The 41,853-nt window shown below is 42.7% G+C and carries 47 protein-coding genes, 3 tRNA genes and 1 pseudogene; 5 read left to right on the forward strand and 46 right to left on the reverse strand.

Annotation, left to right across the window (positions count from 1 at the left end):
• Positions 1–315 precede the first annotated feature (315 nt).
• Entirely contained in the window at positions 316–1,104 is a 789-nt protein-coding gene (locus JUF13_RS12105; protein WP_047021336.1) for a ParA family protein, read from the forward strand.
• A complete protein-coding gene (locus JUF13_RS12110; protein WP_047021337.1) occupies positions 1,097–1,324 on the forward strand; it encodes a hypothetical protein in 228 nt (75 codons plus the stop codon). The genes JUF13_RS12105 and JUF13_RS12110 overlap by 8 nt, the downstream gene beginning before the upstream one ends.
• Before the next feature lie 174 nt (positions 1,325–1,498).
• Here the strand turns inward: JUF13_RS12110 and JUF13_RS12115 are convergent, their stop codons facing one another.
• The 45 genes and pseudogenes from JUF13_RS12115 to JUF13_RS12340 all read right to left on the reverse strand — a co-directional run bounded on the left by JUF13_RS12115 (position 1,499) and on the right by JUF13_RS12340 (position 37,127).
• Complete coding sequence (locus JUF13_RS12115) at positions 1,499–1,771, reverse strand: hypothetical protein (RefSeq protein ID WP_203639882.1); 273 nt, start codon at positions 1,769–1,771, stop codon at positions 1,499–1,501.
• Positions 1,768–2,595, reverse strand: a complete 828-nt coding sequence (locus JUF13_RS12120) for a GH25 family lysozyme (RefSeq protein WP_203639883.1) — start codon at positions 2,593–2,595, stop codon at positions 1,768–1,770. Before JUF13_RS12120 ends, JUF13_RS12115 begins: the two co-directional genes overlap by 4 nt.
• Positions 2,588–3,016 (reverse strand): hypothetical protein, encoded by a 429-nt coding sequence (locus JUF13_RS12125; RefSeq protein ID WP_203639884.1) that lies wholly within the window; start codon positions 3,014–3,016, stop codon positions 2,588–2,590. Before JUF13_RS12125 ends, JUF13_RS12120 begins: the two co-directional genes overlap by 8 nt.
• A 56-nt stretch (positions 3,017–3,072) precedes the next feature.
• Entirely contained in the window at positions 3,073–3,240 is a 168-nt protein-coding gene (locus tag JUF13_RS12130) for an XkdX family protein (protein WP_203639885.1), read from the reverse strand.
• Positions 3,241–3,252: 12 nt separating this feature from the next.
• On the reverse strand, positions 3,253–3,699 hold the full coding sequence (locus JUF13_RS12135; protein ID WP_203639886.1) for a hypothetical protein: 447 nt from the start codon (positions 3,697–3,699) through the stop codon (positions 3,253–3,255).
• The gene (locus JUF13_RS12140) at positions 3,668–4,717 is read right to left on the reverse strand and encodes an RNA-directed DNA polymerase (RefSeq protein ID WP_203639887.1); all 1,050 of its coding nucleotides are present in this window, start codon (positions 4,715–4,717) and stop codon (positions 3,668–3,670) included. Before JUF13_RS12140 ends, JUF13_RS12135 begins: the two co-directional genes overlap by 32 nt.
• Positions 4,718–5,010: 293 nt before the next feature.
• A complete protein-coding gene (locus JUF13_RS12145) occupies positions 5,011–7,644 on the reverse strand; it encodes a fibronectin type III domain-containing protein (RefSeq protein ID WP_203639888.1) in 2,634 nt (877 codons plus the stop codon).
• Entirely contained in the window at positions 7,637–7,876 is a 240-nt protein-coding gene (locus JUF13_RS12150; protein ID WP_203639889.1) for a hypothetical protein, read from the reverse strand. The genes JUF13_RS12145 and JUF13_RS12150 overlap by 8 nt, the downstream gene beginning before the upstream one ends.
• On the reverse strand, positions 7,873–8,883 hold the full coding sequence (locus tag JUF13_RS12155; RefSeq protein ID WP_203639890.1) for a tail fiber domain-containing protein: 1,011 nt from the start codon (positions 8,881–8,883) through the stop codon (positions 7,873–7,875). The genes JUF13_RS12150 and JUF13_RS12155 overlap by 4 nt, the downstream gene beginning before the upstream one ends.
• The gene (locus JUF13_RS12160; RefSeq protein ID WP_203639891.1) at positions 8,880–11,474 is read right to left on the reverse strand and encodes a phage tail spike protein; all 2,595 of its coding nucleotides are present in this window, start codon (positions 11,472–11,474) and stop codon (positions 8,880–8,882) included. The genes JUF13_RS12155 and JUF13_RS12160 overlap by 4 nt, the downstream gene beginning before the upstream one ends.
• A 16-nt stretch (positions 11,475–11,490) precedes the next feature.
• Positions 11,491–13,482, reverse strand: a complete 1,992-nt coding sequence (locus JUF13_RS14460; RefSeq protein WP_236002699.1) for a distal tail protein Dit — start codon at positions 13,480–13,482, stop codon at positions 11,491–11,493.
• The gene (locus tag JUF13_RS12175; RefSeq protein ID WP_203639892.1) at positions 13,469–17,986 is read right to left on the reverse strand and encodes a phage tail tape measure protein; all 4,518 of its coding nucleotides are present in this window, start codon (positions 17,984–17,986) and stop codon (positions 13,469–13,471) included. The genes JUF13_RS14460 and JUF13_RS12175 overlap by 14 nt, the downstream gene beginning before the upstream one ends.
• Before the next feature lie 218 nt (positions 17,987–18,204).
• Entirely contained in the window at positions 18,205–18,576 is a 372-nt protein-coding gene (locus tag JUF13_RS12180; RefSeq protein ID WP_203639893.1) for a phage tail assembly chaperone, read from the reverse strand.
• 105 nt (positions 18,577–18,681) lie between these two features.
• Complete coding sequence (locus tag JUF13_RS12185) at positions 18,682–19,296, reverse strand: phage tail protein (RefSeq protein ID WP_125766117.1); 615 nt, start codon at positions 19,294–19,296, stop codon at positions 18,682–18,684.
• Positions 19,297–19,299: 3 nt separating this feature from the next.
• Positions 19,300–19,698, reverse strand: a complete 399-nt coding sequence (locus JUF13_RS12190) for a DUF806 family protein (RefSeq protein ID WP_236002700.1) — start codon at positions 19,696–19,698, stop codon at positions 19,300–19,302.
• Positions 19,682–20,101 (reverse strand): HK97-gp10 family putative phage morphogenesis protein, encoded by a 420-nt coding sequence (locus JUF13_RS12195; RefSeq protein ID WP_203639894.1) that lies wholly within the window; start codon positions 20,099–20,101, stop codon positions 19,682–19,684. Before JUF13_RS12195 ends, JUF13_RS12190 begins: the two co-directional genes overlap by 17 nt.
• Positions 20,094–20,450 carry a phage head closure protein gene (locus JUF13_RS12200; protein WP_203639895.1) on the reverse strand — a complete coding sequence of 119 codons (357 nt, stop codon included), beginning with the start codon at positions 20,448–20,450 and terminating at the stop codon, positions 20,094–20,096. The genes JUF13_RS12195 and JUF13_RS12200 overlap by 8 nt, the downstream gene beginning before the upstream one ends.
• On the reverse strand, positions 20,434–20,760 hold the full coding sequence (locus JUF13_RS12205) for a head-tail connector protein (RefSeq protein ID WP_203639896.1): 327 nt from the start codon (positions 20,758–20,760) through the stop codon (positions 20,434–20,436). The genes JUF13_RS12200 and JUF13_RS12205 overlap by 17 nt, the downstream gene beginning before the upstream one ends.
• A 22-nt stretch (positions 20,761–20,782) precedes the next feature.
• The gene (locus tag JUF13_RS12210; RefSeq protein WP_203639897.1) at positions 20,783–22,015 is read right to left on the reverse strand and encodes a phage major capsid protein; all 1,233 of its coding nucleotides are present in this window, start codon (positions 22,013–22,015) and stop codon (positions 20,783–20,785) included.
• A complete protein-coding gene (locus tag JUF13_RS12215) occupies positions 22,015–22,719 on the reverse strand; it encodes a head maturation protease, ClpP-related (RefSeq protein ID WP_203639898.1) in 705 nt (234 codons plus the stop codon). The genes JUF13_RS12210 and JUF13_RS12215 overlap by 1 nt, the downstream gene beginning before the upstream one ends.
• The gene (locus tag JUF13_RS12220; RefSeq protein ID WP_203639899.1) at positions 22,712–23,866 is read right to left on the reverse strand and encodes a phage portal protein; all 1,155 of its coding nucleotides are present in this window, start codon (positions 23,864–23,866) and stop codon (positions 22,712–22,714) included. Before JUF13_RS12220 ends, JUF13_RS12215 begins: the two co-directional genes overlap by 8 nt.
• Before the next feature lie 2 nt (positions 23,867–23,868).
• A complete protein-coding gene (locus JUF13_RS12225; protein WP_056962975.1) occupies positions 23,869–24,066 on the reverse strand; it encodes a DUF1056 family protein in 198 nt (65 codons plus the stop codon).
• Positions 24,056–25,962: pseudogene (locus JUF13_RS12230) on the reverse strand (terminase large subunit). Before JUF13_RS12230 ends, JUF13_RS12225 begins: the two are co-directional and overlap by 11 nt.
• 34 nt (positions 25,963–25,996) lie before the next feature.
• A complete protein-coding gene (locus JUF13_RS12235) occupies positions 25,997–26,452 on the reverse strand; it encodes a phage terminase small subunit P27 family (RefSeq protein ID WP_125766124.1) in 456 nt (151 codons plus the stop codon).
• 278 nt (positions 26,453–26,730) lie between these two features.
• The gene (locus tag JUF13_RS12240; RefSeq protein WP_236002701.1) at positions 26,731–27,201 is read right to left on the reverse strand and encodes an HNH endonuclease; all 471 of its coding nucleotides are present in this window, start codon (positions 27,199–27,201) and stop codon (positions 26,731–26,733) included.
• 87 nt (positions 27,202–27,288) lie between these two features.
• Entirely contained in the window at positions 27,289–28,179 is an 891-nt protein-coding gene (locus tag JUF13_RS12245; RefSeq protein ID WP_203639901.1) for a DNA adenine methylase, read from the reverse strand.
• Positions 28,176–28,337: a hypothetical protein gene (locus JUF13_RS12250; protein WP_203639902.1), complete on the reverse strand. Its 162-nt coding sequence runs from the start codon at positions 28,335–28,337 to the stop codon at positions 28,176–28,178. Before JUF13_RS12250 ends, JUF13_RS12245 begins: the two co-directional genes overlap by 4 nt.
• 267 nt (positions 28,338–28,604) lie before the next feature.
• A tRNA-Ile gene (locus JUF13_RS12255) sits at positions 28,605–28,678 on the reverse strand.
• A gap of 103 nt (positions 28,679–28,781) precedes the next feature.
• Positions 28,782–28,839, reverse strand: a tRNA-OTHER gene (locus tag JUF13_RS12260).
• A 128-nt stretch (positions 28,840–28,967) separates the two neighbouring features.
• Positions 28,968–29,384 (reverse strand): DUF722 domain-containing protein, encoded by a 417-nt coding sequence (locus tag JUF13_RS12265; protein WP_125766129.1) that lies wholly within the window; start codon positions 29,382–29,384, stop codon positions 28,968–28,970.
• A gap of 143 nt (positions 29,385–29,527) precedes the next feature.
• On the reverse strand, positions 29,528–29,743 hold the full coding sequence (locus JUF13_RS12270; RefSeq protein ID WP_203639903.1) for a hypothetical protein: 216 nt from the start codon (positions 29,741–29,743) through the stop codon (positions 29,528–29,530).
• 8 nt (positions 29,744–29,751) lie between these two features.
• Positions 29,752–29,949 carry a hypothetical protein gene (locus tag JUF13_RS12275; RefSeq protein WP_203639904.1) on the reverse strand — a complete coding sequence of 66 codons (198 nt, stop codon included), beginning with the start codon at positions 29,947–29,949 and terminating at the stop codon, positions 29,752–29,754.
• Between the two features lie 168 nt (positions 29,950–30,117).
• A complete protein-coding gene (locus JUF13_RS12280) occupies positions 30,118–30,564 on the reverse strand; it encodes a DNA N-6-adenine-methyltransferase (RefSeq protein ID WP_203639905.1) in 447 nt (148 codons plus the stop codon).
• Positions 30,557–30,868 carry a MazG-like family protein gene (locus tag JUF13_RS12285; protein ID WP_203639906.1) on the reverse strand — a complete coding sequence of 104 codons (312 nt, stop codon included), beginning with the start codon at positions 30,866–30,868 and terminating at the stop codon, positions 30,557–30,559. Before JUF13_RS12285 ends, JUF13_RS12280 begins: the two co-directional genes overlap by 8 nt.
• Before the next feature lie 119 nt (positions 30,869–30,987).
• Entirely contained in the window at positions 30,988–31,395 is a 408-nt protein-coding gene (locus JUF13_RS12290) for a hypothetical protein (protein ID WP_203639907.1), read from the reverse strand.
• Positions 31,396–31,561: 166 nt separating this feature from the next.
• Positions 31,562–32,500 carry a phage replication protein O gene (locus JUF13_RS12295; protein WP_203639908.1) on the reverse strand — a complete coding sequence of 313 codons (939 nt, stop codon included), beginning with the start codon at positions 32,498–32,500 and terminating at the stop codon, positions 31,562–31,564.
• On the reverse strand, positions 32,501–33,202 hold the full coding sequence (locus tag JUF13_RS12300; protein WP_203639909.1) for a putative HNHc nuclease: 702 nt from the start codon (positions 33,200–33,202) through the stop codon (positions 32,501–32,503). It lies immediately after the preceding gene.
• 14 nt (positions 33,203–33,216) lie between these two features.
• A complete protein-coding gene (ssb, locus tag JUF13_RS12305; protein WP_203639910.1) occupies positions 33,217–33,648 on the reverse strand; it encodes a single-stranded DNA-binding protein in 432 nt (143 codons plus the stop codon).
• Positions 33,641–34,324 (reverse strand): ERF family protein, encoded by a 684-nt coding sequence (locus tag JUF13_RS12310; protein ID WP_203639911.1) that lies wholly within the window; start codon positions 34,322–34,324, stop codon positions 33,641–33,643. The genes ssb and JUF13_RS12310 overlap by 8 nt, the downstream gene beginning before the upstream one ends.
• A gap of 9 nt (positions 34,325–34,333) precedes the next feature.
• Positions 34,334–34,819 (reverse strand): siphovirus Gp157 family protein, encoded by a 486-nt coding sequence (locus tag JUF13_RS12315; RefSeq protein WP_203639912.1) that lies wholly within the window; start codon positions 34,817–34,819, stop codon positions 34,334–34,336.
• A gap of 2 nt (positions 34,820–34,821) precedes the next feature.
• Positions 34,822–35,034: a hypothetical protein gene (locus tag JUF13_RS12320; protein ID WP_203639913.1), complete on the reverse strand. Its 213-nt coding sequence runs from the start codon at positions 35,032–35,034 to the stop codon at positions 34,822–34,824.
• On the reverse strand, positions 35,025–35,315 hold the full coding sequence (locus tag JUF13_RS12325; RefSeq protein WP_203639914.1) for a hypothetical protein: 291 nt from the start codon (positions 35,313–35,315) through the stop codon (positions 35,025–35,027). The genes JUF13_RS12320 and JUF13_RS12325 overlap by 10 nt, the downstream gene beginning before the upstream one ends.
• A gap of 603 nt (positions 35,316–35,918) precedes the next feature.
• The gene (locus JUF13_RS12330; RefSeq protein ID WP_203639922.1) at positions 35,919–36,143 is read right to left on the reverse strand and encodes a hypothetical protein; all 225 of its coding nucleotides are present in this window, start codon (positions 36,141–36,143) and stop codon (positions 35,919–35,921) included.
• Between the two features lie 12 nt (positions 36,144–36,155).
• On the reverse strand, positions 36,156–36,860 hold the full coding sequence (locus JUF13_RS12335) for a Rha family transcriptional regulator (RefSeq protein ID WP_203639915.1): 705 nt from the start codon (positions 36,858–36,860) through the stop codon (positions 36,156–36,158).
• A 15-nt stretch (positions 36,861–36,875) separates the two neighbouring features.
• A complete protein-coding gene (locus JUF13_RS12340) occupies positions 36,876–37,127 on the reverse strand; it encodes a helix-turn-helix transcriptional regulator (RefSeq protein WP_203639916.1) in 252 nt (83 codons plus the stop codon).
• A gap of 160 nt (positions 37,128–37,287) precedes the next feature.
• Here JUF13_RS12340 and JUF13_RS12345 point away from each other — a divergent pair, with 160 nt between their 5' ends.
• The 3 genes from JUF13_RS12345 to JUF13_RS12355 all read left to right on the forward strand — a co-directional run bounded on the left by JUF13_RS12345 (position 37,288) and on the right by JUF13_RS12355 (position 39,143).
• Positions 37,288–38,010 (forward strand): XRE family transcriptional regulator, encoded by a 723-nt coding sequence (locus tag JUF13_RS12345; protein WP_203639917.1) that lies wholly within the window; start codon positions 37,288–37,290, stop codon positions 38,008–38,010.
• Positions 38,011–38,103: 93 nt separating this feature from the next.
• Positions 38,104–39,006, forward strand: coding sequence for an LAPAL motif-containing putative phage structural protein (locus JUF13_RS12350; protein WP_203639918.1), 903 nt, complete (start codon positions 38,104–38,106; stop codon positions 39,004–39,006).
• 63 nt (positions 39,007–39,069) lie between these two features.
• Positions 39,070–39,143, forward strand: a tRNA-Ile gene (locus JUF13_RS12355).
• A 139-nt stretch (positions 39,144–39,282) separates the two neighbouring features.
• Here JUF13_RS12355 and JUF13_RS12360 read toward each other — a convergent pair.
• Complete coding sequence (locus JUF13_RS12360) at positions 39,283–40,689, reverse strand: S-layer protein (RefSeq protein WP_203639919.1); 1,407 nt, start codon at positions 40,687–40,689, stop codon at positions 39,283–39,285.
• Between the last annotated feature and the right edge of the window lie 1,164 nt (positions 40,690–41,853).

The following is a 41,853-nucleotide window of genomic DNA, read 5'->3' on the forward strand; positions in this document are numbered from 1 at the left end:
GGCAAACGTGTCCCCTTGGATTTAGACCCCAGCTTGTCCCCTAGGGCTTTAAAAATCGCACCGGCCATGATATAATAATCATTAATTAAATTACTTTTGTGGCGCTCACCGATTACCGTCGGTGGGTGTTTTTTTGTATGTATTTTAATAGTCTCTTTGCTTAGCAACCTCTATGCAGTAAGAGTAACCCTTAAGCTGTGGCTTGTCAACTTTATAATAAATTATAAATAATAAATTATTTATTTTAAATTACTTATTATTTATTTTAAATTACTCCGTGCTTGTGTTATTCTAATCTTATTAGGAGGATATGCTATGAGCGCTAAAACGTTATTACATTTCAACTTTAAAGGTGGCGTAGGTAAGACCACATTGAGCGTCATGAACACATATTTATTAGGCTCTAATAAAAACAAGGTTTTGCTAATTGACCTTGATCCGCAGGCTAACGCAACTGAAATTATGAAAGCTACTTTTAACAAAGAAATCGAACCAACTGTATCTCTTTATAACGGGCTTCTAAATTTTGATCTAAGCAAATCAGTAGTTGCTCTGACTGATAATATTTCAATAATTCCAGCTGATTGGGAACTAAGCTTATGGCCTGGTAAAGCTGAAAAGATTAAATCTCATGATCGCATGCTTATACTAAGCGAGCTGATTAAAAAATTTAAGGAACAATTTGATTACATTATCATCGATGTTCCACCAACACTTTCAATTTTTACTAACAACGCCATCTTAGCCAGTGACTATATATCATTAGTATTACAAACTCAAAAACAAGCTTACACATCCGTTCTTAAAACTGCTCAGTACATGTTTCAATTAAAGAGCGATTATCAAGCATCATTTAACGTTGCCGGTGTTATTCTTTATCTCGTTAAAAAGGACGCCAAAGTTGATAAAGAAATAACGCAAGCCGCCGTAGATTCATTTGGAGATGCTGTATTTGCTAACAGAATTTGGCAACAAGAGCGAGTTAAGCTTTTTTCAAATGAAGGAATTAAGAATGAAGACCATTGGGATAAACGAGCAATTGGAATGTACGATATGGTACTAAAAGAACAATTAAAGCGGATTGGAGAAATGGAAAATGGCTAATGACTTTTTAGGCAAGTTAGCAAAGCAGGCTAACCAACAACTAGGCGATAACGAAAGCCCATTTAAGCAAAAAAAAGAAAGCACTCGTCCAGTGCAAGTCCGAGAAACCACTTACAAGCAAGTAAAAGACATTGCCTATCGACAAGAATCCAAGATAGTTGATGTCATAGACTCTATGCTAAAGTTCGCAATCAATTCAGACGAATTTAATAATAAATAATAAAAAATAAATTATTTATTTTTTATTATTTTATCCATGCTTACGTGCTCTCAGACAACACGTTCAGCTTTTAGACGTATACTTGTCCGTTTAAATGAAGCAGAATGCACACAAAAAAAGCCACCCACCTCGTAATGAGATGAGTGGCCTTTTAGTTGTGCCAATTTTGTAGCACTATTTATTTTTTAATTCACGTACATCGCCTTCGACATTGTCTAAGCGTTCGTTGATAACTTTATGCTCGCTTCTGCTAGTAATTAAATCTTCACGCAGCGTATTTTGCGAATCAAACAGCCGCTCAATTCGCTGGCTGCTATGCTCCATGCTTCTAGCGATCTCTTTCAGCTGTTCGGTAAACGGCTTCATAATGACCATCAAAGCTGCATAGATACCCGCGACTATGGCCAAAGCCAAGGTGACTAGTTCGATCCAGCGATCAAAGGTCATTGCTTGCCACCCGACTTTCTAACCAGCTTCACGTAGTCCTTGTTAGCTGAGATGTAACCAACGTCCGTCTTAATCCGGTACACCTTACCGTATTTAACAGCCTTACCATAGATTGTACTTCCCTTGGAGAAGTGAATACGGCGCTTATTAGCCTTGTCTAAGGCTGGCTTACCATACACGTTAACCTCACTGGTAATCACCTCGTACAGGCCGTTATCAGCCCAGTATGAGGCTTTCTTAGGCGTTGCCTTGGTAGCCTTACCTGAAAGCTTACCATCAAAATCATGGCTGCAATCCACCCCATGCCCATTCCAATTATCGGTATTTTGCCAGGCATTGGCGTCGTTTACTCCTGGCCCATAATTATTATAGGCTGCTACCCAGATTGCTTTATCAACTAACTGGTAACGATTAATCCGGCCAGCATTGAACCAGCTACCTGAACCGTACGTAATCACATTCTTATACCCGTGACTAATCAGGTATCGAAGGAATACGTTAACCTGGCTGGTCGTTGAATAGGGTAAGTCGGGTGCTTCAACATCAATGGCTAATACCGTGGACTTATCTAAGCCCATTTTCTTCACCCAAGCCAGAAAGTATTGAGCTTCAGCCGTTCCCCGACCATGGAAGAAATGGTAAACCCCAACGGTATCAAATACTTTGAATCCATTAGCAATCTGGTTACCAGCCTTGGGACTGAGATATCCAGTACCTTCTGTTAGCTTGACCATAATCCCATCAGCGCCCCAACCTTTGAGTTGTTTCAGGTAGGCCAGAGAATCAGATTGGTACGATGATAGGTCAACAATTTTCTTAGTCATTGCTATCAGTCCCTTCTGATGGGGCAATGACCTCCGTTGGTGCCGGGGTAACTACTGGGGCATGATTATCCCCACCGGCTACCTTGTAAGCTTGGTAAGCCTTCTCAACCAGTCCTGAGATTGTTTGAACATCTAGGTTGAAACCATTGGCCGTTAATTGAGCGTTGACGAAGCGGATTGCTTCCTGCTTCCGGTCAGATAAGGATAAGCCAGCCATGACTGCCATTTCTGGGACGATGGTATTAGCCAAGTTTAAGCCAACTTCTAAACCTTGCTTAACGTGAACGTTCTTCTCCGTCTGTACCTTGTGAGTTAAGAGTGGCTTAACCAACTGGTACACGGCGGGAATTAATACCATTAAGAAGGCAAATACTCCCACATTATTAAGCCAGTTGAACACATCTGTAATTTCTTTGAACATAATATTCCTCCTAATTTTGGGTAAATTAAAAGCACTGACTAACTGGCTGAGTGACGCTAGTTAGTGGTGCTTGTTGTCGTTGATTGAGTTGTTGGTGCTACATATGCTTTGCCAGTGATCTGCTTGTATTGATCGGAATTAATGAATCCATGTTCGACATACCATTCAATATTTGGATATAAGTAACCGAGTCCGTAGAAAAATGAAATTGTATCAAAGTCCATTATGATTACCTCCTAATTAGTTGCAGCTGTATCAGTGCTTTTAGCAGCCACTTGTAATTGCGCCAGTTGGCCACCAATTTTTGCCATTGCCTTATTAGCTTTGTCAACCGTTACTTTTAGCTGTGCTTGGGAACCACCAATTTTAGCGGCCGCCTGAGCGGTCTGGCCTAGAAGCTTTTTGTATTGAACGTTTTGGTCACTGATGGTGTCAACCTGTTTAAGCACTTGAGTATGCGGGTCATAAGTTACTTCGGCGTCTGGATCATCCACACACAACATTTGTGGATTACCGTCCGAACCTATGATTTGTTTGCCATTATCATCTAGGGCCGGCGTTTGCTTCATCTTGACCATCTTCCAACCGATATATTTGTCTGCCCCGTAGGGCACTGGATCTAAGGCGTACACGGCATAACTGTCCGGCTTATCATCTGCTGCGGTTGCGTAAATTGTTTTCATGCTTGACAATCTCCTTTGCTTTTTTTATCGAACAGTTGGGTTTAACATACTTATGATAGAAGCCATATGAGTTGGTGTGCTTTAGCCAGCCCCAGTAGCTAATCATACTGGCCGCATCATGATACGTTAGGCGGTCTTTACGCCCAACTTTGGCGGCCTTCCGACGAATCCGGAGAGCTAAATTACGGCGTAAAGTGACATGGTCTCGGTAAAACCGATAGCCCAGAAAGTCAATCGGTCGACTGTCAACTCGAAAAAGCTGCCAGTTAGGCTTGATGACTAGTCCTTCGGATTTAAGATAGGCATCCATCTGGTCACGGGCTCGATGCAACTTCTTTTTGTTACCACTCAACATGACTAGGTCGTCCATATATCTGACGTAGTACAGTACCCGCCAGTCGTTTTTTACCTGATGATCAAAATCCTCCAGATAAAAGTTGGCCAGCCATTGCGAAGTATACAACCCTAGTGGTAATCCCGGTGAGTATGAGTCAATAATCGCCCCCAATAGTCGTAAAACTTGCGGATCTTTAAAACGGTGTTTCAGTTTTAGTTTCAGAATGTCCGTGTTGATTGAAGCGTAAAAGTGGTGAATATCCATCTTGAGACAATACTTGGTACGTTTGGGGTCGTTCTGTAACCACTTTGGGATCACCTTGCGCCCCTGAGCCATCCCACGGCCGGGAACGGTGGCCAGATTGTACTCATACATACTTTTTAAAAAGATTGGTTGCAGCACCAACATAATCGACCAGTGAATAATTTGGTCCGGGAAAAACGGGGTTGTGGTGATTTGACGGTCCTTGTCCCGATCATGGGTCGTCCATGTTTTGACTTTGGCCGGCTTGAATTCACCCGACAGCAATAAACACTGGATCTGCTGAATCGTTTCTTCTTCATGGTTGAGTCTTCGGCTCACCGACTTTAGGTGCCGTTTCCCGATGGCCGCCTGGTGCAGTGCTAACTTAATGGTTTCCGGATCTGCAATATCATGGATCAAATTACCATAGCGTTTCAATCAATCACTTCCTTCTGAATTTAAATGACTTATTAACCTCAAGAACTTTCAATTTACTTACTAGCCCCTGCTTTGTAGCGGCGAATTTTTACCAAGCGGTACGGAGTCGTTGATGCGTTACTTGTGTTTGCCATGTTTCAGTTAATATGGAGGCGAGAGCCGACATCGGAGTTCGCGTTAGTCGACGAGTTGTTGCCATTCCAGTACCAAAGACCGGAGTTGCCAGCGTCCCAATTCCAGCTGCCTGCATCAACAATCCCAAAAGTCCTGGGGGAGAAATCCCCCAGTCCCCCTTACAAAGCCTTCTTAAGGAGGCGAGAGCCGACATCGGAGTCCGCGTAAGACGACGAGCCGCTGCCATGCCAGAACCAAAGACCGGAGCGGCCAGCGTCCCAATCCCAGCCGCCACCAGTGTTGACCACATAGTTACCACTGCCAACAGCACTGCCATAGTCATGATAGTAAGTATTGTATGAAGCACTATTGAAAGAAGTTGGCGCCGTTACTCCAGGGTGCTCCTTATCAAATCCAAGGCCAGTAATATTTGTATTATTTGAATCAATTAGTGGATAGTTAACTTTGTAGTACGGATACGTAAACGTATCCGAAACATACTTGGTTGCGTCATCACACGAGTATAGAGACAAGTTACTAATGTTTAAGCCGTCTGTCCACATTGCCAAGTTGCCATAGAGATTTTCAATCCCGCGGTAAGTCATTGATCCATAGCCATTACTATGGTTAACGTTGCCGGATGATCCCTTAACACCGTCAGCGGCGCCAGCAACTTCTGCGCCAGACAGTACGTTATCAGTAACCCCCTTCATAATTGACTGGGAATCGAGAGTAGCGAATTCAATCGTGAACATAACTTGCAAGGCGTCTAGTGTATGCACGTCCCACAAGTGATAGCCCTTCTTACCATTTGTGTTATTAGCAACTGCTGAACTTCTTAGCTCAACAATGGTTTGGTTAGCTGTTGGCGTAGCTCCAGTTTTTGACTGTAATTTGCCTGAAACGATCGATCCTTCGTATCGGGAAACATCGACATAGTCTAGCTCTTTATTAGTGTCAAAATCATAGAAGCAGTTTGGTAGATACCAGTCATCGCCTTGCTTAACCAACGAAACTTGCCAAGTACTTGATGGTTTATTTTGGGTTTTACGGATATAGAATTTTGGTACGCGAACAAACGCGTTGCCATACGAATCGGTAACGGTTTTGTCCATTAATCCCCATGGGCCACGAGTATCAAAGTCGTTTTGAGCGCCATTGATACCGGCTTTTAGACCCACCGCAGCATCGGTCCGCTGTAAGGCCCCAGATGAGGAGCCATTCCAACTAACGCCGTAAATGTTACCGTCTACGGTTGGCAATGGGTCACTGACCGTAAAGTAGTCGCTTGACCCGACTGCATTTTCAGCATTAACGCGGAACAAGTAATCGCTTCCAGCTTCAATGCCATCAGTAACCGTCCCAGTAAGGCTGTCGGGATTTAATGCGACTTTCGTCCAGTCTGTGCCACCTTGCTTTTGATACTCCAGACTGTATCCGGTGATTTCAGAGCCACCATCACTTTTTGGTGCTATGATCGTGTAGTCGAAGCCTTTTTTGCTAACATCGTACTCAGCCGTCAGTGACGGGATTCCTGGTACCTTCGCCGTTAGACTCCATTTCCATGTGGTTGTAGTACCGTTATAAGTGAAGCCCCACATCGCCCCGTCTGGACCGATCCCGTAGCCGGTAACTAAGCCGTCAAAATCGCAGAAATATTCTCCAATAAGCGAATGACCAGTTGGATTATTTTTAGCGTCAATGTCAACTAAGAGCTTGCCGGTATCTTTGGTGCCGATAATTGTTTTCAGTTCGGCATCTACGTCTTCCCCACTAGCAACCACAAGTTTAGCGGAGCCATCGTCACCAGTTAATTTGTGTTTTTGCCAGTTAGAAGTATCAGTAGTATGGACAACTTTGCTATCGTCAGCTTTGGTTGCAAGCTGTTGCTGTGTTGCATAATTGCTTAGGTCCACTTGCGTGCCATCTTTACCGGCTGGCCCTTGAGGGCCCTGCGGACCGGTTGCTCCATCTTTTCCATCCTTACCGGCTGGTCCCTGAATCTGTCCACAATCTTTCCACGCGTTATTCGTCCAGATATACAGTTCTTCGGCAACTAAGTAACCATCACCTTCACTTGCTGTTATGGGTAGTTGTGAAGTAGTGTCAACCTTACCTTTAATCTCTAGTCCTTGACCGGTATCCCCTTTTGGGCCTTGAATCCCTTGGTCACCCTTCGGTCCTTGAGGTCCAGTATCACCTTTTGCTCCAGTATCACCCTTGTCACCCTTGTCACCTTTCGGTCCTTGAATACCTTGTGGACCCTGAATTCCTTGTGGACCTTGCAATGTGGAAACTTGGTTAGTTAAGTCAGTCTTAAGCTGGTCGAATTCCTGCTGAAACTCGTCCAAACTCATAACCGGGATAACGTCACCAGAATCACTCATAACATTTTCAGTAATTGTGAATCCTTGTGGGTCATCACTTGGGAAGATGGCATTGTACGTAGTCGTTGGGGTAGTAGTATTAGTAGTTGAACCGTCATCTGTTAAGCCTTCTTGACTACCCGGGGTAATCAGGCTGGATAAGGTCACCCACACTTCAATTGTGTAATCATCGGGTACTAGGGCATTCATAACCTCAGCATCAACTGGCATGGTAATCAATCCAGCCAATGGTTGCTTAATCGTAGCCATATCAATCGACTTAGTGAATACATAACCGGTGTCGTTGGCAACCTTTACATCAATTGCTGTGGCATTAGTTAAGTCAAATGCTGAGCCATCTTGGGTAATCGCCAGATTGAAACTGGCTGTGGTATCGAGGTATTTTACTTCATTGTTACCATCAGTGAAGTACAGTTCTTTACTCACTTGCACCGCCTCCTAGGGCATTCGTGGCTTCAGTTTTCAACCGGGTTAGTACCAACTTCTTGAATCCAGCCCACATATCTTCCTTGGTTGACCCAGAGAAGGCTGTAGAAGCTTCATCAGCCGTAGCATCAAAGTTACCGTAGGCTTGGTGATTGGTACCACTAAAAACGACCGTGTAGGTAACGTGTGTGGTGTTATCGCTGTTCTGCTTGACATCTAAGCTTGTAATCATTGAACGTTCTTCCTTTCTAATTGTGAAATTCGGTAGCTGAGTTCATCAATTCGTTGGTTGGACTTCTTTAAGGCCGCCAATAAGATGGAAATGGTATTGGACTCGTTTAAGAAGTAATCTCCGTTTTCATCCGTGCTGATCATATCGTTGGCAATGCTTGCAGACTTTTTACCAATCGCATTAACATCATCAATAATCGGTCCAATATGTTGAGAATCAGCGGAGTTATCGGAATCCTTGTACTTCCATTTTTTGACATCGGTGTTCATGACAGCTGATAAGGCTTCATCTGGGGAGTACTCAGATACATCTCGCTTAGCAGATAAGGCGGACTTCAATTTTGTGCCGTTGGAATAAACATCAGCGGCATGGATATCTGTTACACTTCCACCACCACCATTTTGTTCTAGGTATAAGGCACCACTATCAGAACAGGCTATGGTATGCCCGCTAATTGATAATCCTTTGCTATTAATTCCATTTGAAACGTCTAGGGTGATAGCTCCGGTGTTGCCTTTGGCTAGCGTAATCATGCCACCGTAGATATCCGTTGTATTCCCATCAATTATGTTACTGGCTTCAAAGCCAGAATTACTCATCGTGAACTTATCTATCCCTGAATCAATGGTAATCGTGCCACCATTAATGGTGCTTCCAGATATATTTACACCATTAATATTCCCTGCTTGAACGTTACCTAAATTGGCTGATAAGGCTGACAGATATTCAACCGCCAAGCTTGTTACGTCCCACTTCTTAAGCGCCCAACTGCCACCAGAATAGATATACATACTAGTTGCAACGTCACCACTCATTACCAACCACATATCACCGGCGTTGTGTTCTTTGCCGTCATCGAATGGTGTGCTAGTGGATTCGATAATTGTGCCATCCAGTGAAGTTTTGAGGTTTTTAAGCTTATCGGCTAAGTCATCAGCGCTATTTGAAGCCATTTGGGCTAACTTGGTGGCTTCGTTAATATCCACTGAGCCTGTTGCTATAATCATCCTTCGACCACCTCCTGATAAGTCTCACCGTCATCAATGTTGAAAGAAGAATCGTCATCACTAGCACTATCTGAGTCGTCAGTATCATCAGGGATTACCACAGGTTGTTCTACCTCGGAGTTTTCACCCTCATCTTCAGCAGGATAAGTGACGGCTAAGTCCTTACTATCGTCACGGATACCAATTGGGATTGACCATAATCCAGAGTGACTAATCATGACGTTATGCGCAGCGTCTCGGTATTCACTAACATTGAAGCCAATTATTAACTGGTCATGAGCTAAGTCAGGGTATATCCCTTCTGGTTCAAAGTGGCCACCGTACTCAATCGGTACAGATAATTGAATATCTTGACTGGGTTCAATCTGGTAATTAAAAATGACTGACTGGGTAATGAGATTGATACACATTACTAGTCTGTCATCCTTGTTATTGACGTCCCCAGCAGTAAAGAAGGCGTATGGATATGCAATTGAATTGGCTTGAATGGTATTATACTTGCCATTGTTAGCCACACCCGAGGGTACAGGGTTCCAACCAAAGTCTTGCAATTTGAATCGGATAGTTGGAAAATAATTTCCAGCTTTCAAGTCGGAAATATTACATACTTCTACAGTTCCGTCCATCTGACTCCCAATCCATAGACCATTGGTAAGGTCAACGTTAGGCCGGACAAAAGTCTCCATCTCGCACCACTTAGTCACGGTGCTAGACCCACTATTAATCACGGCATGAGGCGTGTATGGGAAGGTTGCTAACCAATTCTTTCCCCCGCTCAAATCCTTAATCTGTGAGTAGATGAGGTTGTTGGCTTCATCGTAACCAAAGGAAGAACCATGTTGACCGCCTTGTACAATCATTGAATTAAGTAACTTGCCATTAGCGTCCCAATGTAGGTATTGGCAATCACTTACATTGGACTGATTTTGCTTTCCTTTGTAGGAATAGCTTGCCAGCACCTCACCATTACTCATTTTGTACGAGAATTGCAATGCCCCAACGTGATTATTGCCAAACTCATCAGGGTTACCATCAGTGGTCTCCCACAACTTCTTGAAGGTTCCGTCAGGGTTAACCCCGGTGTCTATCCACATTTCTGACTCAGTTTTAACGAAGGCATCGTCAATTGATACGACTAATGATCCGACAAATGGGGGAGTAATGGTGACTTCATAGCCATCTTTTGAGTGTTGGCTCTCCCAAGTCAGATTATGGGTACCGTCTTGTTGGACGTATTCCCAGTTGAAAGCCGCCGCTGATAAGAATGACGTAACATTCTCACCTTCAATGAACAACCTTGCAATGACTCGCTTAGAAGTATCAGTATTCGTCCATGATTGACCCAGCGGGGTAATTAAGCTGATACTAGCAGCATTTTGGTTCTTTTTGGCGTCTTCAAACAGCTTTTTTACATGGTCATTCCACCGCTGTTCCATATTTTTGATGAAATTGGGAGTAACGACTGTAACCGTTGAAAATTCCCCAATCACTACCTTATTCTGAGTCGGGTCACTCTCACTAGTTGTCCGTTGGATTACTCTGGCTTGCAAAGTTAGTACTGGGGACATTGTCAGGTCGATTACCTTAATGGTATCGCCTAGTTGAGCGTCAAAATCTGACGTTACATCAACGGAATAATTGACCCGAGGGTGATTGTACAGTCTGAGTGTCTTCAATCCCAGCGATAGTAAGGCATCAGGTTCACTGACAGTTGAACTTGTAATACTTCCTTCTAACCAAGTGTTGGCATCATTGTTGTACAGGGCGTTAGCAGAGGCATCAGTGACAAAGTTACGACCACCATTACCCTTAGCTTTACTGATTGAAGTATCACCGGAACCATAGACGTACAACTTGGTAATCAAGGTAGTATCAACTGTTTCCCGTTTAATGGACAGCATGTTGTCGCCGTAAGTGATACGTCTACCGGTATTCTGTCCCCGTTGGTCGGATAATTCCAAAATGGTATCAACCACAATCCCAGAACTATCTAATTTTACGTACCCATCGGCTTCACAATCGTAGGTCGTCAGGATTGTTTGAAGCAAAGTTTGAGAAGAACTCTCACCATCAATGGAAAAGTCTGAAAGTAGTCCAGAAGTTGCATTATCCACCAGTGTTATCCCTGTACCAGCAACAATCCAGTTCATAGCGGCCGGTAAGGCACACTCTTTAATCTCTTTTTTGGTGGGAATAGTCTTCCCTAATCGCCAGATTAAGAGGTTAATGGCATCGGCTGAAACAAGGTTAGTTCCAGAGGTGGTATCCATGGTCTCCTCAACGGTATATATCCGGTACACCCGCCAGCGGTCATTCGCTTGGTCATAAGCCGCTAAGTGATTGCCTACTTTCAGGTATTGAGCCGCTGGACTGTCTGCTACCATGGTGAGACCGGTAAAGGTATCATTCCATGACTTGCTGTTAGCGTTGGGGTCAGAGGTATTAGCTAGACTGGCTTCGGCAATGCTGTCGTTTGAGCTATTATCATCGGCAAGTTGTTGCTGAATAGTCTCACCCCAGAAAATATTCGTATCAGTTGACGTATCTAAGGTGGCGACTCGTTTGAGGTTTTTATCAAGAATGACGTACACACGTCTTAACTCCTTTCTATTTGATGGCTGGCTTGTACTCCAACGTTATATCTGAGTTGGCTGGGTCCGGAGTAAAGTGCATCTCTTGACTGACATCACCTTCAATTGGCGGGAAGGTAGATAGCCATGAGACATACTTATCAACATTCCTACCAGCCACGGTAACCGTGTTATCAGCAGAATCAATGATAATTTCTTCACCGGCGTGGGCAATTACATGGGGAATGTCATCGGGGTCATCTGATCCATCAGAAGTGTATATTTTGAGGTCGGTTAGCGTTTCAAAGTCAGAATAATATCCAACTGGTGGTTTAACCAAGTCTTCCTTAATATCATGTTTCATAAAGGTTGCGGCTACGTTAGCCAAGGCAAAGCCAAACTTGCCCGACTTATCTAACTTTTCAGTATGAATGTGAACCTTACCCTCAGTATTTTTTGAGAAAACAACACCAGTTTTAGGATTGAACTCGTTAATCTCAGCCACCCAATTATCATAAACCTTGCCACCAATGGTCTTCTTTTGACGCTCCAGCGAGAACTCACCAAAGAAGTTAGAATAAGCGTCTTTGTTCATGTACGTGGTCTCCATGACATAAGTCGTAATAGTTTTGGACTTAGTCCTAACCTTTGGCTTGGAAACCTTGGTAGATTTACGCTTACCGCCGGACTTCTTCTTGGTAACCTTCTTAGTTGCCTTTTTACGTTTCTTTTTCTTTTTCTTCTTCTTAGTAGCGGCCTTGAAGGATTCTCGTTGAAGGGTGGCTTGATACAGTCTGGCTGATTTAGCTTCGGTCTTAGCTTTGGAGGTAGTCTTACCTTTAACGGTCTTAGTTAAATGAACCCTTATATCATGATGATTATAGCCGTTAACTTTGTGGCCACCCTCGTTGTACAAAAGGGTGAGGTAATTGTTCCTATCTGTGGTGGCATTAAAGGAACTACCCAGTTGAATGTAACCACGAGGGTACCGACCTTCTGCATAATCAGTAATACCCATTCGTCCACATACATTGCCATTAGAGTCCAGCAGATAGCCTTCAACTTTTCCCATGGCCCGTTCATTTTCCATCCGCTTGATATGGTGGAACCGCATGGATACCTTCCAGTAATTGCTAATCTTGGGGATACCTTGGTGGATAATAACGGGACCGTAGAAGTCCTTGTGCTTGCCAGTAGTCCCCCAGTTGTAATGGCCTTTACTATCCTTGGCAACCATTAATGCTGAGGCTGTAGCGGTTGCTTTACCATCATTTTCCCCACGATATACCTTAATTGCTTGGGTATCCTGACCGGCTTGAAACCACGTACTCATCGAGTTGCATGGATCGTGTACCTGTAATTCTTGGTGAGGCGTTAAGCTAGTGACATGACCGTTAGCATCAGTAACCGTTGAACCATCATCAACATGGTACCCAACCGCTACATACTGGTCCCCTAACGTGTAACCAAAGTAGTACAGGTCAGTCTTTGGGATAATGTGAATTACCGGTTGAACAGCAGTGTTACCGGCTGGACTGATAATCTGCTCATTACTGGTGATCTTAATATCTCGTTGAGGTAGAAACCCTCGTGGATCAGCCAGCATAAAGGTAAGTGTAGTGGTGCAATCCTGTACCCCTTCATTGATAAAAGTGGGGGTAGGAATGGCGGTAAAGTGGCCATAATAGACTACCTCTGGCTGGTCGTTGAACCGTAACGGGTACTGAGTATCGGCGTCATCATGGGTATTAATTAGAGCCTTCGATAGATTATTCAGTATCCGGTTGTAATCGTCCCTATCAGTGGGGTACATCGTAATCGGAATATCTATCTGTTTTTCCCCATAACTATTGCCTAAAAAAACGCCCCCGTATCTACCGGGAACGTCTTGGAAGGATTCGGTTATCGTTGGGGCGATCGGCTTTGATACATGGTTGACCAGAACTTCCAAATCCTTGTCGGAATTGAAGCCACCGGTACCATTCTCATCAAAGGCATAATCAAAGGTATTAACATCATTGAATGCCATTTACATAGCCCCTTCCTAAATTTTTGCTTAACTTTATTTTTGTATTCATGCGATTGTATCCGTTATAAACATCATTAGCAGATACGACAGCAGGTACAGGGTTCTGTTGACCGGATATTAATTCAGCCATCAATCCGATAATCTCTTTACCTTGCTTAATCAGCTCGGATAAATCGGTTGATTGAGTTGCTTGGGTAGTGGATTGTTGTGGCTTATCCGTCTTAGCAAACTCTTTCATCGTTGAGTCCATAATCTGGTATGCTCGGGCACGTTTGGTAATATCCCATGGGACGATTGACTCAGTCTTATTGCCTTCTGAGATATGTGCTAGTTGGGCAACCCTTGATATGCCACCGTTAGCGTACCAGCCAATACTCTTCTCATGGTTGTATGCCTGAGTGATTGAATGATAATTACCATCATTGACGTACCATTTCATCCATTTCAATTGGGTGATTGGATTAGTCTTCCAGTCCGAACCTGATCGGGCCATCTTAGAAGCTGGTAAGGATTGAGGCAGTCCATAAGCACCAGTACCCGGATTGGTTGCCTTAGGGTTCCAGCCTGATTCCTTGGTAATGATGTAATTGTACATACCGTAATCAGATGTTGGGATACCTGCTTGCTTAAGCCAATGCATATGGTCACCAGTAGGCTTAGCGGAACTTCCAGTAGTTGAGGAATTGTCCCCAAACATATCAGCCAACTTGGACATAAACTTGAAGAAGCCTGAACCAACTTGAGACTTAATGCCCTTGGTACTGCCAGTTCCCTTCTTAGAAGAGGAGTCGTCACCCTTGCCACCATTCAGCTGAGCAATCCGCCGTAATCCGGCAAATCCACCCATGAATCCTTTGATTGGTGCAGATTTAATGCCATCTGTTGGGTTCTCGGCATTCCACATCCGACCAGCACCATTAGTAGAGGTAACAATACCTACGTGGTCACTACCACCGGAGCCCCAGAATGCTAAGTCACCGGGAACAGCTTTACCCCAGCTAACAGAATGGGTTGAGTTGTATTCAGGAACAGTTGTTGAACCAGATAAGGTAACCCCAATGTGCTTAAGGGCTTCATATACCAACCCGGAACAGTCATAGTAGTCGGGTCCTAAGCGTCCTTTGGTTTCTGAGTACTTGTAATTAGCCCGTTTAGAAAGCTTCATGGCTTCTTCAATAAACTTTTTACGGGTACCTGAACCAGTTGCTCCACCGTCTCCATCTAAATCAACCATTGACCAGAGGGAACTCCACCAGTTACCAGCTTGCTTCTTAACGTTATTGAACATACCTTTGGTAATATCGGCAACAACGCCAGCACCGGCCTTAGTGTAATTGAACATTGAATCCAGACTCTTAATCGGGTGAGCAATAATCTTCTCAGCAGTCGTGAAGAACTTCTTCAATCCGGTTGCCTTCTTGACTAACCAGCCAGATACATCACCGATACCTGAACCGATACCACTCATCAAATTACCGAACCAGTTACCACTACCTTTGGCAAAGTGGGTAATCCCTTGCATACCCATGAATAGCTTGGTCTCAGAGGCATTCAGAACCTCTGTACCAGCTGGTAACATGGCTTGGGTATTTCTACCCTGTACAATGCCAGATTGCCCGTTGGGAAGGAATACAGCCTCCTTGTTACCCGTCTCAGGAGAATCATTGCCATCGTTTAGTACCGCCATGGTTGGCTTAGTGATTGCCTTACGGTTACCAGATAAGATACCAGTACCAGTAGCAAAGTGTACATGACCAATATCCCCAATGGCTTTCTTCTTGCCACCAAAGGTATGAATAACACCATCAACCAGGTTAATACCCGAATTGATAATGTTAATCATGTCGTTCATACCATTTGAAGCCAGCTTTTTAAGGTCTTTCCATAACCCGGTAAAAATACCTTTAACACCTGACACTAGACTTTTCCAACCGTTGTTAAAACTCTTCTTGAATGCCCCTAACCAAGTACCCATAGATATACCGAATACCTTGGTATGCTTCAAATCCTTGTTCCAGTATGAATGAAGCTTGGACCGCATGTTATTCCAATGACTAGTCCAGGAGTGTGAGAAACTACTCTTGAAACTGTTGAAGTGGCTTCCCATTGAGCCGAAGAAGGATTTAGTATTGTGCACAGAAGTATTCCAAGAATGCTTCAAACTGCTACCAACTGCTGACCAGTGCTTATCCCAAGACTTTTTGAAGCTAGACTTAAACTTGTTCCAATTTCTGCTGATTCCATTGATACCATTCTTAACGGATTTACCAATATGGTCAGCCCATTTACCGATTGATTTACCAAGGTGGACAACGGATTTTACCGTCTTATTTACCCATTCTCTGAACGGCTTGATGTGCTTGTACGCTTCATAAAATCCCGCAGCCAAAGCCCCAATAGCAACAACTGCAATACCAATTGGATTAGCATCCAAGGCTACATTGAACAACCATTGAGCGGATGTAACAAGCTTTTGAACGACCACCAAATTTTTAATTACTCCGATAGCCTCAGTAGTTGCGGCAATGAATCGAGCAATCTTCGAAACGGCTAAAACACTACCAAAGGCAACGGCAAAGGCAGCGATTGTTTTGGTGTGTTTGGAAGCAAACTCGATAATCTTAAGGAATCCACTAGCAAGTTTAGCTACGCCACCAATCAGCCAAGTAAGTCCCTTCTGGGTATCCTTATTATTGAAGGCTTTAGCCATATCTTGAGCCGCTCTAGTAATAACAGGCAATAGCTTAGAACCCATCATAATTTGAAGCTGTTGACCAGCCATTTTGAATCTCTCTACGTTCATCTTGGCGTTATTCGAGTTCTTATTGGCCAATTTTTGGACGTACTCGCCTTTTTTGCCAGCCTCAGTAACATCATTCGTTAGCTTTTTAAGTGACCCATCATACTTAGTTAACACTTGTGCGGCTTGCATACCGGTTTGACCAAAAATTCGCTTCAAGACATCTGCTTTATCAGCACCACCAAGCTTCTTGGTATGGTCTTCGATAATTTTGAAGATTGCTGGCAGAGACTTGAAGTTTCCTTTTGCATCTTGGAAAACTTTGGTAGACTTAATGCCAATTTCTTTCAAAGCGCCCATAGCTGCATTCGTTGGGGAAGCCAAGCTAGTAATTGTCTTACGTAGACCAGTACCTGCCTTATCAGCTTCCATACCGTGATTAGACAACTCCCCCATTGCCGCAGAAGTCTGCTCAATTGAGAAGCCGGCATTTTTAGCCGTGTCCCCAACGTATTCCATACCTTTACCTAAGCTATGAAAGTCAGTAGCGGTAACGTCTGAAGCATACGCCAGATCATTAACGACCCGTTTTGTATTCTTCATCATTTTAGCCGTGTTATTGGTCTTCATGCCGAAGGCTTCAATCGCCTGTGAAGAAACCTTAATGACATCTTTAAAGTCGTCTCCGGAAGCCACGGAAGCTTGTAATTCTGACTTCATAACGGCGATAGCTTCGGCACCAGTATGACCACGCTTGATTAAATCTTGGTACTGTTCAGCAATCTCTTGCTGTGCTACCCCATACTTAACGGAGTATTTAGCGCCATCTCGTTGCATCTTAGAGACTTGGGAAATAGCCTGACGTGCTTTCTCACCAGAAGTAACTAACAAATTTTGATTGACCTGGTACACCTTGTTTAAATTTGTGGCCTTTTTGGCACCAGCAATCGTCGCAGCACCCAAACTAGTCAAACCGGCTGCGGCCGTAATTGCGGCGCCTTTAAATGCTTGACCAATATTCGCAATCCTGTGTCTAGCTTTGGCCGCCCCATCTGACATCTTAGCCATACTACTACTCATGGTGCCATACTTACCGGCTAATCGGCCGATCTCAGTTTTCTGTTTGGCCATTGAGGCAGTTGTTTGATTAACCCGAACAAGTTGCTTATTGTAGGCTTCACTGGCCCCACCAGAACTAGTCTTAAGCTTGGCTAACTCATTTTGCTGGATTTTCAACTGATCCGAAAGATTACGGTAGGACTCCCGTAGACCGTTAAGCTTAGCCCTACCAGCTTGGGCTTTATTTCCTTGATTCTCTAAAGCTTCTGCATAAGACTTGGAGACTGACGTGATTGACTTGTACCGTTCTTGCAAGTCAGCCAAGCCAGATTGATAATAGTCTACTGATTTTTTGGCACGGCCTTGTTGGGCAGTTAAGGACGCCATCTTATTCTCAGCATTAGCTAAATCCTTAGAAAGCCGAGCATAGTTATCACTGCCTTTAGTCGTTGAAGTATCAAGGCTTGCTTGACGCTCTTTCAACTTATCAATTTTGGCTTGTAAAGCTTGCATGGTCTTTCCAAGACCTTCATATTTAGCTTGTGCTGCACCCAAGCTATCATTTGCAGACTTCAAACTAATCTCATTAGCTTTCCATTCATTAGTGGTTGCTTTAATAGCGTTGTTCAGAGCTTTCAGACTAGAGGCCGCTGAGACGGTATCTAGCTTAACTTCGGTTGCCATTGTGTTCGATACTTTTGCCATTTATTAATTGCCTCCTCTTAGTCTATTTACCATTGCCATAGGGTCTTCAGCACGTTTATCTTTAGGCTTTGCTTGGTTAATTCTGATCAGTTCGTAATAGTCTTCTCCATCCAATTGAGATGGCAGTACCCCAGAATTAGCCATCATCTGTTGCTTAAAGTAGGCTTGGTCTTCTTGGGCATCTTCTAAGTCATGAATTAGAACGTTGAGACGACCTATTACTTTTTTGGGCTTTCTTCATCCTCATTTTCTTTCAATGTTTGTTGCCATTGTTCATCAGTTAATCCTTGAATCCGTGCCAATACATAACTGATAAAGTTTGACAATTCGTCCATAGTGACGGCATTCATTACCGTGTCTAATTCTTTTTCTGATAACTTTAAAACAGCTTGAAGGAAGCTAGTCATGGCTGTAACCGCCTTTTGAGACTGTTCCATGACAGTTAGGGGGTCAGCTTCTGAATCCAATTGCATCTTGTCCATCTTCAACATCAAAATTTGAAGATTAGTGGCTTCATTGACAACCTTTACCGTGGTTTTTACTTCTGCTGATTTTTTCCTCAAGCCTAGTTTGCTGATATTAATTTTCATTTATTTTTCCTTCTTATTTTTTATTTTGCCAAAGGTAATGGCTATGTAAAAAGCCACCCCATAAGGAGTGACTTAGAATGGTTCTATGATTTTACTGTTGTTGGGTTACTTGGCTGGGGTACTACTCGCTGTGTATCCACCGAATACTTCGCTCATCATAGCTGCTTTGTCGAATTCTGTGTCAGCGCTTGTCCAGATCTTGTATGGTTGGCCGTCAAAAGTATCGGCCTTCAATGGGTCCAATCCTTGATACGTCAGTGTGGTATTAGCATCGGTTTCAGCGTTGTTGTCCGTACCGTGGTTCATACCAGCTTCAATTAGTTGGCCGTTGGCAAAACCTTCATAAATATCCACACCACCATACGACCGGGAATGTACTAACATTGCAACGTGAGGCTTAGGTAGTTGACGTGTCCAGCCACCTTTGCCATCGTTAACGAATCCCTTTAACTTCTGCAAAATATCAAAGTTAATATCCAAGAATTCGAGGGCGACTTGGGGTTCCATTGAACCGTTTGATACCCGCTTAGGGCCGTCATTGGCATAACCGATTGTACCAGCAGCTTCCAACCCGGTTACGTTAGCTTGGGTAGCACCTTCTGCGTCTCCATCTACCAAGTAGATACCAGTGGCAGAAATACCTTTTGTAGCATCTGTAATAATGGCACCTGTTGAATCAATTAAACCAAAGGTGACATCTTTAACACCATGTGTACTCATTGATTAATTACCTCTTTTTATTTTTATATTTTTAAATACAGAAAATGTGGCTGTGACTTGTTCAGTATCTGGATCGACTACGTTGGGGTAGTGAGTAGCGATAATCCACCCATTATCATCAAGTAAGTTCATCAGTTCCAGCTGTGCATCTAATACATTGATCGCAACTGTTTTAGAAAAGAAAATCTGCACTTGAATTGACGCGCTAATCTCAGAAAAAGTATCGTTTTTATATCCAGAGAGTGGCTCAGTAACACTAGTAAGTAACACTAGCGTCTTTGAACCGCTTGTATCAACCACATTTGGTATGTTTTCTGGATATAATCCATCTATCCAGGATGGTTTATTTGCTTTGATAATCTCGTAAACTTGAGTAACCGGAAGTTTAATGAGAATCACCACCCGTCAATGCCTTATACTTGGCATATTCAGCAGCTAAAACCTTATCTTTGCTTGACTGAATGGCCGTATCGATAAAATGGTCGCCTTTAATATGCACCGTTCCATTATTAAGAAATAACGCGATTCTGGCATGATTAATTGGATCCTTCTCAAATCCTACCGTTGAACTTCCCGTCGCATATCCATCCACATCGTGATCGTCAGCAACTACCGCGTCCGCTAAATGCTTAACATGGTTCGTGTTCCGGCCATAACGATAATGTTTAGACTTGGTAGCCTGAAAATAACTATCCCGTAGTTGATCAGCGCCAGCCTTAGTAATCACTTGTTGCTGAACTTTATTTGGCACCTTCTTTTTAACTTGTAAAAAGTAATGCTGTAATTGCTCATCTAAGCTAACCATGCTTAGTCACCACCCGATGGCACGTGATTAAATCAAAGCCCTCATTTTGTAAGCCGTCATCTGCCGAGATACTGTCAATCTTGTACAGATCAGATCCGTGCTGAACTTGCAGCGTCTCGTTAACGGCCGGATTATGGCGAATAAAAAAGACCACTGCATTAGTGATCCCAGCTCCGGCTATGGTTAATTGCTGTTGCACATTCAACGACCACTGGCCCGCCCAACAGCTGAAATCTGCTGAAAATTGTTGAATTGGCGTGCCAGTATTCGGATTAACCTCGCCAGTATCAGCATCATGACCAAAGGCGATGCGGAACGTCATTCGTGAAGGATTAATTGCTTTGGTCATCAGCGATCGCCTCCATTTTAAGTTCATAGAGCCCTCTCAGTTGCCCAATGATCGAATCAACCGGTAGATTAATACTAATTGCCGTGGTTGGAACTAACGAACTCCGATAGTTATAGTAGGCTGAGGCCAATGCCATCACGGCGGTGTTAAATAAATCAACCACACTGGCATCTTCATAGAAACTATCTAATTCTGTGCCGATCGCCTGCTTGATATAACTTTCAGCCGTATTTAGGTAACCTTTTAGAAGTTCGTCATCAGCATCACCATCTAAGCGTAATGATAATTTCAAATCATCTAGTGTTGGCATTTAGCACTCTCCTTACTAATTATTACTTACCAGGTGTGGTTGTAGAACCTGCTGCAAAGTTCGCTGGTTGGTCAGCAATCGCCGCAAACGAACCCGCAACAAAAGCTTCGGTATCCGTTGGTTCAACGTCAAACCGATCAATCACACGAATCTTAGTTTGATCGGTTTCAAAGGCTCCGCCACCGATGTTTGTCGTCAGCAAGGACATGTTTTCCCGATCAAACAACGTCACAGCTTGTGATAGATCACCGTAATACAGTGGGTAAACTGGTGCCGAAGCCGTACCAGTGTTTGGCAACCACTTGTCGGCCACTTCGACAATTCGCTTTCCACGAATTAAATAACGATCGGGTTGTGTTGGGTCTGGTTGCAATAAGTAACGGCCCATTGCGTCCTTAACTTCTGACAGCACGTTAAACCCGGACGTGTTCGTCATTAAGACTGAAGTAGACTTGATAGCTGGATCAACGGCCGTGTTGATCATCGTAATGATGTCATCAAACTTAGCTAAGGTCGGCTTCTTTGGCGCCTTGTTCATTACTTCAATGATCTTAGCGTTGCGAGTAACTACAACCTTCTTGGCAATCCATTGTGATAGCCAAGCCATGATGTTGTCCGCCGTATCCTTTAATAAGGAGTTCGTCACCGTGCTAATTCCGGCGTAACGATGAATAGCGTACTTGATCAGCGTCAAGTTCGGATCATCATTGTCACCGATTTTAGCCGTTTCATCATCTAAGTCAGCCAACGGAGTAACGTCCGTCCACTTTTCCCAAACCCGTGACCCGGTCGGTGTTGAAACAGCTTCTCGCTTAACGTATTGTTGCAAAGAATCGTATTGACGAACTAACGTATTAATCGCAGTTTGAATATCTTGAGGGATCGTCAGCCCAATTGCATTACCCGATTCGTCAGTAGACGATGTGATCAAGTTCATAACCTTGGGATCACCCTTAATCATGCCTTGGAAGTTCTTAATGAACTCATCTTTGATGTCTTTTTCTTTATCATCAAGTGGAGTCTTGTCCTTATCATCCATATTGGCAATCTCTTGTGCCTTACGTTCTTCTTCCAATTGTGTGTGTAAAGCGTCACGACGAGCAACCGCGTTATCCCGTTCTGCAGTCATGTTTTTGAATTCTTCTTGGTTAAATTTATCATCTAAAACGGCAGCATTAAGCTTGTCATTTAGATCTGATACCTTTTGCCCTTGGGCAATCCAGGCATCGTTTAAGTCATTAATATTCGTAGCCATTAGTTGGCCTCCTCTTTATTTTTCCCCATCAAAATATCCAACTTGCTTTGCATTAGTGCATTAGCAGGTTGGCTTTCTTTAGGTTGTGTAAGTTTGGGTTGTGACTTGGAAATTAGGTTCATAAATTTGTTAATTGCCGTCTTGGAAGGAATCTCTGAAATTGAATTAGTGAATTGAGGTTGCTTGTCATCGACAAACATAATCTCGTCAGCGAAACCTTTATCCACTGCATCTTGTGCCGTCATCCAAGTCTCGTTTGCCATCAATTGCAGCACATCATCAGCGGCCATACCGGTCTTAGCAACATACGCTGCAACAATGGACTGATCAATGCTATCTAACACATTCGATTCATGCGACAGGTCATCCGCGTTGCCTTGGACGCCTGACCATGCCTTATGAATCATAATTTGTGCTGTGGGTGAGATAGAGACTTTGTCGCCAGCCATCGCAATCACACTAGCAGCACTAGCAGCTAAGCCTTGCACATTAACCGTGACATTTCCCTGATAATTTTTTAGCATCGTGTAAATTTCACTAGCAGCGAACACATCGCCACCGTTAGACGCAATGTCAACTTCTACATCATCATTAGGCCCCACACTATCTAACACATCAGACACGCTGGCTGGTGATACCGCTGGCATACCGAAAAAATGATAGAATGCCGCTGTTTCATTGTCGACCACGTCACCTTTAATCATTACCTTCTTCGTTGTTGTCACCTCCTTCCACTGATTGAATAGCTTCTGGCATATCCGCAGGAAAGTATCCTAGTTGTTGCAGTACCCATGTAGCTTGGTTGTTAGCAATTGTGCCGTCCTTAGCCAATCCAGATAGCGTTGTAGCAAAGGCATCGCCTAATGGATCAATTGCCGGCCGTAAATTGGCGGTGATAGTCGCGTTCAACTTGTTGTCTAGCTCCGATATAATACATTGCATATAACGGTTGAGCGCGTTGGCGTACATGCCTTTAATCTGGTCAATGCTGCTTTGCTGATCGCCTTGACCGTTTAAATAGCTATCCGGAATACCAAATGCTTTGGCAATCTGCTTGCTGGTCCAATCAGTCTGGCTTAGAAGCTTAGTTACATCAGCCTTCATTTCGAGTGGCTTATATTCTTCCAGCTCATCAATTACAACTGGTCCGCCATTTGACGTATTGACCTGCCTCATAAAGTTACGTGATCGACTAGCTTTCATTTTTTCACTCAACAGGCCGCCATGCTGAATAGATAGCACACCAGGCGCACTTATCGAACGTGCTAAAGCAGCTAAGGTTAAGCCATTGGAAGCGTCCTTAATCTGTAGCTCACTAGTTAGTGCTTCTAAGGGACTGATACCCGTTTGGCCGCCATTAATACTAGTTAAACGAATATGAATCATGTCGCCCTGTGGTACGTATTGCCGTACACCCAATTGGGCTTCATCAAAAGTTACGGTATAAGTTAGGCCGCTTCCATCTTCCAACAAGTACGTTTCAACTTGACTGGGCCGCAAATATTCCCAACGCATATCTAAGCCATTTGGATTGCGCCATCGGTACGCAAAGCATTCGCCACCTAGTAGTAGCTGGGCAAACATTGATTGCCAGAACGCATGACCATTGGCCGTGCTACTGGGATTGTTCAGAATTCCTTGTGCTCGTGGCATATTGGCACTAAGCTGTACCGTCGCTAAATCACCAGATAACTGGCTGACTACCGAATAAATATCAGAATTTTTTAACGCGTCCGTTGCACTGACATAATCACGTTGACCATTGGGGGTTAAGAAATTAACAATGTCACTATCTTCAACGGGCACATTTTGTACTTGGTTCTTAATCTCAGGTGGTCTGAAAACTGGCATTTTTAATCACCTCCTTTGTTCTGGGACGTGTTAATCACTTCTGACAGCCAGCCAATTACAAACAGTGTCACCGCTACTGCCATGACCCCCCACGGCTTGCCAAATAAAAAGGCCCCGTAGTCTGCCACAATTAGGGCACTTACGAAGCATAAAAAGTCGAAATAGTGCCAAATCATGGCAAAAAAGCGTTTAAAAATCATCAATATCATCTCCTAACAGCCCCGACTCTGGATTGTTAAACCATTCTAAGACCTGTTCCTTAGTCATACGTTCCACTTGCTTATCAGGATTGTTCACGTCTGAAAAGTCTTCAAAGTGATACATGGCTTGGAACAAGGCATCAATTAACGCATCAACTACATCAATTTTCAGTGTGGCCTTAGCCTTATCGACCTGTATGCCGATCTTGTCTTCATAAATCTCAGCATTCAGTAGCGCCTTTTCCATAATTCGATCATCAAGCCGGTCAACCGATCCCTCAACAAACATCTTTTGTAAAAACTTGGTTGGGTCTTTCAGTTCACTGGTTCGTTGACGAATAGCTTCTAACGGCCAACCAGAATTAAGCTCTAGCTGTTTGATAGCTGGTGTGGCGCCCCAGGCGTCATATCCAAAAAAGACTACTTCTAGTTGGTGACGCTCCACAAAATTTAGCAGCCATTGATAGACTTGTTCGTCATTAATCAGTCCTTGTGGGTGGCTGCTGATCGTACAGAAACCCTTTTGAGCTAAATCACGATAGTTGATGCCATCTTGTTTTTCTTTGGCTTCAATCGATCCAGCCTTTTGCCACGGGATAAAACTATGCTGGTAAATAAACCATCGCGGTTTGCCCTTAGCATCCTGATAAGGAAACACAAATGCCAAAGCCGTATTATCGCTGAACATTGAGTAGTCAAAGCCAATGTAGACTTGACGATCATCGAAACTAAATGATGGCACAATGGCTTTTTCAACGTCAGGCAGCTTGAGAAAGCTGTCCACTGATTGCTCTAGCCAAAGGTTAAGGTTCTTGTTCTGAAAATCATTAATCGTGCCTGACAACGCGTCAGAATCACGCTTATCTGTCAGCCCGTTCATTAAAACTTCATATTGGCTTGGTAAATCAAGCAAAGGATTACTTTTTACCCAAGTTTCCGGCTTAAACGTCTCGTCTAAACTGTCTTGGGCCCAAATCAATCCTAAGTACGTATCAGCATCACGCAAGTAGTCCTGTTCCATCGCTTGCTGAATCATGCGTTCATCATCATGAAATGGCACGGTTGGATCGGGATAAGCTGTTGAAATCTGAACAAATTGCTTATTACGCACCTTAACTTGGCCCGAAACAATCTTAGAAATCTTCTGCCGTGTTTTTACTTCGCCAATTTCATCAAAAACAGCCGTTGTAAAGTGAAACGAGTCGTACTGACCGGCTTCATGACTGATTGCTCGCAGCTTGTTGTTAGTTTTGCTCATCGTGACTTGATCGGCCTGTGAGGAAAGTGTCCGTGTATCTAATCCACTATCATGCATTAGCGTTTTAAATGGCTCAATGGTTGCGATCTTGGCTAACATCGACTTAATGTAACCCAGAATTTTACTAGTTTGTTTGTAGTTAATGGATGAGACTAAGTAATCTTGGTTAGATAGTCCTAGTGATTCAATTAAATAGCTATAGGCGGTGATAATTGCCATCAAGTACGTCTTACCTTGACCATTCAACCTCGCGCAACTGAAACAATAGCCCGTGAGAATCGCTTACCGCCGTCATCATTACGCCAGCCAATTAGCATAGCCATAATAAACTTTTGCCATGGCATGAGCTTAGTTGGTTCGCCTGTATCAACGTTCGGACAGATGGCAGCAAACTTAAGCACTTGGTCCACTCGTTTTACCGAGTAAGCAAACGGGAATTCAACGCTACCTTGTCGTTGCAAGTCTCTAATATGGCGAAAAGCCGCTAGCTTAATCAGATAGCCAGTAATTACCTCCTCATCCAGGACTTCAAAAGCATATTTTGTGCCCGGATCAGTGTATTGCTGGCGAACTTCTGAACAATCTAACGCTTGATAAGCTCCAATAACATCATGGGTTTGGGTTAAATCAATGCGCAAATTAATCACCTCCTTTGAGAAACAGTCTTTTTTATCATCCTAGAAATTCTTTCATACGATCACTAATACTTCGCTCGTCTTTGTGATCATCTAAGTTTAATTTGAGCAAATCACTACGTGACTTAGGAGATAGTCCCAATTCAGCGCCTAACTTTGTTAGATTCTTAACGGCTGAATCATAAATTTGAGTCATCGGGTTTCGCTTATAACCCACGAAGTCTCGACCAATTTTTTTACCGGTCTGATCTTGTAACGTTTTATAGATTGCTTGGACTTCACCGTTTTCCTGGATATGTTTATACGCATTGCGGTAAATCTCATATTGGGAAGCATATTGTTCCACAAGACCGCTATCAATGCGCTTAACTGGGGTATTATCCTCTAAAAAAGGCACTAATCGACGCCAAACGACCTTAGCTTGCCGTCCTAAGTAGGCTGGCGGTGTGCGCGTTAATTGACCATTGTTGACGTCTTTATCCGCTTTTTTCATTTTCTCTGCCTCCTTTCATTATTGGGTGACCCCCCCTACCTAAAATATTTCAAAAAACGTTTGTGTCACAAGATGAGGGTATTGTGTGCGCTCTTCTCGGCCGCTAATAGGGGGGCGGGGGTGATTTTTATTTAGCTTTCGATACATTACACCTGATTTTTGTATTATTCCTTAGAGTGCAAATTAGACGTGTTTAACTGGACAGTCAGACAATCAGGTGTGTTACCGTTCATCATAATTTTGCAGTCCGAATACCCGGTAGACCGTTTCCACAATCATCACTCCTTATTCATCAATACATTAATGGCACTCACATCGGTAATCTCAGCAACTTGTCTTAGCTCGTTGCCTTGGCTTGTGCCATAGTAACTTTGTTCCCAATCCGTCTTCATTCGGTGACACTTACCACAGATGACAGCAAGGTTATCAACATTAGCTTTCAATGTTTCGTCAAACTCAATCGGTACAATATGATCCACAGTCTTAGCAGGTGTGATAACGCCTTGCACTTTACAGTAAGCACACAAGTAATGGTCACGTTCTAATACTTGCTGTCTAAGGTGCGCCCATTGTCTTGTACGATAGAAGTTGTATTGCTGGCGCTTAGTGTCATCGCGATTACGTGTGACCGTGTTGTACTTGTGCGTGTAATGCTTATCGTGGCTACGTGCCCAACGCTCGCGGCTTGCCAGATATTCTGCTTCATGTTCATAGTGTTGCTTGCAATAGTGATCAGGAAAGTTAACCATGGCATGACATCCTGGTTGTCTACAGCATCTTACTCTAGGCATCTTCATCATCCTCAAACATTGCTGTGACGTGTGTATGCTGGAGCCTTACCCCACGTACTTCAGCAACAATTCCTCCCGTCGTGTTCCAACGGCCGTCAGGCTGTGTTTTTTGCCCAAATTAAAAGCCACCTCGGTATGAGGTAGCTTCGTATATTCGCTTATGTAGATTTGCTTGGCTGGACACTTGGCAAGCCAAGCGTAGAAGGCATCTGGATCCCACCCACCATAGTCCACTCCGGTGCTAACGTAAGGCGGATCACAGTAGACAATGTCATCCGGTCGAATGATTAGATCGTGATAATCCAGCGTTGAATATTCCGGTTGTTGCAGTCGTTCCAGTTGTTGCAGTTGGTCCAGTCGGACCAGTTGGCCCAGTTGTTGGAGGAGGTCATAACGACTGCTAATATTCATCGCCTCGCGCCGCCACTTGTGAAACATCTTATATTTCCCCGCAATGCTGGTTTCATTTTTTGCATATGAATAAAGGTCATCTAGTTTTGTTCCAGTATTCCCAAAAAAGAGTGCCCGCGTCAGTTGTAGTTTTTCTTTTTCGATTTTCTTTCCCCACAGATAGTCGCACATATTATTACTAAACGACCAGACAATTAAAACAAGCGTTCGTTCGATGGAATCGGGTTGGTTGTCCCGCCAGTTGTAAAACGTTTCGCGATCCATATACACATACTTCATTAGATCAAAATGAGGGTTATCTTCGATCAACGCTTTGAGCAAATTAACAACCGTTTTTCGCCGGTCATTGTAAACTACTGCGTTCCATTTGCCGGATGAAGCTGCTGTCAAGCTGATTGATCCGCCACCTCCGAACACGTCGATGAACCGTCCACCTGATGGAAATATGTCAATGATTTGCTGTGCCTTTTGGCCTTTGTTGCCGACGTACGGCAGGCCGCGCATCCACTTTTCTGAATTTTTCAATTTGGTTTCCTCGTTTTATCATCTTTCAACTGCATATTAAAAGCGCCATGCTTCTCAGCACGACGCTCACGCTTCTTCTTATCAGCCAACCAACGTTCTAAGTCACGATAGCAATGGTTCTCTGCTGGGCTAACGTATCCATACTCAGTGTGTTGCATGTAACCACACTCCCAACACGATAATGAGTAGCACCATCAGCAGGCCGAATATTAAGTTGTCCCGTTGATAGTTTCTCATTGCCATTACTCCAAACTAAAAGGCCGCCTCGTTTGAGACGGCCGTGTATGTGATTGGTGTGGAATCGAACCACACACGGGGTTCAAACCGCCCTCTTCTGGCAGGCCAACGCCAGTTACAATCACGTTATGGACGCTACAGCCTTAAATGAACGGGAGAGTCCATCTCCTTTAAGTTATTGCGCCCAATGGACCATGTAGGACTCGAACCTACGACCGAACGGTTATGAGCCGTCTGCTCTAACCAACTGAGTTAAAGGTCCAAAAGACCGGTTATGCAGGCCGGTCAATTTTATTTAGGAGTTTGGCGAGCTGAACATACGTTTAAATGAAGGGAGTCACCTCCCATTTTGTGATGCTCGCCAACACGTGCAACGGGAGTCGAACCCGTATCTTCTTTGCTCTGCCGTTGAGCTATGCACGTTCCTTAACGGTTTTCATCTATGATACTAATTTACACCCAAATTAGGGGCTAAAAGTATCAAAATAATATCACAATAGTATCGAATTAATATCATAATAGTATCATGATAATCTTGTATTTTTTCCAATTCAGTATATGCCTAGCATTTTGGCACACTTTTCAATGAATTCCTTTTTCAAAAGAAAAGCGCTGCTTCGGCTGCAGTTAACTAGCCCATTAGCAACTATTCCCTCTACACTAAGCCGTGGCCATTTTTTAAAATACAATTCTTTGATTATTACCTGAGTATCCTCGTCAGAATTGGCATAACACTCCTGAACTGCACTCTTTTTCCGTTTCAACATATTTAGTGGCCCATCTTCTTCTAGCTTTATTAATACTGTAGTTACACTATCGCCTATCATAGATGATCTGCCACCACCAACATTATCATCTTCCTGTTTTATTGGGTGGCGCAATTCATCTTCTCTAGCCTTAATTAACTTATCAATCTTAGGATAATCACGTAGAATATCCTCTACCGTTCTAATCGTTGATCGTTTCACCCGTCATTCCTCCATCTTAAGCTTATTTTAAGTTTGCTTTAATGTTAATGGCATAATATTTTGTTCGATGGCCACGGAGTAAGAGTTAATTTAAATAGCCAATTTGGGGTAAGGGCTGCCGGTAAGTGGCCCTTTTTCGCTGTCTAAAATGGCCGTGTAAGCTCGTGTAGCACGTTAGTAATCTCCACGCTGCTCATCATACCCAAAGCAATGTAAACTTCCTTAGGCACGCTGTGCTCGCTTAATCTGGATTGAAACTCGGCTAGCCCCATCAATACATCGTCTTCTGGCACCAATGATTCCAGATAGCTAAGCAGCATACGTTGGTTACCGTTCATTTCGTCTCGTGTTTTATCCATACGTCCTCCTACATAAATACCATTGTCAGCTCATGGATAACCTGGTTGCGTTCCTTAGCCGACAGCTTGTTAATCGCGTTGCGTTTGCTGTTGCTAAGATTGTTAAAGTGGTTGCCACACCACACTAGCGCCTGTGCCACATCGCCACCATAGCTTGCCATGCCTTGCAGCACGTAATTTCGATACTCGATCTGTTCGTGTGTCATCATTCGTCCTCCCAATCTCAACATCACTCGGTGCCACCTCAATATGCCTATGGCTGCCTTCAACTTTCATCATCGCTAACCGCCTATCACCACGAGTGATCCAACATAGCCATGTGGCTGATTGCTTAACGTGGTGGTGTCGGTGGTAATACACCTTATCGCCGTGCTTCATTGGCTGCCTCCATAGATAACGATTGCTGAAGGAAACGGTGCCGCATCTTTTGATTCACCATGCAGTTCAAATTTAAGCCGTCCACGTAAAAAATTTATTTGTGCTTTCCCAAAAATGAAATCATGCCAGTAGCTGGTGTCTGTTCTTGCTGGGATAAGTAGCACAATATAACCATCATTTTTTTCGAGACTTTCCTCATAAGCTTTCTTAACCCATTTTTTTAATTCTCTACCGTATGGTGGGTTTAAAAATAGGTTACCTTTAAGCTCATGCCATGGCTTAGCAAGTGAGTTGTCTTCCTCGCTGAAAAAATTCTCACATTTGGTATTATCAGAACTCGCTGCTAGATCAAAACTAAAACGGTACTTGTCATTAAGCTTCTGAAAAAAGTCATGTGGCGTTTCCCAATAATTCTTTTCTGATGATAGCAATGCATTATTCATTTTCACCCTCCAAGTCGCTTTTCTTAACAAACACGCCATCAATAATTTTTCCATCGCGATCTTTAATCGTGTTGTATGCTTCCTTGACACAATCATCAATCCTAAGCCCATTTTGCAGTGCGTAGATGGTCAATACCACGAAGATGTCGCCTAAGCTATCAATCTGATTATCTCGCCATTCCTTGTTATGTGCTTCAGCAAGCTCGCCAACTTCTTCAACTAGCTTGATTAATTGCTTGTCACTACTTGATTTATCAAGGCCACGATTCTTAGCCCATGCTTCAATTGACTTTACATAATCCATTTAATTAAATACCTCCATATTTTCAGCAATTTCTTTAATAACAGGCACTGTCACACTATTACCGGCCTATTTAATTCCTAGATGGAATCCACCAATTCCAGCAAATAGGTCAATTAATTTCACTGTTCTGCCTCCCGTAGCTTTTCTCGCATACAGTGCACCCAATCCTTGTCGCGACCCATAACACTAGCGACTCCTTGGTTGTTAGGACGATTCATATGTTTAACGTTGTATTTTAGCTGTATCAATTCATCTGGTGTGGCTTGATAATCCAATTCGTCACGTCTTTTCATTCTTCCACGTAATTGCTGTATATATTGCGGTGTCTTCGACCGTTCTTGTGCAATATATTTGTTGGTGTATCCGTGTAAAATAAGGTGGCGTAGAATCTTATTTTCAGCTGTGTGCTGTTCTTCAGTTTGACCGCGGACCTCCTTTTTAACATTTTCCGGCCAATCATCTGGATTGTCGCCATATTTGGCATAAGCAGCTCTGATTGCGGCCGCCATTTTCTTGTTTGATGACATAATCAATCGCTCCTTTCACGGCTCTGGATAGCCGTAACCACATACTCACCATGAATAAAGGCAACTTCAACATGTTCTATCTGAAATCCTAAGGGAGCTTCCGTGTGGGCCCGTTCAACCAGTCGATCTAAATTTGTGCCATGAAACACTTCCCATACTCGCTCAATCATGTAGTTTCCTCTTCCCTTTCACTATTCCGTTGATCTAGCTTAGCCATGCGCTGTTTAAGTGCTGCTTGCTGTTCTGGTGTCAGCTTTTTCTTAGTTGCAGTTGGTGCCTGTTCCGTAGCCCAATCTGGTAGCGTTTCTTTAGTCCTTACCTGCTTATTAGCCTTAAACTTCCGGTTGGCTTCAGCTGCTAGCCGATCATACTTATCTCGTAACTTCTTACCCGATAAAATGTTAGCTTGCCAAAAATCATTGTTCTGGCACCAATCCACCATATTATCCAGCTTGTCATAGTCCCGTTTATCTCGATCATGAGCTAAGCGAATATCATTTGCCCAATGCTGTAAATTAGGTTGCTTGAAATCCGGGTTATTCTCTCGGATTTTTCCTAAGAGATGTTGAGCAATTTGATAAGGCCGATCATCAGGTCCGTACTTCGGCTTGTCCGAATGCGGACTATTGTTTTTATTCTTATCTCTAATCTCTAATCTCTTATCTCTAATCTCTGGTGTACTTTTGTCGTACATTTGTACACTTTTAATTTTTTTAACCGATTTAAGCTTGTCACGATAGGCTTTAACCCGTTCAGCCTCCGTGCTAGATTTTCCAACAAAAAGTTGAATGTCATTCATAAAAATTGCTCCATCATCTAGCACTTCAACTAAGCCTAAAGCCTTAAACTTTTCGATTGCGTCTTTAACTTCGCCTACGCTATGGTTGGTAACCGTGGCCAACATTTCAGCCTTATATGGGATTCTATTTTTAAAAAGCAATGCGCCATTCCCTTGAAGACTCTTCAAATACATCTTTAGCAAAATATCAGAATAAACGTATCCTTCGTTCTTGCCGCTATTGTAGTTTTGAAGAATTTTTAGCTCGTCGCTTTCAAAAAAATTATCCTTTAGCTTTAGGTAATAGTATTTTTTGTTATCAGACATTTATTTACTTTCACCTCGGTAATTTCCTCTAACTCCAATTTTTCTCAACGTTTCTTCGTCCAACTTAATCCCGGCAACTGGAATGTGATACTTCTCGCCAAACGCTGTCGGCCCGATTTTGTGCCATTCTGTATGGTGCTCACGACACAAACAGTTAACTCGTAGTTGCGTATGGTCAAGATGATTCCGATCGCGGCCAGATCCAACCGTATCAACGTGGTTAATATCCGAATGTTCACGGCCACACACCATGCACCGACGATGGCGGCAACACTGATATTGGTAATATTCTTGCTCTCTCGGTAGCAATTCATAGCCTTGTTTGAACGGTACACGCCACGTAAACATGAAGTCGATAACTAGGTCGAGTAACACGTTAGCATCGCTCACGGACGATTCTGTCGTGTCTGACAGGCTAATCTCATTACCGTTGGTATACTCACGATATTGGCCATAAAACATTGCTTTCAGGAAGTCTTGCGGCACCACGAAGTAATCAGCAATATCATTTAGCAGGGCAAAGAATAGACGCCGTTGTTGTGGCCTAGCTTTGCGTGTATCGGCTAGTTCCCAATCCAGGTAAAGTTGGTCACGTGAACCGCTAACGGTCTCGATATGGTCTAAATTTGGCTGGTGGTCAAGCTCAACTAACAAGTATGACTTGCCATTACGTTCAAAGTATTTTGATCGTGACCGCTGCATTTAATCACCTCAAATCAGAATGGTAACGAATCATCGGTAATGTCAACATTGCCATCGTTGTTGGCAAACGGATCACTTGTATTATTTTGCGGCCGGTTGTTTTGACAACTACCGTTACCAGTAGAGTTTTTTGATTCCAAGAACGAGAAGTTTTCAACAATAACTTCTGTGACGTATACGCGTTGGCCTTGCTGATTTTCATAGTTACGTGTTTGAATAGGTCCTTCAATGCCGACGAGAGAACCCTTGTGGAAAAAGTTGGCAAAGTTTTCTGCCGACTTACGCCAGATAACACAACTAACAAAATCAGCTTCGCGCTCACCTTGTTGATTGGTGAACCGCCGATCAACGGCCAGATTGAAAGTAGCTACAGCAGTACCGCCTTGCGTATACCGTAAATCCACATCACGGGTTAGTCGTCCGGTCAAAACTACTCGATTAATCATTTGAATTCCCCTCCTCACTTTGTTTTTTTAATTGAACAGTCACTAGGCTGATCAGTTGGTTAGCACCATCATGCGTCAAGTCGTTGACCTGGCTAACGTTTAATTTTTCCAGATAACCGTTTCTAACAGCTTCAATTGGGGCGCTTGCTGCCTTACTCATTGCCTCAAACAATCCATTAAGTGTTGTGGTCTGCTGTTTAGTTACAGGCACGGGTTGACGATTGTTTTGTTGTGTACCATTATTCCTATAAGCTGGTTGTTGTGCCGTACGGTTATTAGGAGCCGCTTTAGTTGCCTGCTGTCCATCGTCATCTTTAGAAGCAGATACGCCAAATGCTGCTGATAAACTATATCGTCGTGCATAAGTTTCAGCAGAGCCGAATGCCTGCGCGTCTTTACGCTGCACTGGCATGCTAAGTGGATTGTAAATAATGTACTCGCCACTAGCATCAAACAGCATAGTCGTAATAGAGACACCATTAGGATCGCTGGTCGCTTCCTGCGTATAACCTAACGTATCTGGCAGCGCCCTATCTACTGCAGCGGTTAAGTCTTCCAAAGTTACATAATTCCCATAATGGCTTTTTCCATCTTTACTTGGTTGTGCTTTGAGTAAATTCTTACGGAATTGTGCCATACTAGTAGCCAAGTTTTTAATTGATTCGCTTTTTTCCATAACTTCCTCCTACTTAATCCGAATCGACCGCGTCTGTACTAACTTTGCGCCAGGGACCTCTTCACCATCATTGAGCGCCTGTTTAATGGCCGTTTTATCCAGTTTCTTTTCTACCTCGGTAAATTCATCAGGAATAATTTTATCGTCCGTCACAGCAACGCTAACGGGGTTATTTTGAATCCAAATAGATAAGTCAATATCTTTGACTTTGTCCTTGCCTGCTGTTTCCATTCCGTGCTGTAATGCCAATTTAAGCCGACTAATATTATTGGATAAAATACGTTTTCGGTCTTGGTCGTGGCTTATTTTTTCTGTCAGTTGCTTCTTGTCAGCTACCAGCTGTTTAATAACTTTACCGTAGCCAATTGCTTTATCAGCAATGCTGTCTTGTAAACTTTCAATTGTGTCAGCAAACAGTTGCTGATCTTCTGGTTTGGCACTATTTGCCAGTTCAACGACTTGCAATAAATTGCCTTCAAGTTCGTATAGATTCATGCTTATTCCTCCTCCAAATTGGGCGACCAGGCAACAAGCTCGTCGCTGATACTATATAGACGATCAATCTCATCATTGCTAAGCCGATCATTCTCGGCCAACAATTGAGCTTCCTTGAACAGATCAGATTTAATGTCATCTAGTTCAGCTAAATTAGTAACAACCACTGCCTTAGGCTGGAAACGGCTGCTTGTGTGTACCTTGACTACGTCCATGAGATCACCTCCGCACCTTTGAACTCTTCCATAATTTCCGCAAGGTTCCCGTAGTCATAGTCGATTGGGTCACCGTAGTCCTCATGTTCGTTGTCTAGGAAGTCGTGCATCGAAGCGGCGTCATCCATGACGTACCTGCCATCGTCAAGCGTCCAGTACTTCTCGCCGTAGATTAGCGGGAATCCGTCAACGTCATACGTTTGCTTGTCCTCAGCGGAATCCTTATCCAAGCGATTCATGTAGTTGTTGAGGTCAAACGTTGCATGGTCTGGTGCAATCATTGAAGCCACCGTCCTTCTGTAGTAGAATTGAAATAGGATAGTTTTGACAAACGTTTCATCTTTTCGAGTTCTGGCGGCCAGGTCAGGGCTCTTTTTTTGTGCCATAATTTCACTTGCTTTCCTCGATTCCAAAAAAGTTTTTCCAAAATGGTGCCCATCCGCCGGCACGCACCACTGACTTCCGAAGCTGATAACCGGCTGAGGCGATCAATACAATTACTGTTAGCCAGAATGTTGGAAAGCCAATTAGCAGGTAAACTTCGTACATATAACCATTCCTTTCTTATCTTGTAATCAGCAACGTAACAATCACTGATACAATCGCTGGAACCAATACTCGGCTGATGATCAGCCATGTTAATTCGTGACTATTTTTTTGCAAATTATGTTGTCCTTTCCGTTGTATACTTGAGTTACTCCAATTGATCGAGGTGATACTGATGCATTGTCCTCTTTGTAACAGCACAAATATTGCAAATGTTAAAGCTCCAGCAGAATGTGATTGCTTTGCTTTAATGCCTTTAGACTCAGAGAAAAAAACCATTCACGCTGATTCACCAATTCCTGTTCAGCTTTTTGCTTGCACTAATTGTGGTCACGTGTTTATGCACTCGGATTTTTTCGTTGGGAAGAAAATTGAGCATTAGTCACATATGGCGCTTGTACCTCTGCTTTTCCTACGTCAAGACTGCCATCCGCCAACATTTTAATTCTCGTTTTTTTGATAGAATCCGTTAGATTTTTTCTATCAGATAAGGCTTCCGTGTTACTTGCGATAACACGGAGGTCTTTTTCAATTGCCCACAAAACGTTAATCAGTTTCTTCATGTTTTTTCCTCCTTATGCTGTCTGTTCAACCTTAGTCATGATCCCCTTTGATTCAAGAAAGTCATAAAGGAAACGTTGCCCTTTTTGTGTCCACTTCATGGTGTTGCGAACTTGTTCCAGTCCTTTACTGTCCTTATATGGAAATGGTTCAACGTGCGTATATCCCAGATTCTGATACTTGGCATACAGTAGCCATGTTTTGCCTTGTTTGTATTGAATGCCTAATCCATGCAACAGCTTGTTAAATTCACGTGTTGAGTAGCCGTAGTTCTTAGCGATTACCGATGTTGTTTCCAATCCTGGATTAGCTAACATCTTATCGGTGTAGTCTGCTTTAGGCTGCAGCACTGAAATTTTTTCTGCTTGGTCAGCGGCCAAACGTAATGCTTCTGGCAACGTAGATGGCACTTGGAATTTAACTTGCTGTTCCATCTCGTTGAACGCATCAATGTACTGCAGCTTGAATTGAAGCGCTTTGCTACCAGTGAATCCCATTGCTAGTAAGGTGAAACCATCACGATTCATGTAATATCCGCGTCTGTTCCGACCATAAGAATCGGGTAAATTGGTTTCCGAGAACATCTGCGCAAAATTGCGCACATCTTTCAGGTCGTCAATTGCTCGCAACACATCACGGTGATTCTTACCAAATGTTTCTGCTACTTGCAGGCTACTAGTAACTGCTTGTTTGTCTTTCATAATTACTAATTCATTCATGTGGTTCATTCCTTTCTATACTGGTTGTTCGATAGGAAACTTCGGTTTTTCCGAAGTCGGGTTTAAAAAAATATCGTTTACAGAAACATGCAAAGCTTTTGCCAGTTCATCTAGTCGATCATAGTTAGCCTTTCGTAGTGAATAAACATCACTTTCATAGCTAGAAATCGTCCGTTCAGTAATGCCCGTTTCCCTTGATAGATCAGCCTTTGACATGCCTCTAATTCCTCGCCATTGCGAAAGAGTAAACTTTTCTTCCTTAACCATCGCTTCATCTCCTCTTGTTTACAGTTACTAATATACACTTCGGTTTTTCCGAAGTCAACCTGAAAAATCGGAAAATCCGAAATTGTGTTTCGGAAATACCTTTCGGTTTTTATGAAACAATGCTATAATTAGCTTATAAATTAAGGGAGGGAAATTAAAAATGTTTTCTGATAATCTGAAATACCTGCGAGAGAAAAATAATATGAGTCAAATTGAACTTGCTATAAAGTTGGGACGTAAGAGTACCTCCTCAATCAGCGAATGGGAAAAAGGAAAATATCAGCCAAAAGCTGGTGTGCTTTCTGATATTGCACACATTTTTAATGTTAATTTAGATGATCTCATGAACAAAGATTTGCGCAATGAGAACGAGGTGTCCTCTCCTAAGCTTGATGTGTTAAGTATTTTTAATCAACTAAACCTAAAACGTCAACAAGCTTCTTACAATTACATTTCTAATCAATTAAAGGAACAGCAAAACAATAATCAAAACGTCATCAAGTTCCCTAAAGACGATGACACCCTCGAAATTACCGCCAACGGTGTCCTCTCTGCTGGCGTTGGTGAGTTCCTTGATGATTCTACTAAGCCATTCACTGTAACCGTACACAAGCCTGTTCCTAGCGATTACGACTATGCCTTCCAGATCAACGGCCACTCAATGGAGCCTGTCTACCAGGACAAGCAAGTGGTATTTGTCAAAAAGGAAGACGATTACCGTGATGGTCAGATCATTGCCGCGGTTATGGACGGTTGTGCGTATCTGAAAAAGCTGTCAGTAGTTGATGGTGAGGCTACGCTGGTATCACTCAACCCACAATATCCTAATATCAAAGTTGATAAAGAAACTGGCGTCAAAGTATTAGGCGTTGTATTTAGTTAAATGAGTGGTTGACATTAAGACGGATATATTTAGTTCTTTTCAAAGAACTTGTTTAAATGTAGAATGAAATCATTCAGAAAGGAGGGAGCGCTAATGGCACAGTATGATTTTACTATTCATTACGATGGTGACGGATTGGCAAACAACAGAATACCAATTCGCGATTTAGCCCCCTCTTTGCTTGCAGTATCAACAGCGTTTCAGGAAATACAAAAGCTGAATGATCCCCTTGAAGAACCGGTTTCTTTAGATATTAAGGCAAGTGAGCCAGGATCATTCATTGTTGATTTAGTATTAGCAAATGGTGGGGATTTTATTCAAAAAGCCGTTTCCTTAATAAATAGTTCCAATTCTAATGCACTGTTAAACCTAAAAGATTATGTTTTAATTTTTGTCGGAGTGATAACATTCATTACCGGAACTGCACATCATAAGCTAAAAAATAAAAAAGATAATGACGATGGTACAGTAGAAATAACAATAGACGATAATACTAAAATTACAATCTCAAAAAAAGTGTTAGACGCTTACCAGAATGTCGAAGTTAGAAAAAGCATTAAAGATGCTGTAAAGCCTTTATCAAAAGATGGTATAGAATCAATTGACTTTTACCATGATAATCACGACAAAGTAACTGTGAGAAAAGCTGATTATCCTCTTTTTAATGTTCCTGATGCTGGTGAAAAAGAAATTAACATTAGTGAAGAAGACACCTTTCTGCAAATTATTAGTGTAGCGTTCGAACATGGAAAATGGCAGTTTTCTTCCGGTGGTAACCGGTTCTTCGCTAAAATTGAAGATAAAAATTTCCTGAACGATGTTGAGAAAAATTTTCAACAGTTTGGCTCAACCGATGTTTTAAAGGTGCGCTTGCGGACACGCCAATATATTGATAAAACAGGTCTACTTAAAAGTGAATATACGATTCTGCATGTATTAGATCATCAGCGAGGCGGTCAACAAATCGAATTGAATTTCACGGATACAGAAGTCTAGATTTAATGTTAAATTTCACGTGGGTGTAGTCGCAGACTCGCTTGCCGTCACTCCCTTATTATTGGACCTTTAGCTCAGTTGGTTAGGGCAGACGGCTCATAACCGTCCGGTCGTTGGTTCGAGTCCAACAAGGTCCATTTAGTCCCCTACATGGGGACTTATCTTAGCATTTCAAAAGAACATACGTTTTATTAGCCATACAAAAAAGGACAATCTTCTTAATTGAAGATTGTCCTTTCATTTAGACTAGGTAACCCTAGAACTAATTAATTAAAACTATTCAGCGTAATTAGCGTTACCGTTAACGTTGGTAGTAGTAACGTTACCCTTAACAGGTGAAGGAGTGAAGACGGCCTTTAAAGTAGTACCGAACTTAACGCCCTGGTTGGCCTTAGTCGTAGCCCCAGAATTGTAAGTGTAGCGGATGTAGTAGTTGTCGCCAGCCTTGATATAAGTACCAGTGATGTCCGCACTAGCAACCTTTTGAGTTGAAGTGAACGTCTTGCCATTCTTGCCACCAAATAAGCCATCAAGAACAGTACCTGGAACTACATTACCAGCATCGCCTTGTAACGTTTCTTGCTGAGTAGCACCAAGAGTTGGGAAACCACCTTGGATATCAGTAGCAGCTAACTTAGTTCCCGCAGCAATACCATCAGCAGATGGAGTGTAGAAGGAAACCTTCGAAGTTGCAACAGCAGCTACACGAACAGTTAAAGTACCGCCAAACTTAGCTTGTGGAATGCTAACAGCGGTTGGAGCCATTGCATAACTATCAAACCCGTAGCCCGTTGGAACATTCTTCACAGCAAAGTTAACTAAGTTTTGGCTGTCATGAACTTTACTGATCAACTCGTCCTTCTTAGTACCGGCTACACTAGTCGTGTAAGTAGCGGTACCAAGAGAGTTACTGTTCGAGTTCAATACGTAGTGAACAGTGATGGAGTTGTCAGCCGTAGCAGCATCAGCAGACTTAGTGAAGCTTAAGCCACCCATGTCTTGGTTAGCGTCAGTGACGTTAGCTTGGTAACCCTTGCCAGCGTAAATCCAGCCAGAGATGGATGAGTCCTTAGTGTCAGTTACGTGGTAGTACAAAGAACCTTCCTTAGTCTTGGTAGCGGCCTTGTCAACCGTGAATGGATCAGTCTTGGAAGCACCGTAAAGGCTAACCTTCTTGGCATTGATATCGGTGTTCTTAGGAGCAGTCCAAAGAGTGTTCTTTGAAGCATCCTTCAAGTAGTAACCGGTAGTACGTGCTGGGGTAGCAGCAGCAGTCGTAGTTTCAGCAGCTTTGATACCACCAGCAACAGTGGCAGTCTTACCTACGTAAACGTAACCACGGTACTTCTTGTCCATAGTAACGATCTTGTAGTATACGGAACCACGGTTAGTGGTCTTAGTACCATATGCGTAGAAAGTGTCGCTAGACTTCTTAGAAGCAGCTAACTTAGCAACAGTTGCCTTAGAAGCAACAACCTTGGCACCCTTAACAGTACCTGGCTTTGAGTAAATGGCATTAGTACCAGTTACAGTAACATTTTGACTCTTATCTGCAAGAGCGGTGTAAGCACCGGCAGTTGCATAGCTCTTAGCACTTGCAGTAGTGGTAGTAACAGCTGAAAGACCAGCTAAACCTAACACTGCAGCGCCTACATAAATAGACTTTGCGAATGATGAACGCATAGATGAAAACCTCCTGTAATTTCTTTATTAGCAAAAACATTATGTAAATGTCCACAATCATTCTTGCTAACAAAGATTATAACATACGACGTCTATTATGCCAAAAGAAAACTTTAAGAAGTTCACAAAAAATTCACATTTGTAAAAATGTCCATAAAAAAACCCTTCAACAGGTCAGCGGAAGGGAAGAAATCATGGATTCATCTATGCAGGAGCAATTATAACCTATATGTAGTAAAAAAACAATATCAATGAAATATTTGTAACAAAAAAGGACGCCCTGCTTGAAGGAGCGTCCAATCTTCAAAGAAGGAAGAATAAAAACCAACTTTAAAGAAATCACTTCAAGTATAATAGCTTATAATTCCAGTAAAGTCAAACTAATTTTTGCCTTTTTAGGGCTAGTTTTGAAATTGACCAGACTAGATTTAATATGTTAATATTCAATTGTTCTTCTATGAGATAGTCTGAACGTGCATAAAATATGGATAGCTAATCGTAGGCTATCCATATTTTATTTTTTAATTGCTACAATAATTTATAGATGCTATGATGTAAAAGTTCCAATCATTCGGAACGTCCTCATCTTTAGAAAAGCCACTCAAAGTTACCCTCAGTACACAACTTCCTTGGTGGCTTTTTTTGATTATTTACATTTTTCTAAAAGTGAACTATCATTTTTAGGATAACAAATAAAGTTTCATCCATTCATTTACTAAAAAGAGGCTTCCAGCATAATACCGGATACCTCTTTTTAGTATACCAATTTTTACTTTACATAAGGCGGCTTATCCCAAGTAACCCACATTCACCGCGGTACTTCCACATTCCGTTCTTTTTTGATTGTGAACTTGTCCAAAAAAGAAGTGGTATAGGTCGCAGATTGGCTTTAATTGGGGAAAGGTACTTTGTGAAATTCACTGAAATCATGTCTAGACCATTCCCTTGAATTCAACTGTCTCATTCTTTATATTAACCAAAAACTTACCGACATTTCCCTGATATTTAACGGATACTTTAAAGGAATACTTATAATTTACACGAGTATATCGAATACTACTAATTCTCCCCCGATACCCTTGCTTATGCAAAACTCTCTTCACTTGGTTCCTTTGTCGATCAGTAATTCTTGCAGAACTCCGATAGATTGTCTTCTTAACGATC

The sequence above is a fragment of the Levilactobacillus wangkuiensis genome (genome assembly GCF_016861605.1).
In the GTDB taxonomy this organism is placed as follows: domain Bacteria; phylum Bacillota; class Bacilli; order Lactobacillales; family Lactobacillaceae; genus Levilactobacillus; species Levilactobacillus wangkuiensis.

What these genes read in the sequence shown, in the direction of transcription:
- JUF13_RS12105 (WP_047021336.1), top strand. Translation starts at nt 316, where the DNA reads ATGAGCGCTAAAACGTTATTACATTTCAACTTTAAAGGTGGCGTAGGT.
- JUF13_RS12110 (WP_047021337.1), top strand. Translation starts at nt 1,097, where the DNA reads ATGGCTAATGACTTTTTAGGCAAGTTAGCAAAGCAGGCTAACCAACAA.
- JUF13_RS12115 (WP_203639882.1), bottom strand. Translation starts at nt 1,771, where the DNA reads ATGACCTTTGATCGCTGGATCGAACTAGTCACCTTGGCTTTGGCCATA.
- JUF13_RS12120 (WP_203639883.1), bottom strand. Translation starts at nt 2,595, where the DNA reads ATGACTAAGAAAATTGTTGACCTATCATCGTACCAATCTGATTCTCTG.
- JUF13_RS12125 (WP_203639884.1), bottom strand. Translation starts at nt 3,016, where the DNA reads ATGTTCAAAGAAATTACAGATGTGTTCAACTGGCTTAATAATGTGGGA.
- JUF13_RS12130 (WP_203639885.1), bottom strand. Translation starts at nt 3,240, where the DNA reads ATGGACTTTGATACAATTTCATTTTTCTACGGACTCGGTTACTTATAT.
- JUF13_RS12135 (WP_203639886.1), bottom strand. Translation starts at nt 3,699, where the DNA reads ATGAAAACAATTTACGCAACCGCAGCAGATGATAAGCCGGACAGTTAT.
- JUF13_RS12150 (WP_203639889.1), bottom strand. Translation starts at nt 7,876, where the DNA reads ATGATTACAAGCTTAGATGTCAAGCAGAACAGCGATAACACCACACAC.
- JUF13_RS12155 (WP_203639890.1), bottom strand. Translation starts at nt 8,883, where the DNA reads ATGATTATAGCAACAGGCTCAGTGGATATTAACGAAGCCACCAAGTTA.
- JUF13_RS14460 (WP_236002699.1), bottom strand. Translation starts at nt 13,482, where the DNA reads ATGGCATTCAATGATGTTAATACCTTTGATTATGCCTTTGATGAGAAT.
- JUF13_RS12175 (WP_203639892.1), bottom strand. Translation starts at nt 17,986, where the DNA reads ATGGCAAAAGTATCGAACACAATGGCAACCGAAGTTAAGCTAGATACC.
- JUF13_RS12180 (WP_203639893.1), bottom strand. Translation starts at nt 18,576, where the DNA reads ATGAAAATTAATATCAGCAAACTAGGCTTGAGGAAAAAATCAGCAGAA.
- JUF13_RS12185 (WP_125766117.1), bottom strand. Translation starts at nt 19,296, where the DNA reads ATGAGTACACATGGTGTTAAAGATGTCACCTTTGGTTTAATTGATTCA.
- JUF13_RS12195 (WP_203639894.1), bottom strand. Translation starts at nt 20,101, where the DNA reads ATGGTTAGCTTAGATGAGCAATTACAGCATTACTTTTTACAAGTTAAA.
- JUF13_RS12200 (WP_203639895.1), bottom strand. Translation starts at nt 20,450, where the DNA reads ATGACCAAAGCAATTAATCCTTCACGAATGACGTTCCGCATCGCCTTT.
- JUF13_RS12205 (WP_203639896.1), bottom strand. Translation starts at nt 20,760, where the DNA reads ATGCCAACACTAGATGATTTGAAATTATCATTACGCTTAGATGGTGAT.
- JUF13_RS12210 (WP_203639897.1), bottom strand. Translation starts at nt 22,015, where the DNA reads ATGGCTACGAATATTAATGACTTAAACGATGCCTGGATTGCCCAAGGG.
- JUF13_RS12215 (WP_203639898.1), bottom strand. Translation starts at nt 22,719, where the DNA reads ATGATTAAAGGTGACGTGGTCGACAATGAAACAGCGGCATTCTATCAT.
- JUF13_RS12220 (WP_203639899.1), bottom strand. Translation starts at nt 23,866, where the DNA reads ATGCCAGTTTTCAGACCACCTGAGATTAAGAACCAAGTACAAAATGTG.
- JUF13_RS12225 (WP_056962975.1), bottom strand. Translation starts at nt 24,066, where the DNA reads ATGATTTTTAAACGCTTTTTTGCCATGATTTGGCACTATTTCGACTTT.
- JUF13_RS12235 (WP_125766124.1), bottom strand. Translation starts at nt 26,452, where the DNA reads ATGAAAAAAGCGGATAAAGACGTCAACAATGGTCAATTAACGCGCACA.
- JUF13_RS12240 (WP_236002701.1), bottom strand. Translation starts at nt 27,201, where the DNA reads ATGGTTAACTTTCCTGATCACTATTGCAAGCAACACTATGAACATGAA.
- JUF13_RS12250 (WP_203639902.1), bottom strand. Translation starts at nt 28,337, where the DNA reads ATGCAACACACTGAGTATGGATACGTTAGCCCAGCAGAGAACCATTGC.
- JUF13_RS12270 (WP_203639903.1), bottom strand. Translation starts at nt 29,743, where the DNA reads ATGGATAAAACACGAGACGAAATGAACGGTAACCAACGTATGCTGCTT.
- JUF13_RS12275 (WP_203639904.1), bottom strand. Translation starts at nt 29,949, where the DNA reads ATGACACACGAACAGATCGAGTATCGAAATTACGTGCTGCAAGGCATG.
- JUF13_RS12280 (WP_203639905.1), bottom strand. Translation starts at nt 30,564, where the DNA reads ATGAATAATGCATTGCTATCATCAGAAAAGAATTATTGGGAAACGCCA.
- JUF13_RS12285 (WP_203639906.1), bottom strand. Translation starts at nt 30,868, where the DNA reads ATGGATTATGTAAAGTCAATTGAAGCATGGGCTAAGAATCGTGGCCTT.
- JUF13_RS12290 (WP_203639907.1), bottom strand. Translation starts at nt 31,395, where the DNA reads ATGTCATCAAACAAGAAAATGGCGGCCGCAATCAGAGCTGCTTATGCC.
- JUF13_RS12295 (WP_203639908.1), bottom strand. Translation starts at nt 32,500, where the DNA reads ATGTCTGATAACAAAAAATACTATTACCTAAAGCTAAAGGATAATTTT.
- JUF13_RS12300 (WP_203639909.1), bottom strand. Translation starts at nt 33,202, where the DNA reads ATGCAGCGGTCACGATCAAAATACTTTGAACGTAATGGCAAGTCATAC.
- ssb (WP_203639910.1), bottom strand. Translation starts at nt 33,648, where the DNA reads ATGATTAATCGAGTAGTTTTGACCGGACGACTAACCCGTGATGTGGAT.
- JUF13_RS12310 (WP_203639911.1), bottom strand. Translation starts at nt 34,324, where the DNA reads ATGGAAAAAAGCGAATCAATTAAAAACTTGGCTACTAGTATGGCACAA.
- JUF13_RS12315 (WP_203639912.1), bottom strand. Translation starts at nt 34,819, where the DNA reads ATGAATCTATACGAACTTGAAGGCAATTTATTGCAAGTCGTTGAACTG.
- JUF13_RS12320 (WP_203639913.1), bottom strand. Translation starts at nt 35,034, where the DNA reads ATGGACGTAGTCAAGGTACACACAAGCAGCCGTTTCCAGCCTAAGGCA.
- JUF13_RS12325 (WP_203639914.1), bottom strand. Translation starts at nt 35,315, where the DNA reads ATGATTGCACCAGACCATGCAACGTTTGACCTCAACAACTACATGAAT.
- JUF13_RS12330 (WP_203639922.1), bottom strand. Translation starts at nt 36,143, where the DNA reads ATGAAGAAACTGATTAACGTTTTGTGGGCAATTGAAAAAGACCTCCGT.
- JUF13_RS12335 (WP_203639915.1), bottom strand. Translation starts at nt 36,860, where the DNA reads ATGAATGAATTAGTAATTATGAAAGACAAACAAGCAGTTACTAGTAGC.
- JUF13_RS12340 (WP_203639916.1), bottom strand. Translation starts at nt 37,127, where the DNA reads ATGGTTAAGGAAGAAAAGTTTACTCTTTCGCAATGGCGAGGAATTAGA.
- JUF13_RS12345 (WP_203639917.1), top strand. Translation starts at nt 37,288, where the DNA reads ATGTTTTCTGATAATCTGAAATACCTGCGAGAGAAAAATAATATGAGT.
- JUF13_RS12350 (WP_203639918.1), top strand. Translation starts at nt 38,104, where the DNA reads ATGGCACAGTATGATTTTACTATTCATTACGATGGTGACGGATTGGCA.
- JUF13_RS12360 (WP_203639919.1), bottom strand. Translation starts at nt 40,689, where the DNA reads ATGCGTTCATCATTCGCAAAGTCTATTTATGTAGGCGCTGCAGTGTTA.